Origin of the sequence: Streptomyces sp. NPDC048565 (assembly GCF_040650935.1) — a bacterium.
In the GTDB taxonomy this organism is placed as follows: domain Bacteria; phylum Actinomycetota; class Actinomycetes; order Streptomycetales; family Streptomycetaceae; genus Streptomyces.
Genome location: NZ_JBEZIH010000007.1, coordinates 1 through 57,671 on the forward strand (window position 1 = coordinate 1; position 57,671 = coordinate 57,671).

Genomic DNA, 57,671 nt, shown 5'->3' on the forward strand with positions numbered 1-57,671 from the left:
TCCGAAGAAGCGACGGCCGGAACACCCAACACCAACTTCCCCACATGCCCCGCCCGACCCATCAACCCGAACGCCTCACCAGCCCGCCGCACATCCCATTCCCGCCTCGGCAGCAGCTCCAGCGCACCGGCCTCGAACAACCCCACCACCTCACGCAGCATCTCCCCCAGCCGCTCGGGCGCCACCTCCGCCAGATCGAACGCCCGGTACTTCACACCCTCGTAGGCAGCGGCGACCTCACCCGGATCCCGCACATCCGCCTTGCCCAACTCCACGAACCGGCCCCCCGGACGCACCAACCCCAACGACGCATCCACCAACTCCCCCGCCAGAGAATCCACCACCACATCCACACCCGACCGGAACACCTCCGCGAACCCCACCGACCGCGACGAAGCAATCCGATCCCCAGACACACCCAACCCCCGCACCACCGACCACTTCGACTCACTCGCCGTCGCACACACCTCAGCACCCAACCACCGGGCCAACTGCACCGCAGCCATCCCCACACCACCCGCGGCCGCATGCACCAACACCGACTCACCCGACCGCACACCCGCCACATCCACCAACGCGTAGAACGCCGTCACGAACGCCACCGGCACCGAAGCAGCCTCAACGAACGACCACCCCACCGGAACCCCCACCACCACCCGCTCATCCACCACGACGGAGGACCGGAACGCGTCCTGCCAGACGCCCATGACCCGGTCGCCCACCGCCACGCCCGTCACAGCGGAACCGACCTCGACGACCACACCGGCACCCTCACTGCCCATCAGCGCGTTCTCCGCGTCCGGATACATGCCCAGGGGGATCAGGACGTCCCGGAAGTTGAGCCCGACGGCGCGGACCTCGATCCGCACCTCGCGCTCGCCCGGAGTGCGGTCTCCGTCGTCCTCAGGCGCCGGCCCCCAGACGATCCCTTCCAGCGTGCCGTTCCCGGCGTGCGTGAGTCGCTCCCCGGCCGGTCCCTCGCCGTGCCCCGAGGTGGAGTCGTCGTGCTCCCGTGCCGGGGCGAGGCCGTGGTCCGGCGCCGGCGGTACGTCGCCACGCACCAGTCGAGGGGCGAACACGTCGTCGCCCCGGACCGCGAGCTGGGGTTCACCCACCGTCAGGGCTCGCAGCACCGATTCGGAGGACGCCGGGGAGTGATCGAGTACGTCCAGGAGGACGAAACGTCCGGGATGCTCCGTCTGCGCCGAGCGCACCAGGCCCCATACGGGTGAGCCCGCGAGGTGGTCCATGCGTTCGCCGTCGTGGACCTGGACCGCTCCGCCGGTGACGAGGACCAGCCTGGACTCCGTGAACCGCTCGCCGGCCAGCCACTGCTGCACGAGCTGCAACGCGTGCAGGGCGGTATGTTCGGCGGCTGCGGCCGTGCCCTCGACGCTGTCCGGGAGCGGCACGGTCCGCAGGTCCACGAGAACGTGTCCGGGGGCCGGAAGCGCCCCCCGGGTCAGGTGTTCCTCCAGTGCCGCCAGGTCGCCGCCCCGACCGTAGGCGGGATCCGGTTCGGGCAGTCCGGGGTACGTCTCACCGAGCACCGAGACACCCAGGGGTGCCACGTCCTGCTCCGACGCCGGTACGAGGGTCCAGGCCACCCGGTATGCGGCGGCGGCGCCCTCATCGGGCGTCGCGGGCAGACGCGTCTCGTCGAGCGGACGGGTCAGCAGTCCGTCGGCGGACAGGACCGGCAGCCCCGCGCTGTCCGTGGCCCGTACCGAGAAGGCACCCTCCGCGGTCGGCGTGAGCGTCACCCGCAGCCGTGTCGCACCGGTGGCGTGCAGCGTGACGCCGGTCCAGACGAAGGGCAGCCGGCTGATGTGCTCGTCGTCCGCGCAGGCCGGCCAGGCGTGGAGGGCGGCGTCCAGGAGCGCGGGATGGATCCCGAAGCCCGTCCCGTCCCCCTCCGGAAGGGAGGCCTCGGCGAACAGTTCGCCCTCGGGCCCGCGCCACACCTTGGTGAGGCCCTGGAACTGCGGTCCGTACGTGAGGCCTTGCCCGTCCAGTCGCTCGTGGAGTCCCGTGATGTCCACGTGTCGCGCGCCGGCGGGCGGCCAGACGTCCGGGCCGGTGCGGGCCACGTGCCCGGTACCGCTCACCAACCTCGCACGCGCATGCCGGACCCAGTCCCCTTCCTGGGACGAGGAGCCCTGGAGGCGGGCATGGACATCCACCGCACGGCTGCCGTCCTCCGCCGCCCCGGCCACCAGCACCTGCACCTGGACCGGCCGGGTCGCCTCCAGGAGCAGCGGGGTCTCCAGGGTCAGTTCCTCGACCCGGTCGCAGCCGACCGCGTCCCCGGCGCGCAGGACCATGTCCAGCAGCGCCGTGCCGGGCACCAGCACGCGGCCGCGTACGGCGTGGTCGCGCAGCCAGGGCTGTTCCCGCAGTGACAGGCGCCCGGTGAACAGCACTCCACCGGTCCCGGGCAGGGACACCGCACTGCCGAGCAGCGCGTGCCCCGTGCTCTCCATGCCGTCCTGGTGCCCCTGCGGACCGCGACGTACGGTGCCGCTGTCGGCCACCCAGTACCGCTTCCGCTGGAAGGCGTACGTGGGGAGCTCGACCCGCCGGACCGGGCGGTCGTCGTACGCGCGGTCCCACCGCACCGGGACGCCGGCCACGAAGGCCTCGGCGAGCGACCGCAGCAGGCGCGCCCGGCCGCCGTCGTCGCGGCGCAGTGTGCCCGTGGCGGTCGCGGCCGGCCCGTGGTCCTCGGCGGTGATCTGAACGGCGGTGGTGAGCACGGGGTGCGCGCTCGTCTCGACGAACCTGCGGAATCCCGCGTCGAGCAGGGCCCGTACGGTCTCCTCGAAGCGGACGGTGGACCGCAGATTGCGGTACCAGTACGCACCGTCCAGTTCCGTATGGCCGAGCTCGCCTCCGGTCACGGTGGAGAAGAACGGCACCCGTCCCGGGCGTGGCACCACAGCGGCAGCCGCCTTCTCGACCTGGGTGCGGATGTTCTCGACCTGGGCGCAGTGGGAGGCGTAGTCGACGGGGATGCGGCGGACGCGAATGCCCTGGGGCTCGCAGTCCGCCATCAGAAGATCGAGCGCCTCCGTGCTGCCGGAAACCACGGTCGTGGCCGGGCTGTTCACGGCGGCGACCGTCACCTCGCCCTCGTACGGGGCGAGCAGCTGGTCCATTTCCGCGAGCGGCCGTTCCACGGATGCCATGCCGCCGTGGCCGGCGAGTTCGGCGGCGATCGCGCGACTGCGCAGAGCCACCACCCGCGCACCGTCCTCCAGACTCAACGCACCCGCCACCACCGCAGCAGCGATCTCACCCTGCGAATGACCCACCACCGCAGCCGGCCGCACACCGTACGACTCCCACACCGCCGCCAACGACACCATCACAGCCCACAACGCGGGCTGCACCACCTCCACCCGACCCAAAGCCTCCCCATCACCCAACGCATCCAACAGAGGAACATCCAGATACGGATCCAGAACCGCAGCACACTCCCCCAACCGCTCCGCGAACACCGGAACATCCCCCACCAACTCCAACGCCATACCCACCCACTGCGACCCCTGCCCCGGGAACACGAAGACGACGCGGTCGTCGGAGGTGGTGACGGTGCCACGGACGACGGCGGGCGTCTGCCGGCCCTCCGCGAGGTCGGTCAGCGCGCGTGCCGGTCCGGTGCCGTTCGCACCGAGGAGGACGGCCCGGTGACCGAGTACGGCGCGGGTGGTCGCGAGGGCGTGGCCGATGTCGTCGGCCCGGGTGGGCCCGGTGGCGTCTTCCACCAACGGCAGCAGACGCCGGGCCTGGTCACGCAGGGCCGCGTCGGACCGCGCCGACAGGGTCCAGGGTCCGGTCGCGCCGTCGGGACGGAGTCCGGTCGCGGCGTCAGGGTCGAAGGTGTCGTCGTGGGTCTCGGTGTCCGGGCCCTGTTCCAGGATGACGTGGGCGTTCGTGCCGCTGACTCCGAACGAGGAGACCCCGGCGCGCCGGGGTCGTCCCGTCTCGGGCCAGTCGCGCGGCTCGCTGAGGAGGGCGACGGTGCCGGCGGACCAGTCGAGGTGCGCGGAGGGCTCGTCGGCGTGCAAGGTCCGGGGAAGGACACCGTGCCGCAGGGCGAGAACGCTCTTGATGACGCCTGCGACGCCGGCGGCGGCCTGGGTGTGCCCGATGTTCGACTTCACCGACCCCAGCCACAACGGCCGCTCGGGATCACGCCCCTGCCCGTACGTCGCCAGCAACGCCCCGGCCTCGATCGGATCACCCAACCGCGTCCCCGTACCGTGCGCCTCCACCACGTCCACATCCGACACGTCAAGACCCGCATCCGCCAACGCCGCACGGATCACCCGCTGCTGAGCGGGACCACTCGGAGCGGACAAGCCGTTCGACGCACCGTCCTGGTTGATGGCGCTGCCCCGCACGACCGCGAGCACCCGATGCCCGTTACGCCGGGCGTCCGACAGACGTTCGACGACGAGGACCCCGACGCCTTCCGCGAACCCGGCACCGTCCGCGCCCGATCCGAACGCCTTGCTGCGACCGTCGGGGGCGAGGCCGCCCTGCCGGGTGAACTCGGTGAAGATGCCCGGGGTGGACATGACGGTGACGCCGCCGGTGAGGGCGAGGTCGCACTCGCCCTGGCGGAGCGAACGCACGGCCAGATGCAGCGCGACGAGCGAGGACGAGCAGGCCGTGTCCACGGTCAGGGCCGGCCCCTCCAGCCCGAGGGTGTAGGCGACACGGCCCGAGAGCACGCTGCCGATGTTGCCCGTGGCCACGTATCCGGCGGTCCCCTCGGGGACTTCGGGGCCGACGGCGAGGTAGTCGCCGCCGTTGGTGCCGGCGAACACGCCGGTCCGGGTCCCGTTCAGGCTGGTGGGGTCGAGTCCCGCCTGTTCGAGGGCTTCCCAGGAGGTCTCGAGGAGCAACCGCTGCTGCGGGTCCATCGCCAGCGCCTCACGCGGCGAGATCCCGAAGAACTCCGCGTCGAAGTCCGCCGCCCCGTCGAGGAATCCGCCCTCGTGGGTGCTCGACGTGCCGGTGCCGCCACCGGGGTGGGTCCCGCGGAGTGCGTCGAGGTCCCAGCCCCGGTCGACGGGGAACGGGGTGATGGCGTCGCCACCGTCGCGGAGCAGGTGCCACAGGTCCTGCGGAGAGCGGACGTCCCCGGGGAAGCGGCAGCTCATGCCGACGACGGCGATCGGGTCGTCCTCGTGCGCCGTGACCGGGACGGGTGCGGGCGCCGGGGCAGGGCCCGTGTCTCCGCCGCCGACGAGTTGGTCGCGCAGGTGGGCCGCGAGGGCACGGGCGTTGGGGTGATCGAAGACGATGGTGGGGGCCAGGCGCAGTCCGGTCACGTTGTTCAGCCGGTTGCGCAGCTCGACGGCGGTGACGGAGTCGAAGCCGAGATCCCGGTATGCGGTCGTGGGATCGACGGCGTCCGGGCCGGTGTGGCCGAGGACCTCGGCGGCCTGTTCGCGTACGAGGGCGAGCAGGGCGGCCTGTTGTCCGGTCCGGTCGCCCAGGGCGGTGATGCGTGTGGCGAGGCCGTCGGTGCCCGCCGCCGGCCGGGGGGCTTCGGCGGTGAGCTGTCGTATCTCCGGAAGGCCGGCGAGGAACGGGCTGGGGCGGGTCGCGGTGTAGGCGGTGTGGAACCTGTCCCACTCCACGTCCGCGACCAGGACGGTCGGCTCGGAGTCACCGGCCACCGCGAGCAGGGCGGCGGTGGCCAGGTCGGGGTCCATCACGGGCAGACCGTGGCGGCCGGCACTGGCCTCGATGTCGCCCATACCCGCCATGCCCCGCTCGTCCCAGATGCTCCAGGCGATCGAGGTGGCGGGAAGCCCCAGGGCGTGCCGTTGCTCGGCGAGGGCGTCCAGGTAGGCGTTGCCGGGGGCGTAGTTGCCCTGCCCGGAGGCGCCCAGGGTGCCGGCCAGGGAGGAGAAGAGCACGAAGGCGTCCAGGTCGGTGTCCTGGGTCAGCTCGTGCAGGTGCCAGGCACCGTCGGCCTTGACCCGCAGGACGTCGTCGATCCGGTCGGGGGTGAGTCGTTCGAGGACGGAGTCGTCGAGGACGGCCGCGGTGTGGACGACCGCCGTGAGCGGGCGGTCGGCGGGCACCGTGGCGAGCAGCGCGGCGAGGGCCTCGCGGTCTCCGACGTCGCAGGCGGCAAGGGTGACGCGTACGCCGGTCTCCTCCAGCTCCGCCCGCAGCTCGGCGGCGCCCGGCGCGTCGGGACCGCGTCGGCTTGCCAGCAGGAGGTGCTCGGCGCCTGTCCGGGCGAGGTGACGGGCCACCCGGGCGCCGAGGCCCCCGGTGCCGCCGGTCACCAGGACGGTCCCCCGTGGCCGCCACGCCGGGCGGGTGCCGGGGGCACCGGTGCGGGAGAGGCGGCGGACCAGGGCGCCGGACGGGCGCAGGGCCACCTGGTCCTCGCCTGTTTCGCCGGACAGGACGGCCGCGAGGAGACGGCCCGTGCGTACGTCGGGCCGTGCGGGCAGGTCGATGAGGCCGCCGAACCGCTCGGGGTGTTCCAGGGCCGCGATCCTGCCGAGGCCCCACACCATGTGCTGCGCGGCGGCGTTGTCCCGGGTGGTGCGCAGGTCCTGGGGGCCGACGGTGACGGAGTCATGGGTCAGGCACCACAGGGGGCCGTGGGTCCCGGCCTCACCGAGGGCCTGGAGCAGGGCGACAGTCGTGATGAGGCCGGTGCGCGCGACACCGCCCTCCGTCGCGGCGCCGTCGGCGACGGTCAGCAGGGACAGCACGCCGGCGATCGTTCCCTCGGGCAGCCGGCCCACGATGTCGTCGCGTGTGGCGTTCGCGTTCAGGGTGAGCGTGGTGACCTCACCACCGTGGTCGCGTACGGCGGCGGCGACGGCGTCGGCGCAGTCGGTGGCCGCGACGGAGTCGGCGGGCACGGCCAGCAGCCATGTGCCGGTCAGAGCAGGGGTGTCGGGCAGGGCGGCGGGGGTCCAGCGCACGTGGTAGAGCCAGGAGTCGACGGCGGCCGTGGCCGTACGGTCGCGGCGCCAGGTCCGCAGGGCGGGCAGCATGCCGTCCAGGGCGTCGACGTCGACGTCGAGGAGTCCGGCCAGGGTTTCGGCGTCTTCGCTCTCCACGGCGTCCCAGAAGCCGGTGTCGTCGGCGGTCTGCGGGGTGTCCTGCGCGGCGGCGGGCCTGCGCAGCGTGTCGGAGTCCCACCAGTAGCGTTCGCGCTGGAAGGCGTAGGTGGGCAGATCGACATGCCCGGTGTCGGCGGCGGGGACAGCCCGCGCCCAGTCCACGGGTACTCCGTGCGCGAATGCTTCGCCGAACGACGCGAACAGGCGTCGCGCCCCTCCGTCGTCGCGGCGCAGCGTTCCGGTCACCGCGGCTTCGTGGCCGGCCGCTTCGAGCGTGTCCTGCACGGCCGTGGTCAGCACCGGGTGGGCGCTGCATTCCACGAACGCTCCGGCATCCGTCGCGGCGAGAGCGCGAACGGCTTCCTCGAAACGCACCGGCCTGCGCAGATTGCGCACCCAGTAGGCGGCGTCCGGCACGTCGTCGCCGAGCCAGTCGGCGGTGACCGTCGAGAAGAACGGCACCTGCGCCCGGCGCGCCCGGATCGGGGCCAGATCGGCGAGGATCCGGTCGGTCAGCGCGTCCACCTGCGCCGAATGTGAGGCGTAGTCGACCGGGATGGGGCGGTAGCGCACTCCGTCGCGCTCACACCGGGTACGAAGCGCGTCGAGTCCTTCGGGGGATCCTGAGACGACGGTGGCGGTGGGCCCGTTGACCGCGGCGACGGCCACGGGGGCCGTGATGCCGTCCAGGAGCCGGCGCACTTCCTTCTCGGAGGCTGCTACGGATGCCATGCCGCCGTGGCCGGCGAGCTCGGCGGCGATCGCGCGACTCCGCAGAGCCACCACCCGCGCACCGTCCTCCAGACTCAACGCACCCGCCACCACCGCAGCAGCGATCTCACCCTGCGAATGACCCACCACCGCAGCCGGCCGCACACCATACGACTCCCACACCGCCGCCAACGACACCATCACAGCCCACAACGCGGGCTGCACCACCTCCACCCGACCCAGAACCCCCCCATCACCCAACGCATCCAACAGAGGAACATCCAGATACGGATCCAGAACCGCAGCACACTCCCCCAACCGCTCCGCGAACACCGGAACATCCCCCAACAACTCCAACGCCATACCCACCCACTGCGACCCCTGCCCCGGGAACACGAACACCGTCCGCGCCACAGCACCATCCACCCGCACCACACCCGCACCACCCACACCCCGGGCCAAAGCCCGCACCCCATCGAGCAACTCCTCCCGCGACCCACCCGCGACCACCGCACGATGCCCATGCACCGCCCGCCCCGACACGAGGGCGGCGCCGACATCCGTGACGGAGGTGCCGGGCCGGGCCTCGACACAGGCAGCCAGCCGACCGGCCTGCGCGCGCAGTGCGTGGTGGCTGCGTGCGGAGATCACCCACGGCACGACCCCGGGTTCGGTGCGTCGTCCCGCGGCCGACTCGACCTGGACCGGTGCCTCTTCAAGGATCTCGGCCCGGACGGGTGCCTCTTCGAGGATGAGGTGGGCGTTGGTTCCGCTGATCCCGAACGAGGACACACCCGCCCGGCGCACCCGCCCCACCCCGGACCACTCACGCGCCTCGGCCAACAACCGCACCCCACCAGAGGCCCAGTCGACATGCCCCGACGGCAGAGCCGCATGCAACGACTCGGGCAACGTGCCGTGACGCAGCGCCTGCACCATCTTGATGACACCCGCCACACCGGCGGCGGCCTGCGTGTGCCCGATGTTCGACTTCACCGACCCCAGCCACAACGGCCGCTCGGGATCACGCCCCCGCCCGTACGTCGCCAGCAACGCCTCCGCCTCGATCGGGTCCCCGAGGACAGTGCCCGTGCCGTGCGCCTCGACCGCGTCCACGTCCGAAGCACCCAGCCCGGCATCCGCCAACGCCGACCGGATGACCCGCTGCTGTGCCGGCCCATGAGGCGCCGTCAGCCCGTTGCTGGCCCCGTCCTGGTTCATGGCACTGCCCCGCACGACCGCGAACACCCGGTGCCCGTTGCGCCGGGCGTCCGACAGACGCTCCAGCACCAGGACGCCCACACCCTCGGACATCCCGATGCCGTCGGCATCGGCCGAGAAGGGCTTGCACCGGCCGTCGGCAGCGAGACCCCGCTGTCGCCCGAACTGAACGAAGGGGGCGGGGGTGGCCATGACGGTCACGCCGCCGGCCAGGGCAAGATCGCACTCGCCCGACCGCAGCGCCCTGCCCGCCAGGTGTATCGCCACCAGCGACGACGAGCACGCCGTGTCCACCGTCACCGCGGGACCCTCGAAACCCAACGTGTACGCCACCCGGCCCGACAGGACGCTGCCCGCGCTGCCGGTCATGAGCAGGCCCTCGACGTGCCCCGGGGTCCGGTCGAGCGGCGGGGCGTAGTCGTGGTAGACCTGCCCCGCGAAGACGCCGGTGCGGGTGCCGTGCAGGCCGTCCGCGTCGAGTCCCGCCTGTTCGAGGGCTTCCCAGGAGGTCTCGAGGAGCAACCGCTGCTGCGGGTCCATCGCCAGCGCCTCACGCGGCGAGATCCCGAAGAAGCCCGCGTCGAAGTCGCCCGCCCCGTACAGGAATCCGCCCTCACGGGTGTAGGACGTGCCGGTGTGGTCCGGGTCGGGGTGGTAGAGCCCGTCGAGGTCCCAGCCGCGGTCGTCCGGGAAGCGGCCGATGCCGTCCGTGCCGGTGGCCGTGAGCTCCCAGAGCTCCTCGGGACTGGTGACGCCTCCGGGGTAGCGGCAGGCCATGCCGATGATCGCGAGGGGTTCGTCCGTGGGCGCGGTCGGCGCGGCGGACTCCTCCTGCCGCTCCGTTCCCACCAGTTGGTCCACCAGGTGGGCGGCCAGTTCGGTGGGGTTGGGGCGGTCGAAGACCAGTCCGACGGGCAGGCGCAGTCCGGTCGCGTTGTTCAGACGGTTTCGCAGTTCGAGTGCGCTGAGCGAGTCGAAGCCGAAGTCCCGGAAGGCGCGCGTGACAGGGATCCGGTCGGCGGAGGCATGGCCGAGGACGGCGGAGGACAGGTCACGTACGAGTCCGAGTGCCAGGTCGATGCGCTCGTCCGGTGCCAGGGCCGTCAGACGCTCGGTGAACGTCCCGTCGGCACCCGAGGGCCGCGCCGGACGCACGAGCCCGCGCAGCAGCGCCGGTATCCCCTCGCCGGTCGCTTGTTCGCGTACCCGGCGCAGGTCCAGTTTGGTGGGCACCACGAGCGGCCCGCGGTCGGCGACCGCTCGGTCGAACAGCGCGAGGGCCTCGTCCTCGGGCAGCGGCGCCACACCGAGCCTGGCCAGTCTCGTACGGTCGGTGGTGTCGAGGCCGGAGGCCATGCCACCACTGAGGTCGTCCTGTTCCCACAGGCCCCAGGCCTGGCTCTGCCCCGGCAGGCCGAGGCCGGCGCGGTGGACGGCGAGTGCGTCGAGGAACGCGTTGGCGGCGGCGTAGTTGGCCTGTCCCGCACCACCGAGGACGCCCGAGACCGAGGACATGAGGACGAAGGCGGTCAGCGGCTCGTCGCGGGTGAGTTCGTGCAGGTTCCAGGCGGCGTCCACCTTGGGGCGCAGCACGGTCGTGAGCTGGTCGGGCGTCAGGGAGGTGACGACTCCGTCGTCCAGGACGCCCGCCGCGTGAACCACCGCGGTGAGTGTGTGGTCGGCGCGGATGCCCGCGAGTGCGGTCTTCAGGGCATCGCGGTCCGAAGGATCGCAGCCGAGGGTGGTCACCTCGCAGCCCGCCCCGGTGAGCTCCGCCGTGAGGTCGCCGGTGGCCTCGGCTCCGCGACGGCTGACGAGGACGAGGCGGCGTACGCCGTGCTCACCGACCAGGCGCCGGGCGATCAGGCGGCCGATATGTCCGGTCGCGCCGGTGAGCAGGACCGTGCTGTCGGGTCCGAAGGGCGTGGCGGTGTCGTCGGCCGGGCCCGTGACCCGAGCGAGCCGAGGGGTATGGGCCCGGCCGGCGCGCAGTGTGACCTGGGGTTCGTCGCCCGCGGCGACGGCGGGCAGGAGTCGCAGCGAATCGGGGTCCTGGTCGGTGTCGGCCAGGAGGAACCGTCCGGGAGTTTCGGTGTGCGCGGTGCGCAGGAAGCCCCAGACGGTGGCGGCGGCGACGCCGGCCTCGGATGTCGGGCCGACAGCGGATGTCGGGCCGACCGCTCCCTCGGTGACGGTGAGGAGGCGGGTGCCGGCCAGGCGCTCGTCGAGGAGCAGGGTGCGGGCGGTCTCCAGGGCCCTGGCCGCGTGGACGTACGCAGTGGTGGCCGTGTCGCTGTGCCGGTCGCGCACGGTCCACACGAGGACGTCGGGCGCGTCGGCTCCGGCGTCGAGGGCGGCGCGCAGGCCGTCGAGGTCACGGTAGGTGTCGGGTGCGGCGCCGGCGTTCCGCAAAGCGCCGGGGACCGGTGACGCGTCGTCGTCGGTGAGCACGGCCCAGTGGCCTGTGGTGCGCGCCTCGGCGGGCAGCGGCAGTGGTTCCCACTCCACGACGTAGAGGGAGCGGCCCGCCGTGCCGTGCGGCCCGGTGAGCTGGGTGGTGTCGGCGGGCCGCAGGATGAGAGAGCCGATGTCCGCAACCGGCCGCCCCGACGGTTCGGCGAGGTCGATGGCGACGCCGGAGCCGCCGGAGGGGGTGATCCTGGCGCGCAGTGTGCGGGCGCCGGCGGTGTGTACCGACACCTCGTTGAAGGCGTACGGCAGGCGCAGTCCACCCTCGGAGCGGCCGGTGGTGACCACGGCGTGCAGGACGGCGTCGAGGAGCGCCGGATGGAGGGCGAAGCCCTCGCCCTCCGGGAACGCGGTCTCGTCGTGCTCGGGCGGGCGTGTCTCCGCGTAGACGGTGCCGTCGGGTGCGTTCCAGAGGCCGGCCAGGCGCTGGAAGGCGGGACCGTAGACGTATCCGTCGTCCGCCAGTTCGTCGTAGAGGCCGGTGAGGTCGGTCTCGGTGGTGCTGGGGGGCGGCCAGGTCGCGGCCCAGTCGGGGGCGGCGGGGTCCGGTGCGGGGGCCTCCGTGCGGAGGGCCGCTGTCGCGTGGTGGGTCCAGGGCGCGCGGGAGTCCGTGGTGCCCGGACGGTCATCGGATCCGGGGCGGCTGTGCACGGTCGCGGTGGCGCGCTCGGGGCCGTCGGCGGTGACGGTGATCTGGAGATCCGTGGCGTCGCCTGCGGCGGGCAGCGGCAGCGGGGCGTGCAGGGTGAGTTCCTCGATGTGGGGGGTGCCGTACCGTGCGCCGGCTTGGGCCGCCAGTTCGAGCAGGGCGGTTCCCGGCAGGAGCGGGAGTGTGCCGACAACGTGGTCGTAGAGCCACCGTTGGTTCTGCTCGGTGAGTCGTCCGGTCAGGACGAGCCCCTCGTCGACGGCGGTGCGCACTGCCGCGCCGAGCAGCGGGTGGCGGACCGGGGTGAGTCCGGCGGCCGCGACGTCCGGGGAGCCGGTGCCGGTGTCGGGGGCGAGCCAGAAGCGCTCTCGCTGGAAGGCGTACGAGGGCAGCGTGACGTGGCGGGCACCGGTGCCGGCGTAGATCTGGGACCAGTCCACGGGAGTGCCGTGGGTGAAGACGGCGCCCAGTGAGGTCAGCAGGCGCCGCAGGCCGCCGTCGCCGAGGAGCAGCGAGCCGACCACGGCCGCGTCCCGGCCGGCTTCCTCCAGTATGTGCGTCACGTTCCCGGCCAGCACCGGGTGGGCGCTGCATTCCACGAAGGCGTCGAACCCGTCGACGGCCAACTCCCGTACGGCTTCTTCGAAGCGGACCGTGTGACGGAGATTGCGCACCCAGTAGGCGGCGTCCGGCACGTCGTCGCCGAGCCAGTCGGCGGTGACCGTCGAGAAGAACGGCACCTGCGCCCGGCGCGCCCGGATCGGGGCCAGATCGGCGAGGATCCTGTCGGTCAGCGCGTCCACCTGCGCCGAATGTGAGGCGTAGTCGACGGGAATGCGGCGGGCCCGAATGCCGAGGTGCTCGCAGTCCGCCACCAGGCCGTCGAGCGCTTCGGTGTCGCCGGAGACCACGGTGGACGCCGGGCCGTTCACGGCTGCGACCGTCACCTCGCCCTCGTACGTGCGGAGCAGCTGCTCCACCTCCGCGAGGGGGCGCTGCACCGCGACCATGCCGCCGTGGCCGGCGAGTTCGGCGGCGATCGCGCGACTCCGCAGAGCCACCACCCGCGCACCGTCCTCCAGACTCAACGCACCCGCCACCACCGCAGCAGCGATCTCACCCTGCGAATGACCCACCACCGCAGCCGGCCGCACACCATACGACTCCCACACCGCCGCCAACGACACCATCACAGCCCACAACGCGGGCTGCACCACCTCCACCCGACCCAGAACCCCCCCATCACCCAACGCATCCAACAGAGGAACATCCAGATACGGCTCCAGAACCGCAGCACACTCCCCCAACCGCTCCGCGAACACCGGAACATCCCCCAACAACTCCAACGCCATACCCACCCACTGCGACCCCTGCCCCGGGAACACGAACACCGTCCGCGCCACAGCACCATCCACCCGCACCACACCCGCACCACCCACACCCCGGGCCAAAGCCCGCACCCCATCGAGCAACTCCTCCCGCGACCCACCCGCGACCACCGCACGATGCCCATGCACCGCCCGCCCCGACACGAGGGAGAGGCCCACGTCCGCGGCGGACACGTCCGGTCGGGCGTCCACGAACGCCGCGAGGCGCTCCGCCTGGTCCCGGAGCGCGTCGGCACCGCGGGCCGAGAGGACCCACGGCACGACGGAGGGCACATCGCGACGGCTGACGGGCTCATCCTCGGCCGGGGCCTGTTCCAGGATCACGTGGGCGTTGGTTCCGCTGATCCCGAACGAGGACACACCCGCCCGGCGCACCCGCCCCACCCCGGACCACTCACGCGCCTCGGCCAACAACCGCACCCCACCAGAGGCCCAGTCCACATGCCCCGACGGCAGAGCCGCATGCAACGACTCGGGCAACGTGCCGTGACGCAGCGCCTGCACCATCTTGATGACACCCGCCACACCGGCGGCGGCCTGCGTGTGCCCGATGTTCGACTTCACCGACCCCAGCCACAACGGCCGCTCGGGATCACGCCCCCGCCCGTACGTCGCCAGCAACGCCTCCGCCTCGATCGGGTCCCCGAGCACGGTGCCCGTGCCGTGCGCCTCGACCGCGTCCACGTCCGAAGCACCCAGCCCGGCATCCGCCAACGCCGACCGGATGACCCGCTGCTGTGCCGGCCCATGAGGCGCCGTCAGCCCGTTGCTGGCCCCGTCCTGGTTCATGGCACTGCCCCGCACGACCGCGAACACCCGGTGCCCGTTGCGCCGGGCGTCCGACAGACGCTCCAGCACCAGGACGCCCACACCCTCGGACCATGCCGTTCCGTCGGCGTCGGCCGAGAAGGGCTTGCACCGGCCGTCGGCCGCCAGCCCCCCTTGCCGGCCGAACTCACGGAACATGCCGTCCGTCGCCATGACGGCGACGCCGCCGGCCAGGGCCAGGTCGCACTCGCCCGACCGCAGCGCCCTGCCCGCCAGGTGTATCGCCACCAGCGACGACGAGCACGCCGTGTCCACCGTCACCGCGGGACCCTCGAAACCCAACGTGTACGCCACCCGGCCCGACAGGACGCTGGGCGTACTGCCGGTGAGGATCTGGCCTGCGAGGTGTTCCGGTGCCTGGTGGGCGCGGGGGCCGTAGTCGTGGGTGGTGGCGCCGACATAGACGCCGGTGGCCGAGCGGCGCAGGCCGTCCGGGTCCATCCCGGCCTGTTCGAGGGCTTCCCAGGAGGTCTCGAGGAGCAACCGCTGCTGCGGGTCCATCGTCAACGCCTCACGCGGCGATATCCCGAAGAAGTCCGCGTCGAAGTCCGCCGCCCCGTCGAGGAATCCGCCACCGGGTCCGGTCTCACCCGTGTCCGTCCCGTGCGAGACCCAGCCTCGGTCCGTGGGCCAGGTCGTGGCAGCGTGTGCGCCGTCGGCGGCGAGACGCCAGAGATCGTCCGCCGAGACGACTCCGCCGGGGTAGCGGCAGGCCATGCCGACTACGGCGACGGGTTCGTCGTCGGTGTGCCGCAGGCGCTTGTCCTGCTCGTGTGCCGGGCCGGCCGTCTCGTCGTCGGGACGGGTGTCGGGCGTCGTGGAGCCCGGGTGGTCCGGGGTTGTGGCCGTCAGGCGTGGCGACTTCGCGCGCGCTGCCAGTGCGGTGGCGGGTTCCCGGGACGTGAGGGGCTCGTGGGACCCGTCCCGCGGACCGGTGGGCCGGTCGACGGCGGCGCGTGAGACGTCGATGTGCGCGGCCAGGGCCTGGGGCGTGGGGTGGTCGAACACCGTGCTCGCCCTCAGGGGCAGTCCCGTGCGCACCGCGAGAGTCCTGCCTAGTTCCTCGATCATGACGGAGTCGAAACCGAGATCCTTGAAGGTGAGCGCCGGGTCGACCGGGCTCGTGTCCCGCATGACGAGGGCCGCCTGCTCGCAGACGAAGGTGCGCAGAGCCGCCGTTCGTTTCGGTCCGGTGAGCGCGGTCAGCCGGGTGAACTCCTCACGGCCGATGCTCGCGGTGTGCGTGCCGCTGGTCGCCGCGGTGTCGGGTACCTCCGTGGTGGCCGGTGCCGGCCCGGCGTCGAGCCAGAAGCGACGGCGCTGGAAAGGGTAGGTCGGCAGGTCGACACCTCGGGCGCCACCCAGCAGAGGGGTCCAGTCGACATCGACGCCCGCCACCCAGAGCTCCGCCAGGGACCTGACCGATACGCGGTTTCCGGCCTCTTCGACCAACGAGATGACGGCGGGCAGGGTCTCGGTATCCGCACCCTCGGCCAACGAGATGAGATCCGCGTCCGGGCCGATCTCCACGAAGGCCGACACGTCGCTGTCCCGCAACAGCGCAGCCAGGCCGTCGGCGCACGGAGCCGTCTCACGCACCTGTCGCACCCAGTGCTCCGGGTCCTGGAGCCGTGCGGGTTCCGTCGGGCCTCCCAGCGTCGTCGACACCAAGGGCAGCCGCGGGACGTCGGACTCAGCGGAGGACAGCACCCTGCGGTAGGCCTCCGCCCCGTCGGCCGACGAGGTCTCGCTCAGCCAGGCGCGCGCCAGCACCACCCGGGCCGCGTCCCGCAGCGACCACACGCCCGATACATGCGCGGCCGCCAGCTCGCCCACCTCGTGCCCCACCAGTACCGACGGCCTGAGACCCCACGACGCCAGCAGCCGCCACGAGGCCACGCCGAACGCGAAGGCTCCGGCCTGCGCCCGGCCACCGCTCTCCGTCTCCGGCTCCGGCTCCGGCTCCACGCCGGCCTCTCCGGTCATGGTCCGACGCAGCGTCGCGCCGAACACCCCGTCCTCAAGCCCGAGCCGCGTCCTCGCCCCAGGCGGCAGACCGATCGTGTCGGCGACCTCCGCGGCGACCGCGTCGAAGGCTTCGCACACCTCCGCCAGCGCCTCGGCGAACACGGGGAAGGCGGACAGGGCCAGGCCCGCGCCTCCGGGCCTCGGGGCCCGGCCCGAGAACACCACTCCCACCGTGGCCGGCATCGCCGGGCCGGACAGCAGGACATCGGGCCCGGGGGCCCCGTCGGCGAGTCCGCGTACCGCGGTCAGCAGTTCTTCGTGCGAGGGCGCCACGACGGCCGCCCGCCGCTCGAAGCCCTTGCGGGACGCTGCGAGGGACCATGCGACATCCGCCGCTGACGCTTCCGTGTCGTCGACCGCGCCGCTGCCTGCCAGCCGGGACGCGGCATCACGCAGGGCGGCCTCGCTGCGTCCGGACAACAGCCACGGCACTTCGGGAAGAGATGCCGGCGGGTCTGCCGGTGCGACCGGGCGGGGGCTCCAGTCGGACAGGACCACGTGGCAGTTGGTGCCGCCCATGCCGAAGGAGCTGACGCCGGCCACGAGTTCGCCGTCCTCGCCATCGGGCCCTGTGGCGCTGCCGGGCCACGGACCCAGTCCCCGCTGCACACGAATGTTCAGTTCCTCGAAGGGGATGCGAGGGTTGGGCCTCTCGAAGTTGAGGCTGGAGGGCAGTCGGCGATGCTTGAGGCAGAGGACGACCTTGATGAGACCGGCTATTCCGGCGGCCCCGCTGAGGTGGCCGATGTTGGTCTTCACCGAGCCGACGGCCAGGGGCCGGTCAGCCGGGCGGTGACGGCCGAGGGCATCACCCAGTGCGGCGGCCTCGACGGGGTCCCCGGTGGGCGTGCCGGTGCCGTGCAGTTCGACGTAGCCGACGGCCCCGGGCTCGATGCCGGCGCTCCGGTAGGCGGACGTGAGCACATCGGACTGGGCCTCGCCGGTCGGGGCCGTCAGGGTCGCTCCGGCGTAGTCGTTGTTGGTCGCGCTGCCGCGGACCAGGCACAGGATGCGGTCGCCGTCGACGAGTGCGGTGTCGAGGCGCTTCAGGATGACGGCGCCACCGCCCTCGCCCGGTACGTAGCCGTCGGCGCGCTCGTCGAAGGTGTAGCAACGACCGCCGGGGGACAACGCACCGAGGCGAGCGGCGAGCAGCACGCTCTGCGGCAGCAGATGGAGATTGACTCCGCAGACCAGGGCGGCGTCGGACTCGCCCGCGCGCAGGCTCGCACCGGCGAGATGGAGTGCGACCAGGGAGGAGGACTGCGCGGAGTCGACGGTGATACTCGGTCCGCGGGCACCGAGGAAGGCGGACAGCCGGTTGGCGAGCACACCGCGCTGCACGCCGGTGAACGCGTGCTGCGTAGCGAGCCTCTGGACGTGCGGGGAGAGGATTTGGGCGTAGTCGTCGCCGGTGACGCCGACGAATATGCCGAGCCGGGTGCCGCGGATCCGGTCCGGCGTGATCCGGGCGTCCTCCAGCGCCTCCCAGCCCAGTTCGAGGGCGAGCCGCTGCTGGGGGTCCACGAACGGGGCCTCCCGGGGCGAGATTCCGAAGAACGCGGCGTCGAACTCGTCGACGCGCTCCAGATAGGCACCGCCGCGAGGAGTCTGTCCGGCTGCGGCTCCCGTCCAGCGCCCGGGCGGCACCTCGCCGACACCGCTCCCGCCCGAGGCCAGCATCCGCCACAGCTCGTCCGGGTTCTCCGCCCCGGCAAAGCGACACGAGACGCCGACGATGGCGAGCGCCGAGTCCGGGCCGTCCGCTGCCCTCATGAGTGCGTCTCCCTAGATTTGCTGGATTACCCGGATTATCCGGGTTCCCGATACCCGAAATCCCTGCAAGAAGTCGCGGATAAACAGAACGAACACCTGCGCACGTTCCCCTGAATTCCGGTTCCGAAAGAATATGAGCAGCACGCCCCGCGAGCGTCCCACGCTTTCACCCGGCGCATGCGTGACCATCGGCGAACTCCGCCGTTACATCCCGGGCGATAAGTTTCGCCGCACCGTGACGCACCGCTTCTCCCGGTACGCAAAAAGGCGGGGCGGCCGACGGGTCCGGCGGGCCCGCGGCTCAGCCGAGGTAGTCCTCCGGCCCGCCGTCCCGCACGGTGTCGAGGGTGAAGCAGTGGAACCCGCCACCGAAGAGGCGGCGGTGCCGGTGGCGCACCGGCACGACGGTGAACTTCGCCTGCTCCAGAGTCCGGATCAGCTCCGGGCTCGACTCGTTGACCAGGACGGTCTCCGGGTCGACGGACAGTACGTTCAGGTCGATGAAGGGGCTGGTCAGAATGAGCGCGTCGTCGTCGTACCGCGGGAAGCTGTTCTGCGTGGGGGTGGGGGCGACGATCCGGTCCCAGCGGCGCAGAGCGGGCGGCAGGGCGTCGGCGACCGCCTCCGAGCGAACGAGCAGCAGGCCGGGGCGCAGGGCGAGCACCATACTGTCGATGTGGCTGTCGCTCAGCCGGTGGACCCGATGGATACGGAAGCGGCCCTCCAGGTGGCGCTCCAGCCACGTGACAGCGAGTTCGTGGTTCTCCGTCGAGACGTTCGCGACGATGTCCCGGCCGAGCCGGAGGCACTGGGCAGCGTCGAACATCATCTCCGTACCGACGTCCCAGGGCGAGGGCCGGGGCTCCCCGATGGGCTCGGTCGGTCCGCCGACGGTCGCGGTTCGCACATAGGACAGGTCGAAGGAAGCGTCCGTCATCAGCGGGCGGGGCATGGTGGTCCAGCGGCAGCCACGCCGGAAGTACTCCTGGAACAGCGGTTTCAGCAACTGGGTCTCGAAGTAGCGGGATCGGATCATGGGTGGTGTCTCGATGATCTCGTCACCGAGGACGAGCGTGTTGTCGCGGATGTTGAGCGGCGGCACGACGGAGGCTGACCAGGCCGGCGTGGTGACCTCGGCGGTCCCGGCGGGCAGGGCGCGGGGACGGTGAACGGTGACACCCAGGCCCCGCAGGGTGTCGGCCAGCCCTTCGAGGTCCTCGTTCAGCTCGTCGACATAGCGCCGCGCCACCGGCAGCCGCTCCCGGTCGGACTCCTCGCTCCGCACGGAAAGCCGGGGGTAGTACCACTCGGACCGGCCGGGGTTGTCCTGAGCGAGGTTGTCGTGGAAGAAGAGGTCGAACGAGAGTTCCCGCTCGTGCGAGACGTAGTTCTCGGCGGATCCGACGACGACCTCACGCAGTCGCGACCACTCGTCAAAACTGTTCAGAAGCATGCAGTGAACCGCCTACTCGTCGGGTGACCGGCCGGCCGCGAACTTCGTGGAGCCCCTCTCATCATCACCGGGCCCGGACCGCAGCGGGCATCGGCGAGCTCCGCCGTTACGGCACGGAATCCCTTTTCACCCCCAGCGCGACAAGCAGCATCAGATATTGAGTACCTGAGGTCGCATATACGTCTCGGGCACGGCGTCGGGAATGAGAGGGGTCAGGGGTGGACAGTCTGCGGCCCCGCCGGGTAGAAAGGCGTGCGGGGCGGGTGGAGGTTTGTATCCCCCGCCCGTCCCGATGCGGGTCGTCTGTTGATATCCACTTTCCACGAGCCGTATCTTCCGGGCTTTGTCGAATTCGTTCTCTCGCGAGATGAGGAAGGGTCATGGGTGACCCGTTGCACACCGTCTCCACACTGCCCACGGCGCGGCAACCCGGCTGCCCCTTCGACCCTCCGACGGAGCTGCTCGAAGCCCGGCGCCACGGCCCTCTCAGCCGCTACACGTTCCCCGGCGGACACGTCGGCTGGCTGGTCACGGGGTACGACCTGATCAAGTCGGTGCTTTCCGACCCACGGTTCAGTTCCCGGCGGGAATTCATGCGTCATCCGACCGTCGACTACGGCGGCCTGGAACTGCCTCCGGTGCCGCTGGGCGAGTTCCTCCTCATGGACGACCCGCAGCACAGCCGCTACCGCAGGCCGCTGATGGGCAAGTTCACCGTGCGTAGGATGCGGCAGCTCACCGAGCGCGTGGAGCAGATCACCGCCGAACACCTGGATGCCATGGAGGAGTCCGGCCCTCCCGCGGATCTCGTGAGCGCGTTCGCCAAGCCGGTCCCGGCCATGATGATCTGTGAGCTTCTCGGCGTACCGCACTCCGACCGGGCCTTCTTCCAGACCCAGTTCGAGTCGTTCATGGACGCCGAGGCGCAGGACGAGGAAGCGGTCGCCGCCTACACCACGACCCGGCACCTCCTGGGTGAGCTGGTGGCCGCGAAGCGCGCGCACCCCACCGACGACGTGCTCAGTGAGCTCACCGACAGCGACCTCACCGACGAGGAGTTGCAGGGCATGACGCTGGTACTGCTCGCGGCAGGCCTCGACACCACGGCGAACATGCTGGCGCTCGGCACCTTCGCGCTGCTGCGCCACCCCGAGCAGCTCGCCGCGCTGCGTGCCGATCCCGGGCTCACGGACCGGGCTGTGGAGGAACTGCTGCGGTACCTCAGTGTCGGCAAGACCTTCATGCGGACGGCGCTGGAGGACGTCCGCCTCGGCGGCCGGACCGTCAGGGCCGGCTCGTCGCTCATCCTGTCCTACAACACGGCGAACCGTGACCCGGAGCGCTTCACCGACCCGCATGTGCTCGACTTCCGGCGGCAGGACGGCGGGCACATGGCCTTCGGCCACGGCATCCACCAGTGCCTGGGCCAGCAACTGGCGCGTGTCGAGATGCGCGTCGGCTTCCCCGCGCTGGTCGCCCGCTTCCCGTCACTGCGGCTCGCCGTACCGGCCGAGGACATCGTCATGCGCACGGAGCTGTCCGACATCCACGGGGTGAAGAGCCTCCCGGTCACGTGGGACGTGTGAACCGTGAGGGCCGGGGTGGACGTCGAGCGCCGTATCGGGTCCGGGATGTGCGCCCCTGCGGCCGACGAGGTGTTCGACCAGTGTGAGGACGACGGCAAGGCCGTCGTCCTGCGTCGGGAAGTCCGGTTCCGCCCTCGCACCGTCCTCAGCCGTGAGTGGGTCCCAAGCCGGTGCCGGCGCGCAGAGTTTCGGCGATGAGCGCGGCGATCTCCGGCTCGTGGTCGGTCAGGAAGAAGTGGCCGCCGGGAAAGACCTTCATGTCGAAGGCACCGGTGGCGTGTCGGCGCCAGGCGGCCGCCTCGTCGAGCGTGACATGGGGGTCCCGGTCCCCCGCGAGCGCCACCACCGGGCCGGCCACCAGGGCGTCGGCTCCGGTGTGGTATGTCTCGGCAGCGCCGTAGTCGGCGCGCACCGTCGGCAGGATGAGCCGCAGGAGTTCGGGCTCGTCGAGGACCCGGCTGTCGGTGCCCTCCAGCTGCCGGAGTTCCTCGACGATGCCGTCGTCGTCGAGGAACCGTATGCCACGATCGCCGGCGATCGACGGGGCGCGGCGGCCGGAGACGAACAGAGCGCTGGGCGCGGCAGGGCCCTCACGTTCGAGATACCGGGCCAGCTCGAAGGCGACAGCGCCGCCCATGCTGTGTCCGAAGAGGGCGAAGGGGCGGCCCGCGACGAGCGCTCTCAGCTCCTCGAACGCCCCTCGGGCGATGTCCGGCACCGTCTCGAGGCAGGGCTCGCGTACCCGGTCCTGACGTCCCGGGTACTGCGCGGCGAGGATCTCGATGTCGGCGGGCAGGCGTTCCGACAGCGAGAAGAAGGCGCTCGCGGACCCTCCGGCGTACGGCAGGCACACGAGGGTGAACCGGGCGTCGGGGCGCGGGTGAAACGTGCGGAACCATGGGCTCCTGGGCAGAACGGGCTGCGCCATCGTGGAGCAGCTCCTTTCGGCTCGGCGGGTCAGGGTACCCGCTGACCCTTTCGGGCCGGGTTCGCGACGGCATCCGTGCACGCCACCGTTACGCGGCCGGTCGGCTTCTCCTTCCCCCGCGCGACAGCGATCCACGGCCTGATCCTCCCGGCCGGGCCGCCGCACCGCCATGGGCGCTCAGCCCAGCCGCATGTGGTGGAGCATCAGCAGACCCGCCGCCATGCTCGCCGCCGGTATCTCACCGCGCGCGACCATGTCGGGCACCAGCTTGAGCGGCACCCACTCGCGGCGCGAGGACTCGAAGTCGTCCGCGGGATGACCGGTGTACGTCGCCTCCCTGGACCAGAACAGATGGTGCCTGGCATCGACGAGGCCGTTGGCCGGCTCCACGGTCATCAGCGGGCAGAGCTCACCGGGACGCCAGCCGGTCTCCTCCTCCATCTCCCGTGCCGCGGCGGCGGCGATGTCCTCACCGTCCTCGACCACGCCTGCGGCGAGCTCCCAGCCCCAGCTGTCGGTGATGAAGCGGTGCCGCCACAGGAGCAGGACCTCGTTGGCCTCGTTGACGACGGTCGCGGCGGCGACCGCCCTGAGCCGGATGAGGAAGTGGTCGAGATGCCGGCCGCCGGGGAGAACGACATCCGCCAGATTGACCCGGAACCAGCGGTTCTCATATACGGTCTGTTCGCTCAAGTTCGTCCACTGCACAGTTCTGCCACCTTCCGACTGGTCGATGGCAACATCGGAGCAGGGTCCGCCCCGTGGGGGAACGCGTGGAGGCGTTTCGGACGAGGCTCGGACGCGGCTCACAGAGGCACGCGCAGCGCCCCCTCGATGAGTCCGGCCGCCGCTCGCGCCTCGGCGCTGCCGCTCGCGTCCAGGTGTTTCCACACGGAACGCAGCCGGTCCCGGAGCCGCTGGGACTCCATGCCCCGGGCGCGTTCCGCCATTTCCGAGGCCGTGCGGGCCGCCCGGTCCGCCTCGCCCTGGAACAGTTCGAGGTGGGTGAGCATGGCGAGCCGGTGCACGGTCCCGCGATCGTGCGCCGGGGAGCGTACGGCCGCAGCCGCGTGCTCCCGGGCGCCGGCGAGATCCCCGAGCCGCAGCAGCGCCTCCGCCACCTGGACGTTGACCAGTCCCGGCTGGACGTACCCCGTCTCGTCCGGTTCGCCTCCGCTGCGGATACGGCCCGCCTCGGCCTCGGCACGACGGATGCACTCCAGGGCGCTGCGGTGGTCGCCGAGCTGCGCGTAGGCCTTGGCCTGCATCGCGTGCAGATCGGTGGCCAGTGCCGGGGTGATGTGCGGGCCCGCCGCGCGCAGCGCCGCCTCCGCGAAGGCCACCGACCGTCGGAATTCGGCCAGGTACAGCGACTGGTTCACGAGCAGCGCGATCACATAGCCGCCGAGTCCCCGGTCCCCGCTGGCCTTGGCCAGACGCAGAGACTGGTGGAAGTAGCGCTGGGCCAGTCCATGGGCGTCGGAGTCGTACGCGCAGATGCCCGCGACGGCCACCAGGCCCGCGGTCGCACGGTGGAGCTGACGGCCCGTCGCATCGCTGTACCCACCGCGCAGCAGCGGCGCGGCCTCGGAGTTGAGGAAGCCGACGATGCGGGACCTGGTCGCGATCCCGCCCGCCTTCCGGTACATCTGTTCGTAGTGTGCCCGGGCCGCACGCAGCATCGCTATGTCCGCCATGCTCACGCGGGACGGCCCCGGCCGTGAGACATCGGTGTCCTCGGGAGGGTTCTCCCACTCCCAGACCGGCATCACCGCTGTCGTGCCCGTGACGGCCCGAGCGGTGGTGAGGTGGGGGCGCTGCTGTTCGTCGGAGCGCCACAGGGCCGTCGCGTGCTCGACGAACCCGGAGAGGCCGGCGGCCTCGGGCGCCGTGTGCGCCCCGGCGATGCCCATGCCGATGTCGTCGAGCGTGACGGGCCGGTCGAGGCGGCCCGCGAGGACCTCGCAGATCAGGTCGGGGACCTGCCCGCGCGGACGCTGCCCCTTGAGCCACCGGGCGACCGCCGTGTGCTCGTAGCGCAGGCACAGCCCCCGGGCGCGGCCGGCCTGGTTGACATGGCCGGCCAGCCCGGCACGGGACACTCCCGCCTCGTCGATCAGGGATTCGAGCAGGACGTTGGGCTCCATTGCCCCCCCATGTGCGTGTCGCAATGAGCCTAGTGGAGCACGTTTCACACGGGGTGTGAACAAAATGCCCGAACCATCCTGCTGTGCGCTCTCGCGCGCCGGGGCGCCGCTCGGTTGAATGAGTGCCTCGCAAGAGGCGGCCGGGTCGTCGGCTCCCCCTCGTAACAGTTCGACGACCCACACCCGCGCCGTTCGTTCTGCCGGCCTGCCCGACACTCCGAGGCAGGACGGGCGGCGCCGGATCGCACAGCCCGCGCTGCCCCGACGGCAGCACCGCCCCCTGTGCGGTCCCCTTGGCCGTCCGGCGAGAGCAGAAGGGGCGTATCCGGTGGCCGGATACGCCCCTTCTCACCGCGGCAGTCCCTATGCGCCGCGCAGCACCGCGCCCGTGCGCTCGGTGGCCAGGGCGACCGCGGTGTCGCGGGCCGCGGAGGCCTCCTCCACGGTCAGCGTGCGGTCCGGGGCACGGAACCGCAGCGCGTACGCCAGGGACTTGTTGCCCTCACCGATCTGCTCGCCGGTGAACACGTCGAACAGCCGCAGCGATTCGAGCAGGCTGCCCGCGCCTTCGCGCAGCGCCTTCTCCACCGCCTCGGCAGGCACGTCCGACGCGACGACGAGCGCGACGTCCTGGGTCGCCACCGGGAAGGTGGAGATACGGGGCGCCTGGAGCTGACCGTCGACGGCCTTCTCCAGGACGTCGAGCTCGACCTCCATGGCGCAGGTCCGCTCGGGCAGGTGGAGCTCCTTGACGACACGCGGGTGGAGTTCGCCCGCGTGTCCGAAGAGGGTCTCCTCGCCGTCGACCGTGACGTACAGCGCGGCGCAGCGGCCGGGGTGCCACGGTGCGTGACGGTCGGCGCGGACCGTCACCTCGACGCCCGCCTCACGCGCGATGGTGCGCGCGGCCTCGACGGAGTCCGCCCAGTCGGCCGGGCGGCCCTTGCCCCACCAGCCGGCCTGCTCGCGGGCGCCCGCGAGGGCGACGGCGGCGCGGCGCGGCTGACGCGGCAGCGCCGCGTCGAGACCGGCGATCTCCTCGTCGGTGGGCCTGCGGTCGACGGGCAGCCGTACGGCCTTGGTCTCCTGACCTGTGGGCCTGAACACCAGGCCCGTCTCGAAGAGCGCCAGGTCGTGGCTGCCACGGCCGTCGTTGCGCCGCAGTGCGCCGAGCAGACCGGGCAGCAGCGTGGTGCGCAGCGCGGGCTCCTCGTCGGAGAGCGGGTTGACGAGGGTGACCGTACGGCGGCGGGCGTCGTCCTTCTCCAGACCGAGCTGGTCGAGGACGGCGTCGCCGATGAACGGGTAGCTGAGCGCCTCGACGTATCCGGCGCCGGCGAGCGCGCGGCCGATGCGGCGGTGCAGCCGCTGGCGGTCGGTGAGCCCGCGGCCTGACGGCGGCGTCGGCAGGGTCGACGGGAGGTTCTCGTACCCCTCCAGCCGGATGACCTCCTCGGCCAGGTCGTTCGGCTCGGCGAGGTCGGGGCGCCAGGACGGCACCGTGACGATCAGCTCGTCCTGCCCGTAGACGTCGCAGCCGACCTGCTGGAGGCGGCGCACCACGGTCTCACGGCCGTACGCGACACCGGCCACCCGGTCGGGGTGGTTCGCGGGCATCGCGATGGAGCGCGGCGCGGACGGGGCGGTGATCTCCGTGACGCCGGCCTCTGCCGTGCCTCCCGCGAGGAGGACCAGCAGGTCGACCGTGCGCTGCGCGGCAGCGGATGCGGCCTGCGGGTCGACACCGCGCTCGAAGCGCTTGGACGCCTCGGAGGCCAGCTTGTGGCGGCGCGCGGTCCTGGCGATGGAGATCGCGTCGAAGTGCGCGGCCTCGATGACGACCTCGGTGGTCCCGGTGTCCTCGGCGTGGTCGGCGATCTCGGTGTCGGCACCGCCCATGACGCCCGCGAGGCCGATCGGCCCGCGGTCGTCGGTGATGACCAGGTCCTGGGCGTCCAGGACGCGCTTGGCGCCGTCGAGCGTGGTGAGCTTCTCGCCCTGCTCGGCGCGGCGCACCCCGATCGTCCCCTGGACGCGGGTGCGGTCGTAGGCGTGGAGCGGCTGGCCGAGCTCCAGCATCACGTAGTTGGTGATGTCGACGGCGAGCGAGACGGTGCGCATCCCGGCCTTCTGCAGCCTGCGCTGCATCCAGATCGGGGAGCGCGCCTCGGGCCGGAGACCGGTGACCGTACGCGCGGTGAAGTTGCCGCATCCGATGGGGTCGGACACCTTCACCGGATAGCCGTGGGCGTTGGGCGGGGGGACGTCCAGGAGCGCCGGGTCGCGCAGCGGCAGGCCGTAGGCGATTGCGGTCTCGCGGGCGACGCCGCGCATCGAGAGGCAGTAGCCCCGGTCGGGCGTGACGGCGATGTCCAGGACCTCGTCGACGAGCTCGAGGAGCTCGATCGCGTCCGTGCCGGGCTCGTACTCCGGCGGCAGCACGATGATGCCGTGCGTGCCGTCATCGCCCATGCCCAGCTCGTCGGTCGAGCAGATCATGCCGTGCGAGGTCTTGCCGTACGTCTTGCGCGCGGCGATCGCGAAGTCACCGGGCAGCACGGCGCCGGGGAGGACCACGACGACCTTGTCGCCGACGGAGAAGTTACGGGCGCCGCAGACGATCTCCTGCGGCTCACCCGTGCCGTTGGCCGTGCCGACGTCGACGGTGCAGAAGCGGATGGGCTTCTTGAAGCCCTCCAGCTCCTCGATGGTCAGGACCTTTCCGACGACCAGGGGGCCCTTGAGCCCTGCGCCGGTCTGCTCGACGGTCTCGACCTCCAGGCCGACGGAGACGAGCTTGGCCTGTACGTCACGGCCGGTCTCCGTCGCCGGCAGGTCGACGTATTCCCGCAGCCAGGAAAGCGGGACGCGCATCAGATCTCCATCCCGAACGGCCGGGTGAACCGGACGTCACCCTCGACCATGTCTCGCATGTCCTCTACGTTGTGGCGGAACATCAGCATCCGCTCGATACCGAACCCGAAGGCGAATCCGCTGTACTTCTCGGGGTCGACGCCGCAGGCGACGAGCACCTTCGGGTTGACCATGCCGCAACCGCCGAGCTCGATCCAGCCCTCGCTGCCGCAGGTGCGGCAGGGGCGGTCCGGGTTGCCGACGGACTCGCCGCGGCAGACGTAGCAGACCATGTCCATCTCGGCGGACGGCTCGGTGAACGGGAAGAAGTTCGGCCGGAGCCGGGTCTTCATGTCCGGCCCGAAGAGCGCCTGGACCATGTGGTCGAGGGTGCCCTTGAGGTCGGCCATGGTGAGGCCCTCGTCGACGGCGAGCAGCTCGATCTGGTGGAAGACCGGGGTGTGCGTGGCGTCGAGCTCGTCGGTGCGGTAGACCCGGCCGGGGCAGACCACGTAGACGGGGGGCTTACGGCTGAGCAGCGAGCGCGCCTGGACGGGCGAGGTGTGCGTACGCAGCACGACACCGGACTCGTCGCTCTTCGCGCCGTCGGCGCCCTGGACGAAGAAGGTGTCCTGCATCTGGCGCGCCGGGTGGTCGGGCACGAAGTTCAGGGCGTCGAAGTTGAACCACTCCGCCTCGGCCTCGGGGCCCTCGGCGATCTCGTAGCCCATGGCGACGAAGACGTCGGCGACGCGCTCCATGATGGTCGTCAGGGGGTGGCGCGCACCTGCGGGGGTGCGGTCGTAGGGCAGCGTGACGTCCACCGCCTCCTCGACGAGCACCCGGGCGTCACGCTCGGCCTCCAGCTCGGCCTGGCGGGCGGCCAGTGCCTTGGAGACGGCGCCGCGGGCCTGGCCCACGCGCTTGCCCGCCTCGGCCTTGGCCTGCGGCGGCAGGGCGCCGATCTCCCGGTTGGCGAGCGACAGGGGCGAGGTACCACCGGTGTGCGCGGTCTTCGCCTGGGCGAGCGCTTCGAGGTCGCCCGCGGCGGCGAAGGCGGCGAACGCCTCGTCCCGCAGACGCTCGATCTCTTCCGGTTTCAGTGCCTCGACCTCGACTGGGTCGTACGACTTGTTCGGTGCCGACATCTCTTCCCGTGCTTCCGATTGGCTGGTGGCGACCCTGGTTCGACGACTGAGGACGCAAAGGTGCCAAAAGTCGAGTCTACGGGCCGCCGGCGGACGAAGAAGCCCGTGGGCGCTCAGACCAGGTAGGCCGGCGTGCTCACGGGCAGGATAAATCGGAACTCGGCGCCGCCGCCGGGCGCCCTGGCGACGGTGATCGTGCCGCCGTGCGCCTCGACGATGCCCTTGACGATATACAGGCCGAGGCCGGTCCCGCCGCGCTTGCTTCCCCGCCAGAAGCGGGTGAAGACGCGGCCCATCGACTCCTCGGGGATGCCGGGACCTTCGTCGCTCACGGTGACTGCCGTTCCGCTCTCGTCGTTCTTGCCCGGTGCGGACGCAGGGGCGATATCGATGGTGACGGTTCCCTCGCCGTGCCGCACCGCGTTTTCCAGGAGGTTGCCCAGGACCTGGTCGACCTTGTCCGGGTCGGCCCACAGCGCGGGCAGCGGCCGGCGGGTGAGCACGAGGAAGCGCTCGGGTGCCTGGCCGTTCGCGGTGAGCGCCTGGATGTGGCGTTCGACGGCCGCGGAGATGTCCACGGGCTGGCGGCGCAGCTCCAGTCGGCCGGAGTCGATGCGGGAGATGTCGAGCAGCTCGGCGATGAGGCGGGTGACGCGGTTGGCGTCGGCGTCGACGGTCTCCAGCATCAGCCGCTTCTGGTCGTCGGTGAACCTCTCCCACTTGGCCAGCAGCGTCGCGGTGAACCCCTTGACGGAGGTCAGCGGGGAGCGCAGCTCATGGGCGACGGTGGCGATCAGCTCGGCATCGCTGCGCTCGGAACGCCGGCGGGCCTCGGTGCCGCGCAGCGAGACGACGAGCCGCCTGACCGGGCCTGTGGGGCTCTCGCGTACGTACCTGGCGGACACCAGGACCTCACGGCCGCCGGGGAGCAGGAGATTCCGCTCGGGCTGTCCGACCCGGGTGGCGAGACCGCCGTACGGGTCGGTCAGCTCCCACCAGCGTCGCCCTTTGAGGTCCTCCAGGGGCAGCGCCTGACCGAGGGCGCGGCCGAGCGCGGCGGCGGCGGGTGTGGCGGTGATCCGGGCCGCGGCGGCGTTGAAGCAGATGACCGTGCCGGTCTCGTCGGCGACGACGAGGCCGTCGGGCAGGTCGTCCGGGCCGATGCCCGTCGCGGGGTCCCTGTCGGCCGGGCTCACACGTGCCGCTTCGGAGCCTGCCGCGTCGGAAAGGGCGCGCACGGCGGCCGTGTGTGTCGCTCGCGGCCTGCTCATGCCGACAGCCATCTTCCCGTACCCCACCTCTCGAACCGGTGCAGTGGGCCCCCGAGTTCGTCACCCTACTAGGCGCCGGGCGCCCGGCGACACCCTCAGGGCGGCTGCCTGCGGGGTGTGGCCCGTATCGATCGGTGTCGGCCGGCCGCGGCCCGGGATCAGCCGGCCCGCGGGGGGCGCTGGGCCCGTGCGGAGGCGTAGAGGCACACGGCGGCGGCGGTGGCGAGGTTGAGGCTCTCGGCCTTTCCGTGGATCGGGACCCGGACCACGGCGTCGGCCAGGGCGCGCGTCTCCTCGGGTAGGCCCCATGCCTCGTTGCCGAACACCCAGGCGGTGGGCCCGCCCATGGTGCCCGCGTCGAGCTCGTCGTCGAGGTCGTCCTCGCCCGCGCCGTCGGCCGCCAGGATGCGCACGCCTGCGTCGCGGAGCCCCTGCACCGCCTGCTCCACGGGTACGCCCACGGCGACCGGCAGATGGAAGAGGGAGCCGACGGAGGCACGGACCGACTTGGGGTTGTAGAGGTCCACGGAGGCGTCGGTGAGCACGACCGCGTCGGCTCCCGCGGCGTCCGCGCAGCGCAGCACCGTGCCCGCGTTCCCGGGGTCGCGTACATGGGCGAGTACGGCGACCAGGGTGGGCCTCGCCGCGAGGATGTCCTCGAAGGGCGAGTCCAGGAAGCGGCAGACGCCGATCAGGCCCTGCGGGGTGACGGTCTGCGAGACGTCGGCGAGCACCTCGGCGTCCGCGAGGTGCACCCGGGCGCCCGCGGCCAGGGCGGCGTCGACGATGCCGTCGTAGCGGTCGGCCGCTTCGGCGGTGGCGAAGAGCTCGGTCAGCGTCGGCTCGCCGTCGCCGCCACGGTGCCCGGCCGCCTCCCGCACGGCCTGCGGCCCCTCGGCGATGAACCTGCGCTCCTTGCCGCGGAAATTACGCCTGGCCAGCCGGCGTGCGGCGGCGATTCGCGGCGACCGCGCGGAGATCAGTTCGGGGGTGCCCATGGTCGGCGGCGAGCCTCTCTGCGTAAGTCAGCTTCTCTGCGTACGTTTCTCCGCGTACGGCTGACTGCGTACGCGACACGTGCTGCAACGCACCGGACCCGCAGACGGCTCACGCCTGCGGGTCCGGCTCACATCGCTGGGACGACGGGAAGTACTGCCTGGGTCAGGCGGCCTTCGGGGCGTTGACGTCGCTCGGGAGGGCCTTCTGGGCGACCTCGACGAGAGCGGCGAACGCGTTGGCGTCGTTGACCGCGAGCTCGGCCAGGATCTTGCGGTCCACCTCGATGTTGGCGGCCTTCAGACCCTGGATGAGGCGGTTGTACGTCATGCCGTTCTGGCGGGCGGCCGCGTTGATGCGCTGGATCCAGAGCTGACGGAAGTCGCCCTTGCGCTTCTTGCGGTCGTTGTAGTTGTAGACCAGGGAGTGGGTGACCTGCTCCTTGGCCTTGCGGTACAGGCGCGAACGCTGACCGCGGTAACCGCTGGCCGCCTCGAGGATCGCCCGGCGCTTCTTGTGGGCGTTTACCGCCCGCTTGACGCGTGCCACTTTTAACTCCTTGCAGCGGGGTCGGGTGGTCGCCTTGAGGACTCACCCGGCCCGGAAACGAATTGGTCCCGGTCGGATCGAGGTCGCGCCTCCGGGGTGAGCCGGAGGCCGCGCCTCACTTGCCGAGAAGCTTCTTGACCTTCTTGGCGTCGGCCGGAGCCACGACGACCGTGCCGGTCAGCGAGCGGGTCTTCTTCGAGGACTTGTGCTCGAGCAGGTGGCGCTTGCCGGCCTTCTCGCGCAGCACCTTGCCGGAGCCCGTGATCTTGAAGCGCTTGCTGGCACCGCTGTGCGTCTTGTTCTTCGGCATCGCGCCGTTCTCTCCTCGTCAGTGGCGCCCCCCATCGGTGCGGGCACCGGACTGCGGGGGCGTCAGATCTTTGGGTGGCTTCCGAGGGACCCGGGGGCGCCTGGGTGGCGGCCCCCGGAGGTCACGCCTCGGAAGGTGTCTCGGCCGGAGCCTCGGCCGCTGCGGCCGGGGCCTCAGCGGTCTCACCCTCGGACTCGGCGTCGGGGGCATAGCCCTGACGCTCCGCCTTGCGGGCGGCCTGGGCCTCACGGGCTTCGGCCATGGCTTCGGTCTTCTTCTTGTGCGGGCCCAGAACCATGATCATGTTCCGGCCGTCCTGCTTCGGGTTCGACTCGATGAAGCCGAGGTCCTCGACGTCCGAAGCGAGACGCTGGAGCAGTCGGAAGCCCAGCTCGGGGCGGGACTGCTCACGACCGCGGAACATGATCGTGATCTTGACCTTGTCCCCCTGCTTGAGGAACCGGACGACGTGACCCTTCTTGGTGTCGTAGTCGTGCGGGTCGATCTTCGGCCGGAGCTTCATTTCCTTGATGACCGTGTGCGCCTGGTTCTTGCGCGCCTCACGGGCCTTCATGGCCGACTCGTACTTGAACTTCCCGTAGTCCATGAGCTTGCACACGGGGGGACGGGCTGTCGCCGCCACCTCGACCAGGTCGAGGTCGTACTCCTGTGCGAGCTCCAGGGCCTTGGCAAGCGGGACAATCCCGACCTGCTCGCCGCTGGGACCGACAAGTCGCACCTCGGGAACGCGAATCCGGTCGTTGATGCGGGGCTCGGCGCTGATGGATCCTCCTCGGTAGCACCACGCGACCGCCTGGCGGACAGCCGCGTAACGTCTTTTGTTGAGTGACCAACCGAGCCGGGAAAGAAAAAATGCCCCGGACGGGACACAGGCGGGGCTCCTGGAACTACCGGAACACCGTCGCGTGCAACCGCGGGGCGCTATCGGGCGGCCCCATCGTCCGTACGGAACGATGGCTGCCACCTGACCGGTGACCCGCCGTCCCGGAGGACGGTCAGGTGGGAGATCGGAGCCTCCACTTGTGGGCCGAGCACATAGATGTCCGGCCGGTCGTTACACAAGGTTAGCAGCTCCCCGGGGCTGCTGCGAACCCGCTGCCCGGACGGCTCCCGCAGGAGGAGCCGTGCCCACGTGGCCTTATCGTGTGGGGCATGAGCGACGCGACCACTCCCAGCACCGAGAACCCCGGCTTCGACGACATGGCCCGCGACATCGCGGAGGTTCCCGCGGTCGAGGTGATCGTGACCGTCGCCGTCAATCTGATGAGCGCGGCAGCCGTGAAGCTGGGCCTGACCGAGGAGGGCGAGCAGCACAAGGACCTGGACGAGGCCCGCAAGCTGGTCCAGGCCCTGGCGGGGCTGCTCGACGCGAGCGCCACCGAGATCAGCACCTTCCACGCCTCACCGCTGCGCGACGGCCTGAAGTCGCTGCAGCTGGCCTTCCGCGAGGCCTCGCTCGTACCGGACGAGCCCGGCAAGGGCCCGGGCGAGAAGTACACGGGTCCCGTCTACGGCTAGCCGCCTCGCGCCTTTCCGGTTTCCGAGCCCGCCGCCTGCGACAGGTGGCGGGCTCGTGCGTGTCAGCGGCTGAACAGCGGTTCGCCCGGGGCCTCGGCACCGGCCGGCAGCAGTGCCAGGTCGATCCCCCGCACCAGCCGGGCGCGCAGCACCTCGCTGGCGGACAGCGCGTCGGCGACCCGGCGGGCGGCGTCGGCGACGACGGCGTCGGGGGTGAGGACCAGGGCGAGGGTGCCGTCGGCCCGGCCGGGGCCGAGATGGGCGCGCAGCACCGAGGGCTCGGCGGCGACCGCGTCCCGTACGGCGGCGACGACGGCGGGGTCGTCGATGGGGTCGGTGCTGGTGCGGTTCTCGGCGAGGGCGAGCAGCGCGGGCCCGGTCAGCTCGAAGGCGACGGGCCCTGCCAGGTCGAGCACCACCGTGTCCGCCTTCTCGTGCGCGGCGGCCTGCAGCGCCTGGTGCAGAGGCACGGCGACGGGGCGCGCCTGCGGGTCCCAGCGGGCCAGCGAGGCGGTGGAGGTGAAGGCGGGCAGGGCACGCCGGTCGCCGGCCTGGAGGGTCGGTACGGCCATGTCGCTGGTCTTCTCGCGGCGCATTCCCTTCTCGTCCTCCTCGACCTCGCCGAGCACGGCGACGACGGGAACGAGCAGCCGGGCCTCGCGGAGGGCCGCCAGGACCGGGCCGACGGCCGTCCTGTCGTCGGCCCACGCCGTGAGGGCCGCCGTCAGTTCGGGCGAGGCGGTGCCGTCGTCGTCGGAGAAACCGGAGTCCGGGATGTTCTTGAGCGCCACACGACGAGCGTAGTGGGTCGGTTCTCCTGCCCGGGCGACAGGTGGGGCACAGGCTGCTGCCGGCTGGGCTGCCCGGCGTCCGGGCCATGTCCCGTCACAGAACGCGCGGGACCGCGCGGTCCGGTCTCGTGGCCGCGGCCGCGGTGCTGCCGGCCGGTTCCGCCGCGGGCGGCGCGTATCTGGTGGGTCACCCTCCGGGTGACGCGTCCGCGACCGTGGCCGCCGTATCGTCCGCGTCGAGCCCGCCGGCCACGGCGGGCCCGAGCGAGGAGGCCGGAGTGGATCTCGACGCGGAGCTGGCCGACGCGCTGGCGCCCCTGGCGGACGGCGCCGATGTGTCGGTGGCCGTGCTGGACACGCAGAGCGGCGCGGGCGGCGCGTACGGCGACGGGACGTACGACACCGCCAGCATCGTCAAGGTCGACATCCTGGCGGCGCTGCTGCTCCAGGCGCAGGACGAGGACCGGCAGCTGAGCGGCGCCGAGCAGGCGTACGCGGAGGCCATGATCCAGCGCAGCGACAACACATCGGCCACCGAGCTGCTCAAGGTGATCGGTGGGCAGGAAGGCCTCGACGCGGCCAACGCACGGCTGGGGCTGACCGGGACGGAGGCCTCCCACGCATGGGGGCTGACCCAGACCACGGCCGCCGACCAGGTGCGCCTGCTCGCTGCGGTGTCCGGGGCGGATTCGAAGCTCTCGGCGGCCTCGCGGGCGTATCTGGAGGGGCTGATGGGCGAGGTCGAGGCGGACCAGCGGTGGGGCGTGTCGGCGGCGGGCACCGACGCCGTGCTGAAGAACGGCTGGATGCCCCGGACGACGACGGGGCTGTGGGACGTCAACAGCATCGGGCGGGTGCAGAGCGGCGGGCACACCGTGCTGGTGGCGGTGCTGTCGCGCGGACACGCGTCGAAGGAGGCGGGAATCGCGCTGGTGGAGACGGTCGCGAAGGCGGCCGTCGGTGTGACCGGACCGGGCTGAGACGGGTGGACCGGTCCGGTCGCTCAGCACAAGGGCCGGGCCGGGGCAGCGCACGGGCAGGGTCAGCGCAGAGGGCGGGCGGGGAACGGGCCGTGACCGGGCGGGGCCCCGCCGGGTCCCCTGCCGCCCGGCCTCCTGCCGCGCCACAGCACCACGGCCAGGGCGAGGAGCGCGGCTCCGAGGCCGCCCGCGGTCGGGGCCAGCCAGCCGGCCGGTTCTCCGTCGTCCGCCTGCGGGGCGGGGCCGGAGCCGAAGTACTCCTTGCGGTAGCCGGCCTTCGCTGACTCCGCCCTCAGACCCCCGGGGCTCAGCTTCGCCCCGGCCTCGATCGCGGCGGCCGGGTCGACCAGTCCGTAGCCCCTGGCGTCGTCACGGCCGCCCGACGGGGCGTTGCCCGCGGTGTCCGCGAGCAGGGTCTTGACCTGGTCCGGCGAGAGTCCCGGGTGCGCGGCGCGCACGAGGGCCACGGCCCCGGAGACGAACGCGGACGCGGCGGACGTGCCCCACTCGATGTAGTACTGCCGGTCGGGGTTGGCCACGACGATGTCGACGCCGGGCGCGCTGACGGTGGCGTACCAGCGACGGGTGGAGAACGCGGCGTGCGTGCCGTACTTGTCGACGGCCGCGACGGCGATCACACCGGGGTAGGCGGCGGGGTAGGAGATCCGATCACCCTTCTCGCCGCTGTTGCCGGCGGAGGCGACGACGGAGACGCCCTTGCCGAGGGCGTACTGCACCGCGGCGTCCTCGCCCGGTTCCGGGTGGGCCGACTCGCTGTCGTCGCCGAGGGAGAGGTTGATGACGTCGGCGCCCTGGTCGGCCGCCCAGCGGATGCCGTCGGCGAGCGCCGTCCCACGCGACTCGCGGGCCTTGGCGCGCGACGGGTCGCCGGACTCCAGGATCACGCGCACGGGCAGGATCTTCGCTTCCGGGGCGACGCCGAGCACGCCGTCGGCCCGCCCGGGGCCGTTGCCGCGGCCCGCGATGATGCCGGCCATCGCGGTGCCGTGCAGGGCCCAGGAGTGGTCTCCCGCTTCCGCCCCGAAGCCGATGAGGTCCTTGCCCGGGAGCACCTGGCCCGCGAGATCGGGGTGGTCGTCGTCGACCCCGGTGTCCAGGACCGCGACGGTGATGCCCTTGCCCTTCGTGGTCTGCCAGGCCGTGTCGGTGTGGAGGGCCTCCAGGCCCCACTGCTGGTCGCGGATGGCGTCGGCGTGGGCGGGGACGGCGGGGAGCAGCGCGAAGGCGGTGGCCGTGGCCACCGCGGCGAGTGCCCGCAGCCGGCGGGGGCGGGTCATTCCGGCTTCTCCGTGCGGTCGGTGACGGTCCTGCGCAGGGCGCGCTCCACCCGGTCGGCGATTCCCTTCGCCTCGTGACCGAGTCCCGCCTGGGCGGGGGCGGTCGTGGCGCCGGCGGCCATGGCCTCGGCGGCGGGCTGCGGCTCGGCGACCGCGCGGCCGTCGGCGAAGCCGGAGACGGCGAAGACGACGACCGGCAGTCCGGTCAGGACATGGACCGTCCAGCTGGCGCGCTGCCCGTCGCCGAAGCCCGCGGCGACGGTGTCCTTGACCGGGTAGGTGCGGGGCATCAGGTCGGAGCGCCCGGCGAGGTGCTGGGTGGTGAACCGGGTGCTGAGCGCGCTCATCGCCTCGGTGCCGGCCTCGGTGAAGACCATGCCGACGGTGGTGACGCTGCTGTGTGTGGCGTCGGTGTAGGTGGCGCGCACCAGGCGTTCGCAGCCGACCGGGCCGAGCGTCTTGAGCAGCAGCGGATCCAGTCCTGCTTCGCACCCGCTGTCGCCCGCGACGGCGACCCTGGTCCAGACCCGGTCGGTGGCTCCCGGACCGGCGCCGTCGCCCTTGAGGGTGCGCGGGAAGAGGGAGTCGACGGGCTCGCTGTGCCAGAGGGAACGGGTCACGGTGTACGGGCTCACGTCGCCGGACTCGGCGGCCGAGTCGCCGGTGAGCCAGCTGCCGGTGACCGCGCCGCCGATGAGCCCGAGGCCGAGCACGGCGCACACCGCGGCGGCGGCGGTCCTGCCGGGGCGCCGTGCCTTGACGGGGCGCAGCCGGGTGGTGGTCTCGGCCGGTTTCTCCGCGGGCGCGTAGTACGCCCCGGGCGGGGGCGGGGGCGGGGTCGCGCCGGGGCGCGGGGTGAGGTCCACCGCGCCGACGGGTCTGCGCCTGGTGGCGGCGGGCGGCTGCGGGGGAGGTGAGGACGGCGCGGGAGGTACGGGCCGGAGCTGGGCGGTCGTCTCCACAGGCGGCGCAGGTGGCACGGGCGGCGGGGTGGTCGGTCGGGGCGGCACTGGAGCGCGCTGCGCCTCGGTACTCATCCGTCCCCCTGGTCCACGTCCCCGCACCGCCCACGGGCCACCGCTGCGCACGGGCCCGCCGGTCGATCGTGTGACGGTCACTCTACGGGGTGAAGGGCACCCCGTGGGAACGGACGCGGGGTCAGGGACGATCTGCGCCGAACGTCCCCCTACCCAGTGGTACGGCCGTCTGGCAAGCTGCGTCCATGACTGTCCGCGCCGCTGACCGGAGCCGGTACGACCGGGCCACCGCCCATCTCGACGCCCCTGTGGCGGTCGTCGATCTGGAGGCCTTCGACGCCAACGCCGCCGATCTGGTGCGCCGGGCGGGCGGGAAACCGATCCGGGTGGCGAGCAAGTCGGTGCGCTGCCGTGCCCTCCTGGAGCGGGTGCTCGCGCGGCCCGGCTTCGCGGGCATCATGTCGTTCACCCTCGCGGAGTCGCTGTGGCTGGCGCGCGCCGGATTCGACGACGTACTGCTGGCCTATCCGTCGGCCGACCGCGCCGCGTACGCCGAACTGGCCGCCGATCCCAAGCTCGCGGCGGCCGTCACGGTGATGGTGGACGATCACGCGCAGCTGGAGCTGATCGACGCCGCACGGGCCGGCGGCACGGAGGAGATCCGGGTCTGCCTGGAGCTGGACACCTCGCTGCGGCTGCTCGGCGGGCGGGTCAGGATCGGCGCCCTGCGCTCCCCGCTGCGCTCCCCCGCCCAACTGGCCGACCTGGCCCGCTCGGTGGACCGCAGGCCGGGTTTCCGCCTGGTGGGGCTGATGGCGTACGAGGGCCATGTCGCCGGTGTGGGCGACTCGATCGCCGGCCGGCCGTTGCGGTCGCGCGCGGTCCGGCTGATGCAGGCGGCGGCCCGCAGGGAGCTGACGGCCAGGCGCGCGGAGGTGGTGCGGGCGGTCCGCGCGGTGGCACCGGGCCTGGAGTTCGTGAACGGCGGGGGCACCGGCAGCGTGCAGCACACCGCAGCCGAGTCCGCGGTGACGGAGATCGCGGCGGGTTCCGGTCTCTACGTACCGAGGCTGTTCGACAACTACACCTCGTTCACCGGCCGTCCGGCGGCGCTGTTCGCCCAGCCCGTGGTGCGGCGGCCGGGCGTGGGCGTGGTGACGGTGCTGGGCGGCGGCTATCCGGCGTCCGGGGCCGCGGGCGCCGACCGGCTGCCGGTGCCGTATCTGCCCGAAGGATTGCGCTACGACCCGCAGGAGGGCCCTGGTGAGGTCCAGACGCCGCTGCTCGGCGCCCCCGCGGACGATCTGCTGATCGGCGACAAGGTGTGGTTCCGGCACGCCAAGGCGGGTGAGTTGTGCGAGCGCTTCGACGAGCTGCGGCTGATCGAGGGCGAGCGGATCACGGCCACCGTGCCGACGTACCGCGGTGAGGGCCGCACCTTCCTCTGAGGGGCGTGCTTCGAAAGTAGCGCCGTCCGCCCGAAGGGCGGGGCAGGCGTTTCGAAACACGCACGAGGGCGTCAGGGCGCCACGCTGCTGCCCACCCCACCGCTCGTGGCGTCGCCTATCGGGCGGATGCCCTCGGTGATGGTGTCCATGAGGGAGAGCGGCAGCGCGTCCTGTCCCGCGTCGAAGGCGAAGCGCACGATCACCGGTGTCTCGCTGCCCACCGCGGAGGGGAAGACCAGCGACTCCACGTATCCGCCGGGGCCCTTGCCCGTGGTGACCTGGCGGCGCACCAGGTATCCGCTGCGCCCCGCCACGGTCACCGGCTTGGACGCCAGGTCCTTGTGGGAGGTGATGCCCCCGTGGATGAGGTCGCCGACGGTGTCCTCCTCGTAGGCGTGGTCGGCCGCCGTCCCGATGTCGTCCTCGGCCAGCGCCTTCACGTCCGTGAGATCGGTGCCGTTCGCCGTGTGGACCGTGACCGTGCCGTGGTAGCAGAAGCTTCCCGAGTCGCCCGGGCAGGAATAGGAGCCGACCGTACGCATCGTGGGGTCGTCCTCGATGGTGCTCTCGGGCTTCTCCCAGCCGTCGGGAACCGGGAGGGTGACCCCGTTGAGCTGATCGACCAGCACCGTGGGGTCACCTGAGTCGCTCGAGTCCCCGGAGGGCGTCGGGCCGGCCGCGCTCGCGCTGTCCGTGGCGGTGGGCGGCGCACTGCTGCCGGTCGCGGACCCTGTCGGTGTGTCGTCGCCGTCCCCGCCCAGTATCAGGAACCCGGTGACGGCGACGGCCACGACGGCCAGGCCCACGACCGTCATGGCGACGGTCCGTGTGCTGGTACCCGACGAGCCGCGCGCGGGCCCCGGCCGGAGCTCCGACAGCTGGGTGACGGCGGCCGAGCGGGCGTGGCCGGTCCAGGTCGTGCCGTCCCACCAGCGCTCGGTGCCGGGTGTGTTCACGTCCGGGTACCAGCCGGGCGGAGTGGCGTTGCTCATGTCCTCACTCTAGAGAGGTCAGGTCGAGCGGGGTCACGTACGCCCCGGAGATGCCGCCGTCGACGAGGAAGTCGGTGGCGTTGACGAACGAGGAGTCGTCGCTCGCCAGGAAGGCGACGGCTGCGGCGATCTCCGTGGCCTCGGCGAACCGGCCCGGCGGGATGTGGACGAGCCTGCGGGCGGCGCGCTCCGGATCCGCGGCGAACAGCTCCTGGAGCAGCGGGGTGTTGACCGGCCCGGGGCACAGGGCGTTGACCCGGATCCCCTCGCGGGCGAACTGCACGCCGAGTTCGCGGGACAGCGCGAGGACGCCGCCCTTGGACGCGGTGTACGAGATCTGGGAGGTCGCGGCGCCCATCCTGGCCACGAAGGACGCGGTGTTGATGATCGAGCCGCGCCCCTGGCTCCGCATGTAGGGGAGGGCGGCCTTGCAGCAGAGGTAGACGGAGGTGAGGTTGACGTCCTGGACGCGTTTCCAGGCCTCGAGCCCCGTCGTGAGGATGGAGTCGTCGTCGGGCGGCGAGATGCCGGCGTTGTTGAACGCGATGTCGACGGAACCGTAGGTGTCGTGCGCCGCGGCGAAGAGCGCCTCGACCTGACCGGGGTCGGTGACGTCGACCGGCACGAAGGCGCCCGCCACCTCCTTCGCCGCGGCCATGCCCGCACGCTCGTCGATGTCGCCGCAGACGACGTGCGCTCCTTCCGATGCCAGCCGGCGCGCGGTGGCGAGGCCGATGCCGCTGCCCGCCCCGGTGATGACGGCGGTGCGGCCGGTCAGCCGACGGCAGATGTTCCCGGAGTCGGTGGTCATGTGTCAGGCCTCCGTGCCGATGAAGACGTTCTTGGTTTCGGTGAAGGCCGCGAGGGCGTCGGGCCCCAGTTCACGGCCGAGTCCGGACTGTTTGTACCCGCCGAACGGGGTCCAGTAGCGGACGGCGGAGTGGGAGTTGACGGACAGGTTCCCGGCCCTGACCGCCCGCGAGACCCGCAGGGCGCGGCCCACGTCACGGGTCCAGACGGAGCCGGCCAGGCCGTGCTCGGTGGCGTCGGCGAGCCGGACGGCGTCGTCCTCGTCGTCGAAGGGCAGGACGACGGCGACCGGGCCGAAGACCTCTTCGGTGGCGACGGGGGCGTCGGGGGCGGTCCCGGTCAGGACGGTCGGGGGGAACCAGAAGCCGGGTCCTGTGGGTGCGCTGCCCCGGATGCCGTCGGCGCCCTCGGGGACGAGTCCGCGTACGCGCTCCAGCTGGGCCCTGGAGATCAGGGGGCCCATCTGTGTCTTCTCGTCCGAGGGGTCGCCCACGACGACGGAGGAGACGGCCGGGGCCAGGAGCTCAAGGAAGCGGTCGTACACGGAGCGCTGGACCAGGATGCGGGTGCGCGCGCAGCAGTCCTGCCCGGCGTTGTCCAGGAAGGACATGGGCGCCGATGCCGCGGCGGTCTCGATGTCGGCGTCGGCGAAGACGATGTTGGGGCTCTTGCCGCCGAGTTCGAGGGTCAGCCGCTTCACCCGGTCCGCGCACCTGGCCATGATCTGCTTGCCGACGCGGGTGGAACCGGTGAAGACGATCTTGGCCACGCCCGGGTGCCTGACCAGTGCGTCACCCGTCACGTCCCCCGCGCCGGGCAGCACCTGGAAGAGGTGTTCGGGCAGGCCGGCGTCCAGGGCGATCCTGGCCAGCTGAAGGGCGGTGAGCGGGGTCGTCTCTGCGGGTTTGAGGAGGACGGCGTTGCCCGCGGCGAGGGCGGGGGCCGCGCCCCAGGCGGCGATCGGCATCGGGAAGTTCCAGGGGGCGATCACCCCGACGACACCCAGGGGTTCGAGGAACGTGAGGTCGACGCCGCCCGGTACCGGGATCTGGCGCCCCGTCAGGCGTTCCACTCCCCCGGCCGCGTAGTCCAGCAGGTCCCGGACGTTGGCCGCCTCCCAGCGGGCGTTGCCCAGGGTGTGTCCAGCTTCGGTGACCTCCAGCAGGGCCAGCCGTTCTGCGTGTTCGTCGACCAGGACGGCGAAGCGGCGCAGCAGCCGGGCGCGGTCGGCGGGGGCCAGGGCGGCCCAGGTCCGCTGGGCCGCCGCGGCGCGGATGACAGCGGTGTCGACGTCGGCGGCGGAGGTGGCGGGGACGGTGGCGACGAGCTCTTCGGTCGCCGGGTTCAGGACGCGGTGTTCATGGATCACGGGGTGCCTCACAGGCGTTCGAAGGAGCGGCGGAGCTCCCAGTCGGTCACCGCCGCGTCGAAGGCCTCCAGTTCGACGCGGGCCGCGTTGCGGTAGTGCGCGACGACGTCGTCGCCGAAGGCCTCCCGGGCGAGCTCGCTGTTCTCCCAGAAGGCGGCGGCTTCGCGGAGTGTGGTGGGGACCTGGTCGTATCCGGCGGTGTAGGCGTTGCCCTCGCAAGGGTCGGGGAGTTCCAGCTCCTGCTCGATGCCGTGGAGCCCGGCGGCGACGAGGCCGGCGACCGCCAGGTACGGGTTGACGTCGCCGCCGGGCAGCCGGTTCTCGAAGCGCAGCGAGCGGCCGTGTCCGACGACACGCAGCGCGCAGGTGCGGTTGTCGCGGCCCCAGGCGACGGCTGTCGGGGCGAAGGATCCTGGCTGGAAACGCTTGTAGGAGTTGATGTTCGGCGCGTACAGCAGGGAGAAGTCGCGCAGGGCGGCGAGCTGGCCCGCGAGGAACTGCCGCATCACGGGGGACATCGCGCCGTCGTCGCCTGCCATGACGCTGCGCCCGTCGGCGTCCTGGAGCGAGAGGTGGATGTGGCAGGAGTTGCCCTCGCGCTCGTTGAACTTGGCCATGAAGGTGAGCGCGACGCCTTCCTGGGCGGCGATCTCCTTGGAGCCGGTCTTGTAGACGGCGTGCTGGTCACAGGTGACGAGGGCCTCGTCGTAGCGGAAGACGATCTCGTGCTGGCCGGGATTGCACTCGCCCTTGGCGGATTCGACGGTGAGCCCGGCGGCCGCCATCTCGTTGCGGATGCGGCGCAGCAGCGGTTCGATGCGGCCGGTGCCGAGGACGGAGTAGTCGATGTTGTACTGGTTGGCCGGGGTGAGGCCGCGGTAGTTGCGGTCCCAGGCCTGCTCGTAGGTGTCCTTGAAGACGATGAATTCGAGTTCCGTGCCGACGTGGGCGGTCAGGCCGTGGGCGGCGAGCCGCTCCAGCTGCCGCCTGAGGATCTGGCGGGGCGCGGCGACGACCGGTTGCCCGTCCTCCCAGGTGAGGTCGGCCATGACCAGGGCGGTCGCCTCGTGCCAGGGGATGCGGCGCAGGGTCGTGAGGTCGGGGCGCATCGCGAAGTCGCCGTAGCCGTTGGACCAGGAGGACATGGCGAATCCGTCGACGGTGTTCATGTCCGTGTCGACGGCGAGCAGGTAGTTGCAGCCCTCAGTGCCGTGTTCCAGGACCTCGTCGAGGAAGAAGGACGCCGCGAACCGTTTGCCCTGGAGCCTGCCCTGCATATCGGTGAAGGCGAGGACGACGGTGTCGATCTCTCCCCGCTCCACGAGCAGGCGAAGCTCGTCGGTCCCGAGCGGGGGTTGTCGGTCTGCCACGGGATACTCCTCGTTCGGTCAGCCGGTGGACCCTCTAAGGTATGGGAGGAGACCATTGGGGGGAAGGGAATCGGGACGTGGCGGAAGAGACGGGGGAATCCGGGTCCTTCGACGGGCTGCTGCCCGCGCTGCGGCCCGTCCGGGCGGGCAACGGCTTCGAGGAGGCGCTGGAGCAGATCCTCCAGGTGGTCAGGCTCGGCCTGGTGCCGGGCGGTGGGCGGCTGCCCGCGGAACGCGAGCTGGCCGGACTGCTCGGCATCAGCCGGGTGACCTTGCGCGATGTGCTGAGGGTCCTCCAGGACCAGGGCCTGATCGAGGCCAGACGCGGGCGGTACGGCGGTACGTTCGTGCTCCCCCGCGCCCATCCCGCCGACGGCGACGAGCTGCGCCGCCGGGTGGCGGACGTCGACATCGAGGACGTCCTGCTCTTCCGGGAGGTCCTGGAGTCGGGGGCGGCCGGGCTCTGCGCGTCGAGCGGACTCGACGGCGAGGGGGCGGACCGGCTGCGTAGGGCTCTGGCGGCGACACACGAGGCACCTCTGCCCGACTACCGCAGGATCGACACCCTTTTCCACCTCACGCTCGCCGAGCTCTCCGGCTCCCCCTCCCTCGCCGCCCGGTACGCGACCGTGCGCGCGGGCGTCAACGACCTGCTGGACTGCATCCCCCTGCTGGTGCGCAACCTCGAACACTCGCAGGCTCAGCACACGGCCCTCGTCGCCGCGGTGCTCGACGGCGACGAGGACGGCGCACGGGCGGTGATGCGCGAGCACTGCGCGGGAACGGCCGCGCTGCTCCGGGGCTTCCTGGCTTGATCCCGCCCTTCCGGATCACCGCTCTTGCGCGACGGCCCGGTACGAACAAAGGTATGACGCAACACCATTGCACCGGGCCGGCCCGCAGACCGGCCGCCGGAGGGACCGCACCATGCACGAACCGCTCATCGGCGTGACGACCTATCTGGAGCCGGCGGCTCGCTGGGGCGTCTGGGAACTCCCCGCGGCGGTGCTCCCCTCCGCCTATCCCGCGCTGGTCCAGCGCTCCGGCGCACTCGCCGCGCTGCTGCCGCCCGACGACCCGGCGAGGGCGATGGCCGCCGTGTCGAGGGTGGACGGTCTCGTGATCGCGGGCGGCGCCGATGTCGATCCCGGGCTGTACGGCGCGGAGCGCGACTTCAGGACAGGACCGCCCGCGCACTCACGCGACACCTGGGAGGTCGCCCTGCTGCGCGCCGCGGCGGAGGCCGGCACCCCGGTCCTCGGGATCTGCCGGGGCATGCAGCTTCTCAATGTGGCGCTGGGTGGCACGCTGACCCAGCATCTGGACGGCCACACGGGCCCGTTCGGCAAGGCCGGGGTGCTCGGCGAGCACCCGGTGACGCCGGTCCCCGGGACGCTGTACGCCTCGCTCGTGCCCGAGGAGACGTCCGTACCCACCTACCACCACCAGGCCGTGGACCGGCTCGCGCCGGGCCTGACGGCCTCCGCGCACGCGGCGGACGGCACGGTGGAGGCGATCGAGCTCCCGGGCTCCAGGTGGGTGCTCGGGGTCCAGTGGCACCCCGAGATGGGTGACGACCTGCGCATCATGCGGGCCCTGGTGGCGGCGGCCAGGGCCGGGGCCGCAGTGCCCTCGGCCTGAGGTTCCCGTACCCCGGCCGCTCAGTGCTCGGGGCCGGGCCGTCCCGGAGTCCCGCCCGGCGCGCGGGCGGTCAGCGAGAGCAGGTCCCGGGCGGGTCCGGTGGGCCGGTGGCCGGCGGGCCAGACCGCGCGCAGCTGACGGCGCAGCCTGACGCCCGCCACCGGGACCTTGACCAGGCGGCGCGCGGACAGCTCCTCATCCAGCGCGAGTTCGCTCAGCACGCAGGGCCCCGCGCCGCTCTCCGCCGCACCCTTCACCGCGGTGGTCGAGGAGAGTTCGAGCAGGGGGCGCGCGAGTCCGCCGTGCACGGCGAGCGCCGCGTCCAGGACCTGGCGGGTGCCCGAACCGTGTTCCCGCAGGATCAGGGGCGCCTCGGCGAGCTCCCCCGGGGTCAGCGTGGCCCGGCGCGCCCACGGGTGGGACGGGGCGACCACGACGACGAGCCGGTCGTGCGCGATGACGGTGCCGTCGAGCCCTTCCGGTATCGAGAGTCCCTCGACGAAGCCCAGATCCGCCTCGCCGGCCAGCAGTCGCAGGGCGACCGTCGCCGAGTTGCCGGCGAGCAGGGACACGGCGGTCCCGGGGCGCTCGGCCCGCAGGGCGATCAGCCAGCCGGGCAGCAGATACTCCGCGATGGTCATGCTCGCGGCCACCCGCAGCCGGGAGTCGCGCCGGTCCCGCAGGGCCTGGGCCCCGACGTCGAAGGCCTCGGCCGCCTCGACGACCCTGCGCGCCCAGTCGGTGACGAGGGCGCCCGCGTCGGTCAGCCGGGATCCGCGCGGCGAGCGGTCCAGGAGCGCGACGCCGAGCTGCCGCTCCATCGACCGGATGCGGCCGGATGCGGCGGGCTGGCTGATGCCGACGTCCCGGGCCGCCCGGCCCAGACTCCCGTGCCGCGCGACGGCCAGCAGCAGCACCATGGCTCCCAGGTCGGGAACCCGGTGGGGCAGGGCGGAGTGCGGGGTCACTGGACTGGACATAAGGCCAGCCTATGACCTCATAGCCCGGCGCTTCCTGGTGGGCGGCGCCCGGCCCGCCGAGAATCGTGGCATGGCCATCTTTCCGCAGACCGGGACCGGGTTCCCGGCCTTCCGTCCTCTCGCCCTCCGGCGCCCTTCCCTGCGCCATCTCGGCCCCAACTGGTACGCGACGGTGATGGGCACCGCCATCGTCGCGACCGCCGGCGCCGCGCTGCCCGTGGGCGTGCCGGGTCTGCGAACCGGCCTGGTCGTGGTGTGGGCCCTGTCCGCCGTGCTCCTGGTGCTCGTGCTGGCAGCCCGCGCCGGGCACTGGGTCCTGCATCGGGACCAGGGCCGTGCCCACCTCGCCGATCCCGCCGTCGCCCCCTTCCACGGCTGTCTGTCCATGGCGCTGCTCGCCGTCGGCGCGGGCACCCTGGTGGTGGGCCAGGACGTCATCGGGCATCCGGCCGCGGTCGTCGTGGACGTGCTGCTGTTCACCGCGGGCACGGCCGCCGGTCTCGCCGCCGCCGTGGCGATCCCGTACCTCATGGTCGTACGCCACCGTCCCGCCCCGGGCACAGCGTCGCCGGTCTGGCTGCTGCCGCTGGTGGCCCCGATGGTCTCGGCCGCGGTCGGACCGCTGCTGGTGCCCGAGCTGGCGCCCGGCCAGGGGCGTGAAGCGCTGCTGCTGGCCTGTTACGCGATGTTCGGGCTGTCCCTGCTGGCGACCCTGATGGTCCTTCCGCTGGTCTTCGCACGCCTGGTCCACCAGGGCCCCCTGCCGCTCGCGCTGACCCCGACGCTGTTCCTGGTGCTCGGACCGCTGGGCCAGTCCACGACCGCCGTCAACCAGCTGGCCGATGTGGCGCCCGGCACGGTCGCGGCGCCGTACGCCTCGGCTTTCGGCGTCTTCGCCGTCCTGTACGGGGTGCCGGTGATGGGCTTCGCCCTGCTGTGGCTGGCCCTGTCCGCGGCGCTGGTGGTACGCGCGATGCGGCGCGGCATGGGGTTCACGATGACCTGGTGGGGGTTCACCTTCCCGGTCGGTACGTGTGTCACCGGCGCGGCGGGTCTTGCCAGGCACACCGGTCTGGACGCGTACACCTGGCTGGCCGTGGCGCTCTACGCCCTGCTGGTGGCGGCCTGGGCGGTGGCGGGCGTACGGACGCTGGGCGGGCTGTTCAGCGGAGCGCTGCTCGCAGCGCCCCGGCCGCCTCGGCCAGTGACGGTCCGTACCACGTGAGGTGCCGCCCGTCGACGAGCGCTACGGCCAGGTCGGGGAAGGCCTCGGGTCCGTCACCGGCGGTGTCGGGGTTCTTCGTGCCGCCGATCCGGGCCGCGGTGAGGCCCGCGGGACGCGTGCACCAGTCGGTGACGCCGACGAGCAGACCGGGGGCGGTGACGGCGACGGCCTCGGTGAGCGAAGGGACGAGCGAGACGACACGCACGGGCACTGCTCCCCTGTCAGCGGCGCGAGTCGTACGTCGCGTCGATGTGTTCGGCGACCGAGACGACCAGCAGCCGGGTGTCCGGCACGGTCGCCCGCCACCGGTGGCGGACCCCGCCCGAGAGGAAGAGGGTGTCGCCCCGGCCCAGCCGGTGGGCCCGGCCCTCGGCCTCGACCTCGACGGCGCCCTCCACGACGTACATCACCTCGTCGTTGCGGTGCTGGAACTCGCACCCGAGGTCCGTCTCGCCGACGAACTCCAGCGCGCTGAGCTGGTGCCGCCCGCGCACCAGCCTGCGTACGCCGTCCCCGTCGTCCGCCCGCACGACGTCCACCGCGCGTGCCGAGTCCGCGGCGGCCCGCAGCCGCTCCGTCGTGGTCTCCAGCGCCTCCGCCACCCGGTTCAGGGACCGGGGGCTGGGTCTGGCCCGTTCGTTCTCGATCTGGCTGAGGAACGGTACGGACAGTCCGCTGCGCCCGGCCACCGCGGCCAGCGTGAGTCCGAGGGTCCTGCGGCGTCGGCGGACCGCCGCACCCACTCGAAGGGCTTCCTTGTCGTCCATGTCCGGCTCCCTCCCCGGATCGCCATCCTCCCGGTTGCCAGCACCCTACGCATGTCGTTTAGGCGGACGGAGAGCAATCCGACGGACGGGGCCGGAGGAGAGACCTCCGCGGACTCCCCCGACCAGCCTGAAGGGGACGGCTCCGGTTCGCTACCGGGGCCGTCCCCTTCGTCATGGCGGGGTGTGCGGATCAGCCGGCGACAGGCGCCATCTTCTCCACCACGTCCGGGTTGGCGTCCATCCAGCGGCGGGCGGACTCCTTCTCCTTGCCGGCGCCGCCCTTCTGGAGCTCCACCTCGAGCGAGGCGAGCTGCGCCTCACTGAGCTTGAAGTCCTTCAGCCAGCCGGTCAGCTCCGGGAAGTCCTTGCCGAAGTCCTTCTTGGCGACCGTGTGGATCTGCTCGCCCTTGCCCCAGGCACCCTTCGGGTCATCGAGCTTCTTCAGGTCGTTCGCACCGTAGGCCCAGTGCGGCGACCACAGGGTCACCACGACCGGCTCCTTCTTCTTGATCGACCGGTTCAGCTCGGCCAGCATCGACGAGGTGCTGGAGGAGACCACCTCGTACTCACCTTCGAGGCCGTACTCCTTGAGCACCTTCTTGTTGAGGGTGCCCATCATCCCGGCGCTCGACTCGATGCCGATGATCTTGCCGTTGAACTTCTTGCCCTGACCCTTGAGGTCGGCCAGCGAGTCGATCCCCTTGACGTACGACGGGACCGTCAGCTCCAGCGACGTGGGCCCGTACCAGGAGCCCAGATCGGTGAGGTTGTCCTTGTACTTGTCCCAGTAGTCCTTGTGCGTCGTCGGTAGCCAGGAGTCGAACTGGACGTCCAGCTGTCCCTGCGCGAGACCGGTGTAGAGCGGGCCGGGGTCGAGCTGCTTGACCGTCGTCTTGTAGCCCCGGTCCTCCAGCACGTTCTGCCAGAGGTAGGTGGAGGCGATGGCCTCGTCCCACGGGAAGTAACCCAGGTTGACGGTCTTGCCCGCGTCCTTGCCGTCCTTCTTCGCACCGCCCGGCGGCGGGGCGAGCTGGTCGACGAGGCCCGGGTTCTTCTTCAGCCAGCTGCGGACGCCGTCCTGCTCCTTGCCCTGGCCGGCCTTCTGGATCTCGTTCTCCAGGCTCGTGAGCTGCTTCTCGGTGAGCTTGAAGTTCTTGAGCCAGTCCGCGACGGCGGGCGCCTTCTTCGCGAAGCCCTTGTGGGCGACGGTGTGCACGTCCTCGCCCTTGCCCCAGGCGCCCTTCGGGTCCTTGAGCTTCTTCAGGTCGTGCGCGCCGTAGGCCCAGTGCGGCGACCACAGGGTCACCACGACCGGCTCCTTCTTCTTGATGGAGGCGTTGAGCTCGGCGAGCATCGACGAGGTGCTGGAGGAGACGACCTCGTACTCACCCTCCAGGCCGTACTCCTTGAGCACCTTCTTGTTGAGGGTGCCCATCATCCCGGCGCTGGCCTCGATGCCGATGATCTTGCCGTTGAACTTCTTGCCCTGACCCTTGAGGTCGGCCAGCGAGTCGATGCCCTTGACGTACGACGGGACCGTCAGCTCCAGCGAGGTCGGGCCGTACCACGAACCCAGGTCCTCCAGGTCGTCGCTGTACTTGTCCCAGTAGTCCTTGTGCGTGGTGGGCAGCCAGGCGTCCGTCTGGAAGTCGATGTCTCCGCGGGCGACGCCGGAGTAGAGCGGACCGGCGTCGAGCTGGGTGACCCCGGCCTCGTAGCCGCGCTGCTCGAGGATCTCCTTCCACAGGAAGGTGGAGGCGATGCCCTCGTCCCAGGGGATGTAGCCCAGGTTGATCTTCTGGCCGTCGCCGACGTTGGAGCTGTCGGCCTGTGAGGCCTTCGAGTCGCTGGAACCGGCGATGTTGAGGCCGCCCGCGATGAGCGCGAGTACGACGACACCGGTCATCGCGATGGCGGTTCCCGGCTTGTAGTGCGTGAACCTGAGGCGCCGCGCACCGGCGGCGACCTTGGCGGCGGCGCGACGGCCGAGCGGGGAGACCCGCTCGTTGAGCGCGCCGGTCATCCGGTCCAGGTACATGGCGAGGATGACGACGGCGATCCCGCTCTCGGCGGCGAGGCCGACCTGGAGCTGGGTGATCGCGGCGTACACCTTCTCGCCGAGCCCGCCGGCGCCGGCCATGCCGCCGATGACGACCATCGACAGGGCCAGCATGATGACCTGGTTGATTCCGGCCATGATCGTCGGCAGGGCGAGCGGCAGCTGCACCCGGGTCAGGGTGTCCTTGGGTGTGGTGCCGAAGGCCTCGGCCGCCTCCACCAGCTCGCCGTCGACCTGGCGGATACCGAGCTCGGTCATGCGGACACCGGGCGGCATCGCGAAGACGATGGTGGCGATCACACCGGGGGTGACGCCGACGCCGAAGAACATGACGCCGGGGATCAGGTAGACGAAGGCGGGCATCGTCTGCATGACGTCGAGCACCGGCCGCAGCGTGGCGCTGACCCGGCTGTTGCGCGCCGCCCAGATTCCGGTGGGCACCGCGATCACGATCGTGATGACCGCTGCCACGATGACCAGCGAGAGGGTCCCCATCGCCTCGTCCCAGAGGGCGAGGGAGTCGATGAGCGCGAAGCCCACGAAGGTGAGCACCGCGGGGACCACCCCGCGCAGCCAGAACGCCAGGACCGCGAAGATTCCGGCCATCAGCAACGGCTCGCCGCCGCTCAGCACGGCGTTGACGCCGTCGTACATCCCGCCGAGCACGGTCTTGATGAAGTCGAAGATCCAGGTGAGGTTCGACTGGAGCCAGTCGACCGCGTCCTCGACCCACGAGCCGAAGGTGAACCTAGGCACCGGCGATCACCTTCTTGGCCTCACCCGGAGCCGGAACCTGGTGGTCCACCTGAGGTTCCTCGCCGAGCGCGGCCAGCAGCCTGGTGCGCTGGACGACGCCTATGACACCGCCGTCCTCACCGGTGACGGCGACGGCCGCACCGCTGGTGGAGCAGGGTGCGAAGAGCTCCGCTATGGGAGTCTCGGACGACACCGTCGCGGGCGCCTCGGCCAGCAGGTCCTTGTGGGAGCGGCCCGCTTCGGGCGCCTCCATGATCGAACCGGCGGTGAGCACCCGGGAGCGGTCGACGTCCTGGATGAAGGAGGCGACGTAGTCGTTGGACGGCCGCACGAGGATGTCCTCGGCGGTGCCCTGCTGGACGATCTCGCCGTCCCGCATCACGGCGATACGGTCGCCGAGGCGCATGGCCTCGTTGAGGTCGTGGGTGATGAAGACGATGGTCTTCTTCAGGCGCTTCTGCAGTTCCAGGAGCTGGTCCTGCATGTCACGCCGGATCAGCGGGTCGAGCGCGCTGAAGGACTCGTCCATCAGGAGCAGGTCGGCGTCGGTGGCGAGCGCGCGGGCCAGACCCACACGCTGCTGCATGCCGCCGGACAGCTCGTCGGGCCAGGACTTCTCCCAGCCGGCGAGGCCGGTCATCTCCAGCGCCTCGGCGGCGCGCGCCTCCCGTGCGACCCGCGGGACGCCCTGGACCTCCAGGCCGTACGCCGCGTTCTCCAGGACGCTCCTGTGGGGGAAGAGCGCAAAGTGCTGGAACACCATGCTGATCTTGGTCGAGCGTACGCTGCGCAGGTCACGGGCGCTCAGGGCGGTCAGGTCCTGGTCGTCGAACAGGACGCGTCCGGCGGTGGGCTCCAACAGGCCGTTGAGCATCCGCAGCAATGTGGACTTCCCCGAACCGGAGAGTCCCATCACAACGAAGATCTGCCCCGGTTCCACGGTGAACGAGGCGTCGATCACCGCTGCGGTCGTTCCGTCGGCGCGCAGTTCGTCGCGGTGGGTACCGCTCTCGAGCTTCTGCACGGCTTCATCGGGTCGTCTGCCGAACACTTTGTACAGGTGCTCAGCTTGCAGCCTTGACACATACACCTCACGCGTTGAACCGAAAACGGTCTGCCACCCCCTTCGGCAGACCGTGGAGCGGTGCGGATTCGGTCCGCAGAGCACGCGCATCAAGTTGAAAAATGGACGTGGTCCGCTCCGATGCCGCGCCTGCCCCCGCTTACGCAACTCAAACACGCGTGTGATTCAGATCACTCGAAAGAAAGACCGCCGCGGGAACCCCGCGAGATGTCGGAGGAACCCCGCACTTCCTCCGACCCCACTGTCGGAGGCGTGCGGCATGATCGGAGTGTGACCCGACGCCTGATGCTCCTCGACACCGCCTCCCTCTACTTCCGCGCGTATTTCGGCGTCCCCGACTCGGTGCGCGCGCCCGACGGCACCCCGGTCAACGCCGTGCGCGGGCTGCTCGACTTCATCGCCAGGCTGGTGCAGGACCACCGGCCCGACGACCTGGTCGCGTGCATGGACGCGGACTGGCGCCCGCAGTGGCGGGTCGATCTGATCCCGACCTACAAGGCGCACCGGGTGGCTGTCGAGACCCCCGGGGGCGTCCCGGACGAGGAAGAGGTCCCCGACACCCTCTCCCCGCAGGTCCCGGTGATCGAGGCCGTGCTGGACGCGCTGGGGATCGCCCGCGTCGGCGTCGCCGGGTACGAGGCGGACGACGTGATCGGCACGCTGGCCGGCCGGGCCGCGGGACCGGTGGACATCGTGACCGGGGACCGCGATCTGTATCAGCTGGTCGACGACGCCCGCGGGGTGCGGGTGCTCTATCCGCTGAAGGGCGTGGGGACGCTCCAGGTGACGGACGAGACCTGGCTCCGCGAGAAGTACGGCGTGGACGGCGGCGGATACGTCGATCTGGCCCTGCTGCGCGGCGATCCGAGCGACGGACTTCCCGGCGTGCCCGGTATCGGCGAGAAGACGGCGGCGAAGCTGCTGGACACCTTCGGCGACCTCGCGGGGATCATGGCCGCGGTGGACGATCCCGCCGCCCCGCTGACCCCGTCCCGTCGCAAGCGGCTGGACGAGGCCCGGGACTACGTGGCGGTGGCCCCGAAGGTCGTCCGGGTCGCCGACGACGTGCCCCTGCCCGACTTCACCCCTGCTCTCCCCCGCGAACCACGTGACCCCGCCGCCCTGGAGTCCCTCGCGGCACAGTGGGGCCTGGGCAACGCGCTCCAGCGACTGCTCGTCACACTCCAGGCATGAGGTGCTAGCTTAGGTAAACCTAAGTTTGCAGTACCTCGTATATGTCCAGAGCAGGGAGAACCTCGTGGCAGAGCGGCCGCAACGCCGGACACCCAAGGCGCAGGGGGCACAGGTTCTGCGCACCGAGCAGATCACCCCGCACATGGTGCGCGTGGTCCTCGGTGGCGACGGCCTGGCCGAGTTCACCCTCGGCGGGTACACCGACCACTACATCAAGCTGTGCTTCGCCCCGGAGGGCGCGGACTACAGCCACCCCTTCGACATGGCGGCGATCCGCGAGGAGTACCCGCGCGAGCTGTGGCCCACCACCCGGACGTACACCGTGCGCTCCTGGGATCCCGAGACCCGTGAGCTCGCCGTCGATTTCGTGGTGCACGGCGACGAGGGCCTGGCGGGCCCCTGGGCGGCGCGTGCACAGCGCGGCGACCAGGTGACCTTCCTCGGCCCCGGCGGCGGTTACGTCCCGGAGGCCTCGGCCGACTGGCATCTGCTGGTGGGCGACGAGAGCGCTCTGCCCGCCATCGCGGCGTCCCTTGAGCAGCTTCCGGAGGGCGCGACGGCGCACGTCTTCGTGGAGGTGCCGGACGCCTCCGAGGAGCAGAAGCTCGCGACGCCCGACGGCGTCTCGGTGACCTGGCTGCACCGCGGCGACGGCCCGGTCGGCGAGGGGCTCGTCACCGCGGTGACCGGGCTGGAGTTCCCCGAGGGCGAGGTGCAGGCCTTCGTCCACGGCGAGGCGGGCTTCGTCAAGGAGATCAGGCGCCACCTCCGCCTGGAGCGCGGCATCCCGCCCCAGCAGCTGTCGATCTCGGGTTACTGGCGTCTCGGCAAGGACGACGACGCCTGGCGCGCGGTCAAGCGCGAGTGGAACGAGCAGGTGGAGCGCGAGCAGGAGAGCGCCGCGTAGCGCCCCTCCCACGCATCGTCGAACCCGGTCGCCGTCCCTGACGGCGACCGGGTTCTCGCGTGTGCGGAAGAGGGTGTGCGGGAGGGCCGAGCGGGCAGGCGGATCGGCGAGGCCTCCGACCAATCCTCCGGGCCACCGGCTCCGAATCACCCAGGAAACCGATGCGTGCTCCGGGAGGACCGTCCGCGTGAGAGAAGCCGTACACATCAGTGGGGTCCCTTCGTCGGGCCCCGGCCTGCAGGAGCTGCTCGGCCAGGTCGCCCGTGGTGACCAGGACGCTTTCACCCAGGTGTACGACCAGGTCAGTGGGCCGGTCCTCGGGCTGGTGCGCAGCGTGCTCCGTGACCCCGCCCAGTCCGAGGAGGTCGCCCAGGAGGTCCTGGTCGAGCTGTGGCGCACCGCGCCCCGCTACCAGGCGTCCCGCGGCAGCGCCATGAACTGGGTACTGACGCTCGCCCACCACCGCGCGGTGGACCGGGTCAGGTCGGCCGAGGCGACCGCGGCACGGGAGCACAGGGCCGCGCTGCTCGACCGCACCCCGGAGTTCGACGAGGTGTCCGAGCAGGTCGAGAGCCGGCTGGAGAGAGAACAGGTCCGGCGCTGTCTACGGACGCTCTCCGAGCTCCAGCGGGAGTCCGTCACGCTGGCGTACTACCGCGGGCTGACCTACCGCGAGGTCGGCGAGCTGCTGTCCGTACCGCTGGGAACCATCAAGACGCGACTGCGCGACGGGCTCATCCGGCTGCGCGACTGCCTGGGGGTGGGCGTATGAGTACGGCCGAGCTGCACACACTGACCGGGGCCTACGCCCTGCACGCGCTGCCCGAGGACGAGCGCCTCGCCTTCGAACGGCATCTGGGTGCCTGCGAGGCGTGCGCCCAGGAGGTGCGCGAGCTGTCCGCGACCGCCGCCCGGCTGGGGCTCGCCGTGTCCACCACTCCGCCGCCCGCACTCCGGGAGCGGGTGCTGCGCGACATCACGGCCGTACGGCAGGAGCCGCCGCCCCGTGGGCGAGGCGCCCGCTCCGGTGCCTCGGTCGGACGGGCCCGCCGCTGGTCGACGTATGCGCTGGCGGCCTGTGTCGCCGCCGCCGCCGCTCTCGGCGGGGTTGCGGTGTGGCAGAACCAGCTCGCGCAGGACGCCCGGCAGGAGACCGCCAGGGCCGAACAGCACAACGAGCAGGTGGCGCGGGTGCTGACCGCACCGGACGCCGCGACCAGCGCGGCCGATCTCGGGGACGGCGCCCGGGGCACGGTGGTGGTCTCGCAGAGCGTGAACCGGGCGGTGTTCCTGGCATCCGGCCTGGAACGGCCATCCGGCGGCAAGGTGTACCAGCTTTGGTTCGACGACGGCGGCACCATGCGTGCGGCCGGACTGCTGAACCCGTCCGCCACGGATGACGCCGTCCTGCTCGACGGGCCCGTGGACCGGGCGTCCGGCATGGGCATCACCGTCGAACCGGCCGGCGGATCGGCACAGCCGACCTCGGATCCGGTGGCCCTGATGAAGTTCGAGGACGCCTGAGGGCCCGGCAGCGCTGGAACACAGGGGGTCGCGTCCCCCTGTGTTTCAGCGTCGGCGCGGCGGGCGCGGGAAGAACCCGCTGGTGCGGGCCCGGTAGTCCGCGTACCCCGGCCGTCCGGCCATGTGCCGCTCCAGCAGCGCCTTTCCGCTGCCCCTGGTCAGCAGGAAGCTCATGACGACGGGCGACACCAGGGTCGCAGCGGCGACCGCGGGGTTCGCGCAGACGATGAGGAACAGCCCCCACCAGACACAGAAGTCCCCGAAGTAGTTCGGGTGCCGGGTCCAGGACCACAGGCCACGGTCCATGATCCGCCCCCGGTTCGCGGGATCGGCCTTGAACCGCGCCAGTTGGCTGTCCCCCAGTGCCTCGAAGCCCAGCCCCACCGCCCAGAGCGCGGTCCCGGCCCAGGCCCACCCGTCGAGCGGACCCGGCAGATACGAGGCCGCCTGCACGGGCAGGGAGACAAGCCAGACGAGCGCCCCCTGGAGGAGGTACACCGTGCGCAGCGCGTACAGACCGCGATGGCCCGGCGCCTTGGCCAGCAGGGCCTCGTAGCGCGGGTCCTCGCCGTGACCCCGGCCCCGACGGCCGATGTGCACGGCCAGCCGCAGGCCGTGGACGACGGTGAGCACGGTCACCAGGACACGGCGCCCGTCGTCACCCTCGCCGCCGGACAGCGCGTACGCGACGAGGGCGACGGCCGCGAAGCCGAGTCCCCACGCCACGTCCACGATCCGGTGCAGGCGCCTGCGCAGGGCGATCAGGAACGTCACGAGCATGACGCCGAGCGCGGCGCCCGCCGTCACCGGCAGGCTCCGGGCGAACTCCGCCCAGCCGAAGCCGCTCATCCGGAGTACCAGCCGTGCCGGGTGGTGGCCGGGCCCGATGAGCCGTCGGCGTCGGGGCGCACCGCGAGGATCTGGTCGACGCCCATGCGCCGTTCCTCGAAGGCGAGTGCGCCGCCCACCAGGTAGAGGCGCCACACCCGGGCCGTCTCCTCACCCACCAGTGCCAGGAACTCCGGCAGGTGCTCCTCCAGGGTGCGGTGCCAGGCCTCGACGGTCAGGACGTAGTGCTCGCGCAGCGACTCGACGTCACGGACCTCAAGGCCGGCGCCCTCCAGCAGGCCCACGGTCTCGCCGAGCGGACGCATGTGCATGTCGGGGGCGATGTAGGACTCGATGAACGCACCGCCGCCGGGGGCGGTCGAGCCGCGGGACATCTGCTGGACCAGGGCGCGGCCACGCGGCCGGAGCACGGAGTGGAGCAGCGCGGTGAAGGCCGGGTACTGCGCGTCGCCGACGTGTTCCCCCATCTCGACGGTGGAGACGGCGTCGTATCCGCCCCGGAAGCCTGGCAGGGCGGCGACGTCCCGGTAGTCGCAGCAGAGCACCTCGACGAGATCGTCGAGGCCGCGCGCCTCCACCTGCCCCCGCACATGGGCGGCTTGTTCCGCGGCGAGGGTGACAGCGGTGACCCGGACCCCGTGCCGGGCCGCCGCGTGCAGGGTCAGGGATCCCCAGCCGCAGCCGATGTCGAGGAGGCGCGCGCCGGCCGTCAGCGCCAGCTTGCGGCAGATGAGTTCGAGCTTGTCGCGCTGCGCGTCGGCCGGTCCGTAGCCGGGCCCTGCACCGGTCCAGTAGCCGCACGAGTAGGCCATGGTCTCGTCGAGCAGCAGCGAGTAGAAGGCGTTGGACAGGTCGTAGTGGTGGCTGATGGCGGCCCGGTCGCGCGCCTTGCTGTGCGGCGCGCCGCGAAGTCCGGCGCGGGCCGCGGGAGTCGGAGGGCGGGGCCCGATCGCGCCGAGGCGCAGTGCGGTGCCGGCTGCCCGCAGCCGGTCGGCGAGACCGGGGCGGGTCAGCCGCTGTCCCTGCCGGCCCGGCCCCTGGCGCAGCGCGCGCAGCCCGGCCGCCAGGTCGTCGGCGATGTCGATGTCGCCGGTGATGTAGGCCTCGGCGAGGCCGAGTTCGCCCGGCTGCCACAGGAGCCGGCGCAGCGCACTGCGGGAGCGCACCTGCACCGTGGGGGCGCCCTCGGGACCGGTCTCGCTGCCGTCCCACATCCTGATCCTGACCGGCGGGGGCCCGCCGATGAACCGCTCCAGCACGGGCGCGATCCGCTGCGCCGCTCCGTTTCCCGGTGTGTCGGTCATGGTCTTCACGCGGTGTCCTCACGGGTCAGGAGCATCTGCTGCACATCGAGGTAGCCGGACCTGAAGCCGGCCTCGGAGTAGGCGAGATAGAAGGTCCACATGCGGCGGAAGACCGCGTCGAAGCCGAGCGCGTCGACCTCGTCGGCGCGTTCCGTGAAGCGCTCCCGCCACAGCCGCAGGGTTTCGGCGTAGTGCGCGCCGAAGCTGTCGCGCCGTGCCGTGCGCAGCGAGGTACGGGCGGTGGTGACGCGCTCCATGGCCTCGGTGGAGGGCAGCAGTCCGCCGGGGAAGATGTACTTCTGGATCCAGGTGTACGTGCCGCGGCTGGCCAGCATCCGGTCGTCGGGCATCGTGATCGCCTGGAGGGCGATCCTCCCGCCGGGAGCC

38 protein-coding genes (1 of these 38 running past the window's edge) are annotated in these 57,671 nt (G+C 71.9%); 11 read left to right on the plus strand and 27 right to left on the minus strand.

Translation table 11 applies throughout. The features are described from left to right. Both AB0C75_RS10815 and AB0C75_RS10820 read right to left on the minus strand, forming a co-directional pair. On the minus strand, positions 1-18,179 hold an 18,179-nt coding region (locus AB0C75_RS10815), incomplete at its 3' end, for a type I polyketide synthase (RefSeq protein ID WP_362889200.1). 301 nt (positions 18,180-18,480) lie between these two features. Beyond that, positions 18,481-19,632: a glycine amidinotransferase gene (locus AB0C75_RS10820; RefSeq protein WP_362889202.1), complete on the minus strand. Its 1,152-nt coding sequence runs from the start codon at positions 19,630-19,632 to the stop codon at positions 18,481-18,483. Between the two features lie 380 nt (positions 19,633-20,012). Here AB0C75_RS10820 and AB0C75_RS10825 point away from each other — a divergent pair, with 380 nt between their 5' ends. After that, positions 20,013-21,218: a cytochrome P450 gene (locus AB0C75_RS10825; RefSeq protein ID WP_362889204.1), complete on the plus strand. Its 1,206-nt coding sequence runs from the start codon at positions 20,013-20,015 to the stop codon at positions 21,216-21,218. A 145-nt stretch (positions 21,219-21,363) separates the two neighbouring features. On the opposite strand, the gene AB0C75_RS10830 is transcribed toward AB0C75_RS10825, so the two are convergent. From AB0C75_RS10830 to infC, 10 genes are all read right to left on the minus strand, one after another. Beyond that, entirely contained in the window at positions 21,364-22,146 is a 783-nt protein-coding gene (locus AB0C75_RS10830; RefSeq protein ID WP_362889206.1) for an alpha/beta fold hydrolase, read from the minus strand. Positions 22,147-22,323: 177 nt separating this feature from the next. Further along, entirely contained in the window at positions 22,324-22,854 is a 531-nt protein-coding gene (locus AB0C75_RS10835) for an NUDIX domain-containing protein (RefSeq protein ID WP_362889208.1), read from the minus strand. A 98-nt stretch (positions 22,855-22,952) separates the two neighbouring features. Further along, positions 22,953-24,293, minus strand: coding sequence for a transcriptional regulator (locus tag AB0C75_RS10840; protein ID WP_362889210.1), 1,341 nt, complete (start codon positions 24,291-24,293; stop codon positions 22,953-22,955). Positions 24,294-24,656: 363 nt separating this feature from the next. Further along, entirely contained in the window at positions 24,657-27,167 is a 2,511-nt protein-coding gene (gene pheT / locus AB0C75_RS10845; protein ID WP_362889212.1) for a phenylalanine--tRNA ligase subunit beta, read from the minus strand. Then, the gene (gene pheS / locus AB0C75_RS10850; RefSeq protein WP_362889214.1) at positions 27,167-28,294 is read right to left on the minus strand and encodes a phenylalanine--tRNA ligase subunit alpha; all 1,128 of its coding nucleotides are present in this window, start codon (positions 28,292-28,294) and stop codon (positions 27,167-27,169) included. The genes pheT and pheS overlap by 1 nt, the downstream gene beginning before the upstream one ends. A gap of 113 nt (positions 28,295-28,407) precedes the next feature. Further along, positions 28,408-29,577 (minus strand): HAMP domain-containing sensor histidine kinase, encoded by a 1,170-nt coding sequence (locus tag AB0C75_RS10855; RefSeq protein WP_362889217.1) that lies wholly within the window; start codon positions 29,575-29,577, stop codon positions 28,408-28,410. A gap of 146 nt (positions 29,578-29,723) precedes the next feature. After that, positions 29,724-30,563, minus strand: coding sequence for an RNA methyltransferase (locus AB0C75_RS10860; protein WP_362889219.1), 840 nt, complete (start codon positions 30,561-30,563; stop codon positions 29,724-29,726). Positions 30,564-30,726: 163 nt separating this feature from the next. Then, positions 30,727-31,110 (minus strand): 50S ribosomal protein L20, encoded by a 384-nt coding sequence (gene rplT, locus AB0C75_RS10865; protein WP_003970214.1) that lies wholly within the window; start codon positions 31,108-31,110, stop codon positions 30,727-30,729. A 115-nt stretch (positions 31,111-31,225) separates the two neighbouring features. Beyond that, complete coding sequence (rpmI, locus tag AB0C75_RS10870; RefSeq protein ID WP_099176763.1) at positions 31,226-31,420, minus strand: 50S ribosomal protein L35; 195 nt, start codon at positions 31,418-31,420, stop codon at positions 31,226-31,228. A gap of 121 nt (positions 31,421-31,541) precedes the next feature. Beyond that, positions 31,542-32,204: a translation initiation factor IF-3 gene (infC, locus tag AB0C75_RS10875; RefSeq protein WP_362889609.1), complete on the minus strand. Its 663-nt coding sequence runs from the start codon at positions 32,202-32,204 to the stop codon at positions 31,542-31,544. 389 nt (positions 32,205-32,593) lie between these two features. On the opposite strand from infC, the gene AB0C75_RS10880 reads away from it, so the two are divergent. Continuing rightward, on the plus strand, positions 32,594-32,959 hold the full coding sequence (locus AB0C75_RS10880; RefSeq protein ID WP_362889221.1) for a DUF1844 domain-containing protein: 366 nt from the start codon (positions 32,594-32,596) through the stop codon (positions 32,957-32,959). A gap of 62 nt (positions 32,960-33,021) precedes the next feature. Here the strand turns inward: AB0C75_RS10880 and AB0C75_RS10885 are convergent, their stop codons facing one another. Continuing rightward, positions 33,022-33,750 carry an SseB family protein gene (locus AB0C75_RS10885; RefSeq protein WP_362889223.1) on the minus strand — a complete coding sequence of 243 codons (729 nt, stop codon included), beginning with the start codon at positions 33,748-33,750 and terminating at the stop codon, positions 33,022-33,024. A gap of 86 nt (positions 33,751-33,836) precedes the next feature. Here AB0C75_RS10885 and AB0C75_RS10890 point away from each other — a divergent pair, with 86 nt between their 5' ends. Next, on the plus strand, positions 33,837-34,730 hold the full coding sequence (locus AB0C75_RS10890; RefSeq protein WP_362889225.1) for a serine hydrolase: 894 nt from the start codon (positions 33,837-33,839) through the stop codon (positions 34,728-34,730). A 62-nt stretch (positions 34,731-34,792) separates the two neighbouring features. Here AB0C75_RS10890 and mycP read toward each other — a convergent pair whose 3' ends face one another. Both mycP and AB0C75_RS10900 read right to left on the minus strand, forming a co-directional pair. After that, positions 34,793-36,028, minus strand: coding sequence for a type VII secretion-associated serine protease mycosin (gene mycP / locus AB0C75_RS10895; RefSeq protein ID WP_362889227.1), 1,236 nt, complete (start codon positions 36,026-36,028; stop codon positions 34,793-34,795). After that, a complete protein-coding gene (locus tag AB0C75_RS10900; protein WP_362889611.1) occupies positions 36,025-36,894 on the minus strand; it encodes a hypothetical protein in 870 nt (289 codons plus the stop codon). Before AB0C75_RS10900 ends, mycP begins: the two co-directional genes overlap by 4 nt. A 356-nt stretch (positions 36,895-37,250) precedes the next feature. On the opposite strand from AB0C75_RS10900, the gene AB0C75_RS10905 reads away from it, so the two are divergent. After that, entirely contained in the window at positions 37,251-38,453 is a 1,203-nt protein-coding gene (locus AB0C75_RS10905) for an amino acid deaminase/aldolase (RefSeq protein ID WP_362889229.1), read from the plus strand. 71 nt (positions 38,454-38,524) lie between these two features. Here AB0C75_RS10905 and AB0C75_RS10910 read toward each other — a convergent pair whose 3' ends face one another. Genes AB0C75_RS10910 through AB0C75_RS10925 form a run of 4 tightly spaced genes read right to left on the minus strand, consistent with a single transcriptional unit; the run spans position 38,525 to position 42,994 of the window. Next, positions 38,525-39,445 carry a DUF2510 domain-containing protein gene (locus AB0C75_RS10910; RefSeq protein ID WP_362889231.1) on the minus strand — a complete coding sequence of 307 codons (921 nt, stop codon included), beginning with the start codon at positions 39,443-39,445 and terminating at the stop codon, positions 38,525-38,527. Between the two features lie 4 nt (positions 39,446-39,449). After that, positions 39,450-40,256, minus strand: a complete 807-nt coding sequence (locus AB0C75_RS10915) for a 3-oxoacyl-ACP reductase (RefSeq protein WP_362889233.1) — start codon at positions 40,254-40,256, stop codon at positions 39,450-39,452. 3 nt (positions 40,257-40,259) lie between these two features. Beyond that, positions 40,260-41,624: an aldehyde dehydrogenase family protein gene (locus AB0C75_RS10920; RefSeq protein ID WP_362889235.1), complete on the minus strand. Its 1,365-nt coding sequence runs from the start codon at positions 41,622-41,624 to the stop codon at positions 40,260-40,262. Positions 41,625-41,632: 8 nt separating this feature from the next. After that, positions 41,633-42,994, minus strand: a complete 1,362-nt coding sequence (locus AB0C75_RS10925; RefSeq protein WP_362889237.1) for a glutamine synthetase family protein — start codon at positions 42,992-42,994, stop codon at positions 41,633-41,635. Positions 42,995-43,071: 77 nt separating this feature from the next. Here AB0C75_RS10925 and AB0C75_RS10930 point away from each other — a divergent pair, with 77 nt between their 5' ends. Continuing rightward, positions 43,072-43,809 carry an FCD domain-containing protein gene (locus AB0C75_RS10930; RefSeq protein WP_362889239.1) on the plus strand — a complete coding sequence of 246 codons (738 nt, stop codon included), beginning with the start codon at positions 43,072-43,074 and terminating at the stop codon, positions 43,807-43,809. A 112-nt stretch (positions 43,810-43,921) separates the two neighbouring features. Further along, positions 43,922-44,635: a gamma-glutamyl-gamma-aminobutyrate hydrolase family protein gene (locus AB0C75_RS10935; protein WP_362889241.1), complete on the plus strand. Its 714-nt coding sequence runs from the start codon at positions 43,922-43,924 to the stop codon at positions 44,633-44,635. Between the two features lie 20 nt (positions 44,636-44,655). Here AB0C75_RS10935 and AB0C75_RS10940 read toward each other — a convergent pair whose 3' ends face one another. Next, positions 44,656-45,615: a LysR family transcriptional regulator gene (locus AB0C75_RS10940; protein ID WP_362889243.1), complete on the minus strand. Its 960-nt coding sequence runs from the start codon at positions 45,613-45,615 to the stop codon at positions 44,656-44,658. Positions 45,616-45,685: 70 nt separating this feature from the next. Here AB0C75_RS10940 and AB0C75_RS10945 point away from each other — a divergent pair, with 70 nt between their 5' ends. Next, complete coding sequence (locus tag AB0C75_RS10945) at positions 45,686-46,840, plus strand: TDT family transporter (RefSeq protein WP_362889246.1); 1,155 nt, start codon at positions 45,686-45,688, stop codon at positions 46,838-46,840. Here the strand turns inward: AB0C75_RS10945 and AB0C75_RS10950 are convergent. From AB0C75_RS10950 to AB0C75_RS10965, 4 genes are all read right to left on the minus strand, one after another. After that, a complete protein-coding gene (locus AB0C75_RS10950; RefSeq protein ID WP_362889248.1) occupies positions 46,779-47,045 on the minus strand; it encodes a helical backbone metal receptor in 267 nt (88 codons plus the stop codon). The two genes, AB0C75_RS10945 and AB0C75_RS10950, sit on opposite strands and share 62 nt — an antisense overlap. Positions 47,046-47,061: 16 nt before the next feature. Beyond that, positions 47,062-47,607, minus strand: coding sequence for a helix-turn-helix domain-containing protein (locus tag AB0C75_RS10955; RefSeq protein WP_362889250.1), 546 nt, complete (start codon positions 47,605-47,607; stop codon positions 47,062-47,064). A 190-nt stretch (positions 47,608-47,797) separates the two neighbouring features. After that, positions 47,798-50,422 carry an ABC transporter permease/substrate binding protein gene (locus AB0C75_RS10960; protein ID WP_362889252.1) on the minus strand — a complete coding sequence of 875 codons (2,625 nt, stop codon included), beginning with the start codon at positions 50,420-50,422 and terminating at the stop codon, positions 47,798-47,800. Further along, positions 50,415-51,506 (minus strand): glycine betaine/L-proline ABC transporter ATP-binding protein, encoded by a 1,092-nt coding sequence (locus AB0C75_RS10965; protein ID WP_362889254.1) that lies wholly within the window; start codon positions 51,504-51,506, stop codon positions 50,415-50,417. The genes AB0C75_RS10960 and AB0C75_RS10965 overlap by 8 nt, the downstream gene beginning before the upstream one ends. A 285-nt stretch (positions 51,507-51,791) precedes the next feature. On the opposite strand from AB0C75_RS10965, the gene AB0C75_RS10970 reads away from it, so the two are divergent. The 4 genes from AB0C75_RS10970 (at position 51,792) to AB0C75_RS10985 (ending at position 55,131) form a co-directional block, all read left to right on the plus strand. Then, positions 51,792-52,700, plus strand: coding sequence for a 5'-3' exonuclease (locus AB0C75_RS10970; RefSeq protein ID WP_362889613.1), 909 nt, complete (start codon positions 51,792-51,794; stop codon positions 52,698-52,700). A gap of 64 nt (positions 52,701-52,764) precedes the next feature. Then, positions 52,765-53,607 (plus strand): siderophore-interacting protein, encoded by an 843-nt coding sequence (locus tag AB0C75_RS10975; protein ID WP_362889255.1) that lies wholly within the window; start codon positions 52,765-52,767, stop codon positions 53,605-53,607. 187 nt (positions 53,608-53,794) lie between these two features. Next, on the plus strand, positions 53,795-54,379 hold the full coding sequence (locus tag AB0C75_RS10980) for a sigma-70 family RNA polymerase sigma factor (protein ID WP_362889257.1): 585 nt from the start codon (positions 53,795-53,797) through the stop codon (positions 54,377-54,379). Next, on the plus strand, positions 54,376-55,131 hold the full coding sequence (locus AB0C75_RS10985) for an anti-sigma factor (RefSeq protein WP_362889259.1): 756 nt from the start codon (positions 54,376-54,378) through the stop codon (positions 55,129-55,131). The genes AB0C75_RS10980 and AB0C75_RS10985 overlap by 4 nt, the downstream gene beginning before the upstream one ends. 45 nt (positions 55,132-55,176) lie before the next feature. On the opposite strand, the gene AB0C75_RS10990 is transcribed toward AB0C75_RS10985, so the two are convergent. The 3 genes in view from AB0C75_RS10990 to AB0C75_RS11000 are tightly spaced (at most 5 nt apart) and all read right to left on the minus strand, a layout consistent with a single transcriptional unit that may run on beyond the window. Continuing rightward, positions 55,177-55,980, minus strand: a complete 804-nt coding sequence (locus AB0C75_RS10990; RefSeq protein ID WP_362889261.1) for a DUF1295 domain-containing protein — start codon at positions 55,978-55,980, stop codon at positions 55,177-55,179. After that, entirely contained in the window at positions 55,977-57,284 is a 1,308-nt protein-coding gene (locus AB0C75_RS10995; RefSeq protein WP_362889615.1) for a cyclopropane-fatty-acyl-phospholipid synthase family protein, read from the minus strand. The genes AB0C75_RS10990 and AB0C75_RS10995 overlap by 4 nt, the downstream gene beginning before the upstream one ends. A 5-nt stretch (positions 57,285-57,289) precedes the next feature. After that, on the minus strand, positions 57,290-57,671 hold the 3' end of the coding sequence (locus AB0C75_RS11000) for a cyclopropane-fatty-acyl-phospholipid synthase family protein (RefSeq protein WP_362889616.1). It continues 815 nt past the right edge of the window; only the last 382 of its 1,197 coding nucleotides appear in the window; its start codon lies beyond the right edge, outside the window — the gene reads right to left on this strand; the stop codon is at positions 57,290-57,292.

Bases quoted from the DNA above. Each gene is read 5' to 3' on its own strand.
- pheS (WP_362889214.1), bottom strand. From the start codon at position 28,294: ATGTCGGCACCGAACAAGTCGTACGACCCAGTCGAGGTCGAGGCACTG.
- AB0C75_RS10945 (WP_362889246.1), top strand. From the start codon at position 45,686: ATGGCCATCTTTCCGCAGACCGGGACCGGGTTCCCGGCCTTCCGTCCT.
- AB0C75_RS10940 (WP_362889243.1), bottom strand. From the start codon at position 45,615: ATGTCCAGTCCAGTGACCCCGCACTCCGCCCTGCCCCACCGGGTTCCC.
- AB0C75_RS10855 (WP_362889217.1), bottom strand. From the start codon at position 29,577: ATGGCTGTCGGCATGAGCAGGCCGCGAGCGACACACACGGCCGCCGTG.
- AB0C75_RS10910 (WP_362889231.1), bottom strand. From the start codon at position 39,445: ATGAGCAACGCCACTCCGCCCGGCTGGTACCCGGACGTGAACACACCC.
- AB0C75_RS10905 (WP_362889229.1), top strand. From the start codon at position 37,251: ATGACTGTCCGCGCCGCTGACCGGAGCCGGTACGACCGGGCCACCGCC.
- AB0C75_RS10955 (WP_362889250.1), bottom strand. From the start codon at position 47,607: ATGGACGACAAGGAAGCCCTTCGAGTGGGTGCGGCGGTCCGCCGACGC.
- AB0C75_RS10915 (WP_362889233.1), bottom strand. From the start codon at position 40,256: ATGACCACCGACTCCGGGAACATCTGCCGTCGGCTGACCGGCCGCACC.
- AB0C75_RS10880 (WP_362889221.1), top strand. From the start codon at position 32,594: ATGAGCGACGCGACCACTCCCAGCACCGAGAACCCCGGCTTCGACGAC.
- AB0C75_RS10995 (WP_362889615.1), bottom strand. From the start codon at position 57,284: ATGACCGACACACCGGGAAACGGAGCGGCGCAGCGGATCGCGCCCGTG.
- mycP (WP_362889227.1), bottom strand. From the start codon at position 36,028: ATGACCCGCCCCCGCCGGCTGCGGGCACTCGCCGCGGTGGCCACGGCC.
- AB0C75_RS10820 (WP_362889202.1), bottom strand. From the start codon at position 19,632: ATGCTTCTGAACAGTTTTGACGAGTGGTCGCGACTGCGTGAGGTCGTC.
- AB0C75_RS10970 (WP_362889613.1), top strand. From the start codon at position 51,792: ATGCTCCTCGACACCGCCTCCCTCTACTTCCGCGCGTATTTCGGCGTC.
- AB0C75_RS10990 (WP_362889261.1), bottom strand. From the start codon at position 55,980: ATGAGCGGCTTCGGCTGGGCGGAGTTCGCCCGGAGCCTGCCGGTGACG.
- AB0C75_RS10860 (WP_362889219.1), bottom strand. From the start codon at position 30,563: ATGGGCACCCCCGAACTGATCTCCGCGCGGTCGCCGCGAATCGCCGCC.
- AB0C75_RS10840 (WP_362889210.1), bottom strand. From the start codon at position 24,293: ATGGAGCCCAACGTCCTGCTCGAATCCCTGATCGACGAGGCGGGAGTG.
- AB0C75_RS10935 (WP_362889241.1), top strand. From the start codon at position 43,922: ATGCACGAACCGCTCATCGGCGTGACGACCTATCTGGAGCCGGCGGCT.
- AB0C75_RS10890 (WP_362889225.1), top strand. From the start codon at position 33,837: ATGTCCCGTCACAGAACGCGCGGGACCGCGCGGTCCGGTCTCGTGGCC.
- rpmI (WP_099176763.1), bottom strand. From the start codon at position 31,420: ATGCCGAAGAACAAGACGCACAGCGGTGCCAGCAAGCGCTTCAAGATC.
- AB0C75_RS10825 (WP_362889204.1), top strand. From the start codon at position 20,013: ATGGGTGACCCGTTGCACACCGTCTCCACACTGCCCACGGCGCGGCAA.
- pheT (WP_362889212.1), bottom strand. From the start codon at position 27,167: ATGCGCGTCCCGCTTTCCTGGCTGCGGGAATACGTCGACCTGCCGGCG.
- AB0C75_RS10830 (WP_362889206.1), bottom strand. From the start codon at position 22,146: ATGGCGCAGCCCGTTCTGCCCAGGAGCCCATGGTTCCGCACGTTTCAC.
- AB0C75_RS10985 (WP_362889259.1), top strand. From the start codon at position 54,376: ATGAGTACGGCCGAGCTGCACACACTGACCGGGGCCTACGCCCTGCAC.